A 57207-nucleotide genomic window follows, 5' to 3' on the forward strand; every position below is an offset into this window, starting at 1 on the left:
AGTTGAAGCCGCCATTCGTTATTTTAACGAAAATACGGTGGTGCGATTTGTGCCCATAGAGGGGCCCGAGGAAGACGCTGTGGTTTTTGTTCCTGACGAAAGAAATTGTGCCTCTTATATTGGCCGCATTGGCGGAATGCAACCAATCATGGTGGCCGACAAGTGCGGAACTCAGGAGCTCATACATGAGTTGATGCATGCCCTTGGCTTTGTTCACGAACATTCACGAGTGGATCGGGATCGATATCTTGAAGTCGTTTGGGATAACATCCAGGCAGACTACTGGCCTCAGTTTGCCATGGTGCCCGACATTTTGATACATGAATACCGGGGTCGAGTGTTTGACTTCGACGCATCATCGGCAATGCTCTACCCTCCCACGGCGTTTGCCAAAGAAAAAGGGTTAACAACTCTGAAATCTAAGCCAGGATCTCAGCTTAACCCTGCCACCGAAGGGTTGAGCAAGGTGGACCGCGAAAGACTGTTCTACCTCTACGGATCTTAATTTTGCCTTTCAACTGACGGTTGGCTTCGCCTCTTCGCCAACCAGGAGTCGTAAAAGAGCAGGAGAACTCCGGCAACAATGGCCATATCGGCAATGTTAAAGATCCCGGTGCGAAGACTGCCAATTCCCATATTCATAAAATCTATAACAGAGCCTTCGGCTCTAAAAAATCGGTCGATGAGATTGCTGATACCACCACCGACAACTAGGGAAATACCCGCAACAACCTCTCGACTGGGAGCACCCTTGAGAAGGTGATAGCTGTAGAGCGCTAGAAACGCCAGGACGATGACTCCCAAAATCCAAAATCGTGAACCCTCAGACAAGCCAGCTCCGAGACTAAGGAAGGCCCCTTTGTTTTCCGCATATTGGAGGCGAAAGGTGTCACCCAGAAAAGTCAGTGTGGCCCGCCCCTTCAAAAAATGGATTGCGATTTCTTTGCTGACTTGATCCAAAACCAGCAAAAGAACCACCACCCCGGTCATCACCTGCCACTTGTAGCGGCTGACCCAACTTTGACCCGCATTCGCATTACCCATCGGCCTATTCTTACAGCATTTCCCAGACTTGACTAGATCCAAAGTTGTTCGGGAAAATGGTACTCCATTGGTCTAGACAAATATCATGGAGGTCCTGCCAATGAAATCTGCGGCAGCTCTTTTTATCGCCGTGTTTTTAGCTGTCACTACGCCTCCTTCCCAAGCCGATCCCTTGGGCCTGGGCGTCGTTATCGGCTCTCCCATTGGCTTCGCCGGAAACTACTATTTGAACAAACGAAATTCGATTGACGGTGTCATCTCTCCTGACTTTGGTGATGATGGGGGGGTCTATCTGCATTCAACCTATTTGTGGCACTATCGCGGGGCTCTCACTATCGATAAACTTCCTATCAATGGATTTTGGGGACTGGGTTTGCGCCTGAGGTTGATCGACAAAATTGAAGACGAGTTCAGGCTTGGACCCCGCCTGTCTGGTGGCCTTTTGTACCAAGTTCAGTCTGCCCCCGTCGATTTCTTCTTTGAAATTGCCATTGTTGTGGATTTAGTGGAAAAGACGGGATTGGCAGGCAATTTGGGGATTGGCGCCCGCTATTATTTCTAAGATTCCGGTCACCTGCCGTAATCATCATGCCTTGATTCTCTACCCTTTCTACACTGTTGGTCGCTGAGGATTGCCCTCGAAGCTATAGTTAGCTGAAATCTTTATAAAAACCTGGTTGAACCACCTAAAGGCGTGTTCAATCATAATATTGAAAGTTAAAAATCGTCCTTAAAAACGGGGTATGACCAAAAAGTGAGGTAGAAACCGTGCCACAACCATTTGTTGATCGTTTGCCATTAGAAATGCTCTATCATTGGACCAAAGAGATTCCCGATGCTGTCTACCTGAGACAACCCATTAATGGTCAATATACCGATTACACCTGGAAAGAAGTAAACCGTCAGGTTCGCCTGTTCGCCGGATACCTGAAGTCGCTGGACCTTCCTCCGGGAAGCAATGTGGGGATATTTTCAAAGAACTGTGCTCACTGGATGATGGCTGATTTAGCCATCATGATGGCCGGTCATGTCTCCGTTCCTCTGTACCCGAATCTAACAGCGGATTCGATTGCCCAAATCATGGAACATTCAGCGACCAAAGTGTTGTTCATCGGCAAACTTGACAATTTCAGCTCTATGGCTCCAGGCATCCCTGCTGACACCCTGACCATTGGCTTTCCCTATCCAGGAGCCGATTTCAAAGTTTCGTGGAACGACGTTCTTAATTCAGCGACGCCGATCACCGACTCTCCCACCCGCCACGAATCCGAACTGGCGACTATCATTTACACCTCTGGAACATCGGGTACACCCAAGGGAGTGATGCAGACTTTCAAGTCCATGGCCGCCGTCGGCTCCAATGGCTGCATGATTGCCAACATTGAACCGGCTGACCGATTTTTCTCCTATCTGCCTTTGGCCCATTGTGCAGAACGCGCTCTGGTAGAACTGTGCAGCCTATATGGTGGCGGGGTTGTCTATTTTGCTGAGTCTCTGGACACATTTGCCGAGAACCTGCGTACGGCCAGGCCCTCACTCTTTTTGGGTGTGCCGCGAATTTGGACAAAGTTCCAAGGGGGAATCCTCAATAAGCTTCCGCAAAAGAAACTGGATTTGTTCCTTAGGATCCCGATTCTGTCCTCGATCATCCGCAAAAAGATTGTCGGCGGATTAGGGCTTGATCAGGCGAAGATGACAATCACAGGTGCGGCTCCCACTCCTGCCTCTTTGATTGATTGGTTTGCCCGCCTCGGTATCAATCTTCAAGAAGCCTATGGGATGACCGAGAACTTCGCCTACTCACATCTGAACCCTGCCGACAACATCAAGGTCGGCACAGTTGGCATAGCCAATCCAGAGGTCGATGTAAAGCTGAGCGAAGAATCTGAGATTCTAGTAAAGAGTCCCTGTACAATGACCGGATACTACAAAGCCCCGGAAATGACGGCAGAGATGTTTGCTGGCGAATATTTGCGCACGGGAGACAAAGGCAGCATCGACAGTGATGGCTTTTTAAAGATCACCGGTCGCGTGAAAGATCTGTTTAAGACCTCTAAAGGAAAATATGTTGCCCCAGCTCCGATTGAGCTGAAGATCGCCAAATCCGATCTGGTTGAGCAGGTCTGTGTGGTTGGAGCAGGACTCCCACAGCCTTTGGCCATTGTTGTCCTTAGCGAGATGGCCAAGGGATCTGAGGGTGATCAATTGATGAGTCACTTCTCTGAGCTGCTGGAGGAAATCAATGCCCAGCTTGATAGCCACGAAAGACTGAGAAAGTTTGTTGTCGTCGGTGACGAGTGGACGGTGGAAAACAGCTTCCTGACTCCATCCATGAAACTCAAGCGTGCAATGGTGGAGGATGCTTACGGCACCAACTATGAGCCCTGGTTTAATCAGTCAGGTCGTGTGATTCGCCACTAAGTTCATCTAAAACCGCCCGGCCATGAGTTCTGCCACTGGTCGGGTGGGTTTAAAGCGGGACAAGACAATCTTAATCACTGCTGTGATGGGTACAGCCAAAAACATTCCAGCAATCCCCCACACCAGGCCCCAAAACATTAGAAAGACCAGGATTGTGACTGGGTGGAGATCCATACTCTCACCCATCAGCCGAGGCTCAAGAACATTGCCAATCAAAACCTGGAGGGCCATACATAAAATCACCACGCCAAACAAGCGACCACCAACACCATATTCCAAAAGAATCAAGGGGATGGGTAGCAAGGTGGCAATCAGGGAGCCCACGTTGGGAATGAAATTTAACAGAAATGTCAGCAGACCTATGAGAACCGCTAGCTCAATATCGAAGGTTAAGAGAATGAGAGCCACGCCAAAGCCGGTCGCTGCCGAAAGCAGAAACTTCACTAACAAATAGCCGGAAATTTTCTTTAGAACTTCCTCAAGTACAGGATGGGAATTTTTATCTGCCTGTTCTCCAGCCAACAAAAATAGCACAAAGATCAGAACCAAAAATACGTTACCGAACAAAGTCGTGAGACCACCTGTAACCTGGCGGGCAAATGAAAACACCGGAAGGCTTCTCACCTTATCGAGGAGAGTGGACTGATCCAACTCATAGCCTAAACCTGCTGCCCGCTCGAGAAGTGAACGCGACATTTCCACGATGCGCACTTTGTAGACGTCAGCTCCGCGAACAAAATCCTCAAGGGAAAATAAAATCATCGCCGTCAACATGGTGCACACGAAGGCCACTGCCATAAACATGGTCGCCACTGCCAGCCAGCGGGGGAAGCGGGCCTGCCGCTGAAGCCAATGAACGGCTGGAGATGCAACGGCGAAAAAGAAAATGCTGAACACAAAGGGCAGTAATACCGGGCGCGTGTAAATGAGGGACATGGTCAAAGCCACCGCTGTCAGAAACAAAAGACAGTACTGGCTCACTCGGTTTTCTAATCTTGATTGAGTCATATTGCCTCAAAGTATAGGGTTCCCACCTTTTCCCTGGCAAGCCCCTCATCAGTTCTGCTGATCAATTAGGTCAAGGACAAGTAATTTGCCCCCTTCGCAAGGCTCACCTAGATTGACCTCAGAAATCGGGACCGAATCCGGGGGTTGGATTCCATGTCCCACTCAAAACTTAGGGGGAATCATGAAAAAGCTATCTTTAGTTATTTTGGCACTTATCGGCATCCAGATGTCTGCATTGGCCGCCGGAAAAACCATGGTGAGTTATCAGTTTGGCCACGAAAACACCGTCTTTCCAACTCCTTACGCCTTTGAAAAAGTCACGGCATCAGTTGATGAAACCGGGGTTCTAACTGTTTCTTCAGTTACCACCCGCGGCTTTGATGCCACTGAGCCTTCCGTCGTCCTGACCCGTCAGTTGAGCGAATCATCGGTGGATTTTCTCCGCAACGAGCTCCTTTCCTTGAGCGATGCGGAAATCCAGTCCTCTTATTCTGATATCGTCTGCATGATTGCCGTATCTCCCGCGCAAATGATTGACCATTTGTCGGTTGCGACCAACTGGGATTGGCAAAAAAACCAATTTCTTGGCGAACTGAGAACAGTGATGGGTCCTCAAGGATGCTGGGTTCACCACCACATTGCGCCCAAAGTTGAGTGGCAAATGAATCAAGCTCGTGGCCTTAAAAAAATGCTGCAGCTATTGGCTTTGGATCTGGCCGGCGACATCCTGAAGTAAGTCCACTCTGACCCAAAGATCAAAAAAAGCTCGGATTACTCCGGGCTTTTTTACTTGTTGCCCTATCTCGTCACGATGCCAAATCTCGCTCTTTTTGTTCGATATCTGAGATTGAGCATTTCGACCGCCAGGGAAAAGAACATGGCAAAGTAAATGTAGCCCTTAGAGACGTGATTGCCCGTGCCTTCGACGACCAACATGACACCAATCAGTAACAAAAATGACAAGGCAAGAATTTTCACCGTCGGATGACGATCCACAAATCCGCTAATTCCGCCCGCAGAAACAAGCATCACCACCATGGAGAGAACCATGGCAATCACCATAATGGAAATTTGTTGGGCCATGCCCACCGCGGTGATGACTGAATCCAGCGAAAACACAATATCCAGAATCACAATCTGCACCAGTGTCCATCCCATCTGAGCTTTGATCTGATTTTTGACACCGCTTCCGTCCACTTCCTCCAAATCCTCCACTTTGTGATGAATCTCAAAAGTGGCCTTGCCCATCAAAAAAAGCCCGCCCAATAATAAAATGAGATCACGACCAGAAACCGTCTTGTCCATCACCGAAAACAAGGGCTCCGTCAGTCCCATCACCCAAGTGATGGAGAACAACAAAAGGAGCCGCATAAACAGAGCCAGGAAAATCCCTAAGGACCGGGCTTTAGCCTGTTTCTCCTGGGGCAGTCGACCCACCATGATCGAAATGAATATGATGTTGTCGATTCCCAGTACGATTTCCATCCCTGTGAGCGTCACCAGGGCAGTAAGTGCTTCCAGGCTCATAAGTTCAGACATACAGGCTCCTTCACTGACCAAGATTGTCTTGATTGTCCCGATGGAAGTCAATTCTCCACCCAGAGTCAACATTGACCTGTAAAGGGATGACTTCTAGAATGGATCTGTGCGCCTGGTGTTACTCTTTTCTTTTCTATTATTTTCCCCATTGTCGCTGGCCCGCCCACAGGGACCCAGTCGCGCCCGGCCCAGCGACAGCACCAAGGTTCCACTTTCAGTATTGGAAAAGGCCGATCTTTCCCAGCAAAAGCTCTCAAGTCAATTGGCCCGCCTGTCTCGCAATATCGACTCCTTTTTTGGCGAAGAGCGGGTGGATGAAGAGAGTAAGAGCAAAAGTCGCATCCGGATTAACCTCATCTCCACCCTGACTGACGGTGAAGGTGACTCCTATGACGCCAACATCAGAACCCGAATTGCCCTGCCCAACACAGAACGACGCCTCAACCTGGTGGTGCAGAACATTTCGCGAAGCTTTAGTGAGGATGAAGAGGGCGGTCAAAGCAGCAACCTCGGCCAGTCCGTGGACAACGAAGACTTGGGAGCTGCCCTCCGCTACCAACCCGAAACTGAGAAGGACTGGAGCCTGGGAACGGATGCGGGTATCAAACTAGTTTCACCCCCTGATCCCTTTTTACGCTTCCGTATGCGCCGCACCTGGTGGCCGGGAAGCTGGGAGATCCGTGCCACAGAAACCGTCTTTTGGTTTAAGTCCGAAGGCTACGGTCATACCGAATCTCTGGAGTTCGATTACCCTTTGAGCCTTTCTTTCCTATTTCGTTTTGCCAACCAAGCCTCCTGGCGCAAAAATGATCTGGAGTACCGCTTCGACAACACTCTTAATTTGTTTCAGAGAGTGAGCGACCGCTTGGCCATTGCCTACACCGCCGGGATGCACGGCCGCGATGTTCCGGCCGTTGCCGTTGATTCCTATTCCTTTGGAGTGAATTTCCGTCGCCGCATTCACAAAGACTGGTTGTTTTTCAACATCAAACCTGGCGGCTTCTGGCCCAGGGAAGAAAATTTCACCTATGTCGCCTCCATCAGCTTCAAACTCGAAGTCATGATCGGTCAGGTAGAGTGACCGTCACTTTTTGGTATTGCAGTACAATACCAAAAAGTGACGGTCACCTTACTTGGCCTTCATCCACTCCACCGCAAAATCAACTAATCGTCGTTGGCTCATGAGCAGACACTGGGCCTGGCCAATTTGTTTTTTCATGACAGCGCCCGGCTTGGCCGCAAATGCTTCACCAATTTTGTCGAATAACTCCACGTCCGAGTCCAGTTCAGTGTAGCCCACCCATCGCCGTTCGCCTTGATCGTCAACAGCTGAGGCCTGATTGATTTCGCCGTACATCCCCGACCTTTCCTCTGCGAGGTGAAGGCTGGTGTTTGATTGCCAACCGACGCCAACAAGAAGAACCTGGGCGTCTAAATCATACAAGGTGGCCAGAGGAGAAAACTCTCCCATGGGGTGACTCATTGGCTGTTGATCTGTCACTTCCTCTGAGTGTTTTCCCCAAGCGCAAAAAGAGGTGGTCGGGTGGTGACTGCGACTGACTCCAAGTAATGTGCGAAACAACTCGGCAATGGCTCCCATTCCACGAGTGGGGGTCCACAGTGGGTTAAAGGCCGGTTGGTGATCTCTAATGATCGGCCACCATTCTTTGGGAACTGCTGGATTTTGCCAATAAGAGGGTTCTGAGTTTTCTGAGCTATGAGCTGGCATGACGATCAGTCCATCTGCTGTCACCACATCCATCAAGGATCTGATCACCGCAACAGGTCCCCCGCACACCCATCCCAATGAACTCAATGAAGAATGAACAATAATTTTGCTGCCAACAGAAAGCCCCAGCTCCCGCCACGACTCGCCCAAACTTTCCTGGGTGAGTGGTGTTTGGCTTTTTTCAACTGTGTTTTTCTCACTCATATTGCTACCTGAATTCAATGGCCGTTGACTCCGGCTCCCTATGGAGGATACAGGGTTTAGCTATGGATGCAATGGGTGAATTTAAAGCCAGGGTTCGCGACTTGACACCAAAGGGACTCGGAGTCATCGACCACCCCGATGGCCGGGTTGTTTTCGTACCCGGAGTGTGGCCTGGTGATACAGGCCTGTTTCGCGTGACGAAAATGGAAAAGCGCTATGGATTTGGCGATTTGATCGAGTTGATCGAGCCAAGCCCTGAGCGACGGACACCCCCCTGCCCCCACCAGGGTTTTTCGGCAGGAGATTGCGGTGGCTGCCCGTGGATGATCGCCACCTATGAAGGTCAGCTGGCAGCAAAACAAAAATTGGTGAAGCAGTCTCTGGATCGAGCTCTGCAGGGCTTTGACCCGTCCGTGATTACGTCCATTCAGGGCTCTCCTCAAGAACTGGGATTTCGCAATCGGGCCCAAGTTAAAACCGATGGCCAGCAGATCGGCTTTGTTTCATCAGGCAAGAAGACTCTGGCTCCCATTAAAGACTGCCTGATTTTGACCGACAAAAACCGGCAGACCCTCAAAGAACTGCTAGCCCGCTTACCAAATTCTGAGTGGAAACCGCCCAAGCATTTTCTGTGGAGCTTCTTGGAGTTTGATGAGGACATTGGCGCGGATGAAGTCCAGGCCAATCAGCGCCGCTCTTTTCGCCAAGGCAATCAGGAGCAGAATGAATATATGCAGAACTGGTTGCGTGAAGTGATGAGTCCCCAGCCCAAGCAAGAGCCCGTTCTTGAACTCTTTTGTGGTTCGGGGAATTTCACCGAGATTCTCTCTCAACTCGGTTTCACAAGTGTTCTTGCTATCGACTCCAGCGCGCCCGCCGTTAGTGAATTGGAAAATCGACACCTTGAGGGTGTAAAGACTGGATGTGCGGATTTACGGGAAGGCAGCTCCTTAAAAGGGCTTCTCAAGGACTGGGGACAAATCCCAAAAGCACTTCTTCTCGACCCTCCTCGCGGTGGATATCCTCAGATCAAAGAGCTGAGTGATACCCTAAAGGACTTGGAGCAAATCATTTACATCTCCTGTGACGTTCACGCCTTTGCCCAAGACGCCAAAGGCCTACAAAACCTCGGCTGGCAATTGACCCAGGTGCAACCTCTTGACCAGTTTCCCCACACCCCCCATATTGAAATCCTCAGTCTATTCTCCCGCCAACCAGGTGCCAAAAATGATTGAAGTTCAAATTGGAGACATTACCACTTTTGACACTGACGCCATCGTCAACGCGGCCAACACCACATTGCTCGGCGGCGGAGGAGTGGACGGAGCCATTCATCGTAAGGCCGGCCCTCAGCTTTTGGAAGAGTGTCGGGCTGTTGGTGGCTGCCCAACGGGAGAGGCCAGAATCACCAAAGCCTATCAACTCCCCTGCAAATGGGTTATTCACACTGTCGGTCCGGTTTGGAGTGGCGGTCAACGGGGCGAGCCCGAAAAACTAGCCGACTGCTACCGCAACAGCCTTCTGCTGGCGGCAGAAAATGATGTCACCAGTATTGCCTTTCCCAGTATCAGCACTGGGGCCTATCGATTCCCCAAAGATCTGGCAGCACAGATCGCCACCAGAGAAGTACAAAGCTTCCTTAAAGCCCATTCTGGGTCTGTGAACAAAGTGGTCTTCGTCTGTTTTGATCAAGAGTCCTTTGATCTCTATCAGAGCCTGTGTTTCTAACTTACAGCTCAGTTTTCTTTTCCATAACCGCAAAGTACAGAGGCCCAAACTGACACTTATCGGGCAAGTGTATCCAACCATACTCCGTCCGTTCTGCGAATGGGCTTGGTTGAGGGGTTTCCACTGAGGAGACAAGCGGTTTTTTCTTCAATGCCCGGGCAATGACCTGATCGTTTTCCTCAGGACTGAGAGCACAAGTGGAATAAACCAATCGGCCACCAGGCTTCAGCGCCTCAATCCCCGAAGCCAAGAGACTGTATTGTTTCTTTGCCAATGACGAAACCCTCTTTGGCTTCCACTGATTTATCTCTTTGGTGTTGGCCAATAGATGTCTCTCTCCTGAGCAAGGAGCGTCCAGCAGGATTCGGTCATAGGATTCTTTGGCCATGAGGCCAAAACGGAGGGCGTCTTTGCCTTTGACGAATACTCTTTGGCGAAGGGTCTTAGGTACATATTGTTGAATCACTTTGGTCAACCTGGCTCGCCTCGCCGGAGACAGTTCGTTGGCCTCAAGCAAGCCCTCCTGACCCAGTGTCTGGACCAATACCAGGGTCTTCCCACCAGGTGCGGCGCACATATCCAATATCTGATCACCGGGATTCACCATGAGTGCTCGGGCGACGAGAACCGAGGCCGGATCAAGGACGTAGTACCTGAGAAGCCCGTCATCATCTCTCTCTGTCGGCCAATTTGCCCGCTCTGCCGTCATCCACCAACATCCGGGCAACCATTCCACATCCCCGGTTTCCTGAGCAAAAGGGGCAAATAGCACCTGAGCCTCCTTTTGTTCCAGTGATTTCAATAATCCGGGCCACCGATCCCCGTAGACCTGCTGGTAGTAGTCATTAAATTGCATGGGAGGCTGTGAAACCAATGGACCTTCTCCTAATTCCTTCCTATCATTTCATCGTATCCAGTAATCAGTAAAGATCAGGATTTCATCGGGGAGGAAATCATGAAAAAAAATCATCACCATTGGCTCGTCACTCTGGCCCTTGCTCTGTTCCTAGTGCCCGGGATTTCCTATGGACAAGACCTGGATTTTGACAATATCGACAAGTCTGACTTGGAAAATATTATTGGTGACCTGTCTGCCAACTTTGCCCACACCACAGTGAGCGGCGGCAGTGCTTTGGGAGCTGTTTTTGGCTTTGAACTAGGGGTTGTTGGCGGCGTGACTTCGACTCCCGGAGTGGACAAGTTAGTCAAGGAGACTGATCCCAATGCCGACAGCGCGGCTCTCCCCCACGCTGGCCTTCTCATTCAGTTTTCTGTTCCCATGGGAGTCACTGTTGAAGCGAACCTGATCCCTTCTTTCGGTAGTGAAGATTTTAAGTTCTCCAACACTGGTATCGGTGTGAAATGGACAATGACGGACTCGGTCCTCAGCCTGCCATTTAACTTGGCTCTCAAAGGCAATATGACCAAAACAGAGCTTAAATTTGAAACTGTGATTAATAATGCCAGTACTGGCAATATTCCCGTGGACTCAAAGCTTGAATTCTCAAATACCACCATGGGCCTGGCTGCCGTAATCAGTAAGAATTTTCTCATTTTCGAACCCTATTTTGGCTTTGGTTTTGTTAATTCCGATGGCGATCTCAGAGTGGATGGCACTGGAAGCATATTCGATACCACCCTTACCACAGGCCAGTCTGCGGGAGCCAAAAACAGCGGAACTCATATGTTCCTTGGGGCGGAACTCGATTTGTTCTTCCTGAAGCTTGGCATCGAATACGCCAAGATCATCGATGCTGACAGATACACTGGAAAACTGGCATTTTCATTTTAAGTTGATCGGCTGATTATGTCCGAGTTTGATTGCTCAATTGCTGAACGCTGCTCTGGCTGCCCCTGGCACGCAATTCCCTATGCCGACCAGGGGCAAAAGAAAGCCAATGAGCTGCTGGAACTACTAAAACAACAAGAAATCCACCCTTTAATTGAACCAAAGATGATTTCACCTGGCCCGCAAGGCCTGCGAGATCGGGTGGACCTGGTTATCATGCAACAAGACGGGCGAGCGACGATTGGTCTGTATCGACCAGGCAAAAAGACTGTGGCGGACATGAATTCCTGCCCCCAGATGTCGCCGGCTCTGCAAGACTGGTTTCAGACATTTCGTCAAAACTTGCCAGCCATTACCAAAGGCTCCGTCCGGCTAAGGGTGGCACCCGACGGCACTCGCGGCGTGTGGCTCGATTTTGCCAATATCGATGTCAAAATACTCCTCGATGAAGGCGGGTGGCTTAGGTCCTTGATGGAATTGGCCATCGTTGAAGTGGGGCAGCGAAAGAAACGCCTCGTAGAAGTGGATGGTCGCCTAAAGCTGCAGGACCCAGAGTTTTTTCCCTGGTTTGAAACCCTTCATCCTCAAGGGTCGCCCATTCCTCTTTATTCAAGTATTGCCACTTTCACGCAGCCCGGGTTTGAGGCTAATCGAGCCTTGGTTGGCGAAGTACTAAGTGCAGTTGGCCAACTGGAGGGCCGCCGCTGGTTGGAGCTTTTTTGTGGCATCGGCAATTTCACCCTCCCCCTGGCAGCATCTGGTCTTGAGGTGACCGCCTTTGAGGTTGATCGTCTCGCTCTCAACGGACTGGAAAAATCTCAAGGCTCTATTGGGGGTGACCTGGATTTGCATATCATTGCCGGCAATGCCTATCGTATCGCTGGATTACCTCCACTGCACGACTACGACGGCATCTTGGTTGATCCACCCCGCTCGGGCCTAAAAAACGTCCTTCAACACCTCCAGAATCATCTCCAACCGGCTCGCCCCGCCTACCTGGTCTACGTTTCCTGCTACACTCCAGCCCTGGTTCAGGATTTGAAAGTTCTCGTCGATCTGGGCTATTCGATCACGGCCATTTCGGGGGTTGATCAGTTCCCTCAAACTCCCCATTGTGAGTGGGTGGTCACACTCCGCCGCTCAGATCTCATCTGTTAGCATTTGAGTTTCCCAAAAATATTAAGGTTCTGTTTTGATTTCCCCATGGGACTGTGGCAGAAGTAGCAGCTTATGGATATTCGAAATCTTGCCATTATTGCCCATGTGGACCATGGGAAAACGACGCTGATTGACGGGCTCTTTCAACAGGCCGGGGTCTTTGAAAGTCACCAAAGGGTTGAAGACCGGGTGATGGACTCGGGCGAGCTGGAAAAAGAGCGGGGAATTACCATTACGGCCAAGAACGCCTCCCTAGTTTGGAAGGGCACGCGGATTAATTTGGTGGACACCCCCGGCCACGCGGACTTCGGTGGCGAGGTGGAAAGAGCCCTTTTTATGGTGGATGGGGCCTTGCTGCTCGTTGATGCGGCTGAAGGCCCTCTGCCTCAGACTCGTTTTGTATTGCGCAAGGCCCTTGAGCGGGGAATCAAGATTATCCTTTTGATCAATAAAGTCGACCGTCCTGACGCCCGTATTGAGGAAGTGGAAGAAAAGGTTCTCGAACTGTTTTACGATGTGGCGACTGATGAAAGTCAGGTGGAGTACACGACCATCTATGCCAGCGGCAAACACGGCTGGGCAACTCTCACCAAAGGTGAACAGGGAACCGACTTCTCCCCACTCCTTGACCGGATTCTAGAGGAGATGCCTCGCCCCTCTATTGATGAAAACGGTCCTTTTAAGATGATTGTGGTCAATCGGAGTTATAACTCCTTTATGGGTCAAATTGCCATCGGCCGGATTCAGTCGGGCAGCATTAAAGAGGGGCAGCGGGTTCAGCTGATGGGCGAGTCCAAAAATACCCCCTTCACGGTCACCTCTCTTGAGACCTTTGCGGGCTTGGGTACTGAAAAGGTGCCTGAACTCAATGCTGGGGATATTGCCTTGATCGCTGGAGCTGATGCGCCAAAAATTGGTGACACGATTGCTGAAACCGGCGTGACCGAGGCTCTACCCAGAGTTAAAGTTGATCCGCCAACAGTGGCGATTCGCATTTCAGTCAACACCTCGCCGTTTTCTAATAAAGACGGGACTTATTTGACCAGCAGAAAGCTTGAGGAGATTTTAGAAAAGGCCTGTCTGCAGAACGTGGCCCTCTCCCTTGAATCCACAGAGTCCAACGAAGTGTTTTTGTTAAAGGCACGAGGGGAACTGCAGATCGTGATTGTTCTGGAAGAAATCCGTCGAGGCGGCTTTGAACTCATGGCCGGTCGCCCTGAGATCCTCCCCTTGGAAAAAGACGGGGCAAAGTGGGAGCCGGAAGAGACCTTTTTTATCGACATTCCCGAAACCATGATGGGACGAGTGACAGAGATTATGTCTTCCCGAGGTGGACGCCTGCAAAACATTGAGAAGTTCGAGTCTTCCTCCCGCTGTCGTCTGGAGTTTGATATCCCTTCACGAGGACTGATTGGATTGAGATCCACTCTGCTTACTGAAACGCGCGGAGAAGCCATTTATTCCAGCACCTTTAAACGCTACATCCCCTACATGGGAAAGCGCTTTTCACGCTCCACAGGGGCCATCGTCTGTGATCGCAATGGGACAACGACAGAATATGCCCTGTTTGGATTGGAAGACCGAGGTCGACTGTTTGTGGCCGCCGGCACCCCTATTTATGAGGGAATGATTTTTGGTGAAAACAACCGGCTGAACGATCTCAACGCCAATCCGACCAAGGAAAAAAAGCTCACCAATATGCGGGCCTCGGGTTCTGATGACTCAACAAAACTCAGTCCCATTAAACCCATGTCCCTTGATGAAGCCCTGGATTGGATTGACGAAGACGAATGGGTGGAAATCACCCCCAAAAGCATCCGCGTGCGGAAGATGATCCTGCAGACCAACCAGCGGCAAATTATTCGCCGCCCGCAAGAAGAGGACAGGTAACTCGTCTTTCCTTTTTAGCGATGAAAACCGTCTGGATCGTCGTCATCGTCATCCGTAATCTGGATTTCTTCCCGCTCGATTGGATCCTGCTCGTAGATGACATCGGGACGATTGCTTGTCGGCTTTTCCGGGGGCGGCTCAGTAGACTCGAAGTTATCAATGCGTTGAGTGAGATCCCCATCAAAAGCATCTTCAACCTCTTCCGTTTCATCAATGCCTCGGTTTTTAGCCGCCAGCTTTTCCCAGTTGCCTCCGTCGAATTCCTCACTACCATCACTGTCTTCACCGCCCTCATCCGAGTCTCCATCGTCAGACTTGGGGCCCGGGGTCGGCAAACTGGAGGCTATTGGGTCGTCGGTGATCAGGAAAAGGCCGTCAAAGGCGTTAAACCACATCACCATTAAAAAGGCGCCAATGGGAATATAGGGCACCAGCAAATTAAAGCTGATGTCATAGATCAGAATGCCACCGCCCCAAACGATCAATACCAGGACCGGGTTGAGAAAAATTGCCCTTACGGTCAAAGCAATTGCTTGGATAAAGTTGAGAGGAGAAAAAATCAGGATCGGGGTCACACCAAAAAGGAAAATCATGTTTACTAGGGTGGATATAATGACCACCGTATTGTGAAACTCCAGACTCATTTGATATTTAATTGGCTGCCGGTACATATATTCAACGGCACCAATTGAGACCCAACACACCAAGCTGAGAAAACAAACCGGCATCAGGCGAACGGCCAATCGACTCTCGGAAAATGGCAGGAATAGATCCCACCAGGAGATGGCTTTGTAGCGAAGAATTCGAAAAATCATGATAAAGCTGCCGGCCACCATGATGGGCAGGATAAAACCCGAAAATACCCGGGCAAAAGGGGAGAGATAACTGGGCATGATGGCGCCAAGGGCGAATAGGATAAAGGCCCCACACAAATAGAAGGGTCTTTTACGAAAGATGCGCCAGCTTTTTTGTAGCCACTGAATAATCTCCCGCGGCTGGGCCACTTTGGCTACCATAGACTGCGATCACCCTCCCTCTAAAATTAAACCCTGCGCCAGACAACTTTGCCACTGCTGTCGCCCCGCGGCCAAAACCCATTTTCCCATGGCTCGCCAGGAGAGTGGATTCAAGCAAGATTCACAGCGTAAACTTCAATTTCCCCCTACCTTCGTCCCGAGTTTTCTGGCACGATTGCCGGTCCTTGGAGGTTAAAAATGAAGACAATCGGTGAGTATTCCACCCATCTTCCCCATACAATTGGCCGACAAACTTCTATTGAGAAGGCTCGTGAAATGATGGAACAAAACAAGTGCCATCATTTGCCTGTTTTGGATGGTGGAAAGCTTGTTGGCGTGTTGAGCTCTACTGATTTGGCTCGTGCCCATGATGAGTCCGCTCATGTTTCTGACATCATGACGGACGAACCTTTGGTCGTAAACCCCGAGGACGGAGTGAAAGACGTGGTCGGCCGTATGCTGAAGAACTCCTATGGCAGTGCCATTATCTCTGCCAAGGGTGATTCTCCGTGGGCGATCTTCACTTCTATTGATGCCATGAAGCTCTTGCACGAAATGTTGCCTTAATTTTAAGCAACCATTCCGACTGACGCTTCGACTCAGAAATAAGTTAAGAAAAATTGTCATTTAGGGACCTAAGTCGCAAACGGGCTCCAGGCTTTTGGTTACCGATATATGGCGTTTAAATGGGGTCCAGAACACTAGATGTAGGGGATATTTTTTTTGACAGCCAAAAACCCCCATGATCTCTTTGAGGTCACACGGGGTCGGATTTCGCCCAACGATTTGAAAACATAATCTTACAAAACAAGACATCGAGAGAAAGGACAGCGGTATGGATACTCTTCTCAGGGAAGAAGGAAGGAGCAAAAAGTCTCCAAAATCCTCCAAGAAAGCATTGGCCAAGGAGACGCGAGCCAAATTGGATGGCTCGAAAGCAACAGGTGGACAAACCTTTCAACCTTACTTTGTACCAAAGGGCCAGGACCCCTATCAAATGGTCGAGTGGGTCACAAGGTCCAGCTCCATTAAAGACAGCCAGGGTGAATCAGTTTTCGCGATGAAGGACGTTCAAGTTCCTAGCACCTGGTCACAACTTGCAACAGACGTGGCGGTAAGTAAGTACTTCCGCAAAGCTGGTGTCCCCGAGACGGGTCATGAAACTTCAGTACGCCAGCTGGTTTATCGGGTTTCTCATACCATTCGCACTGCCGGTGAAGATATGGGGGGCTATTTCGCTTCAGCAGGAGATGCTGAGCGCTTTGAAAAGGAGTTGGCTTATATCTTATTGACTCAGACTGGTGCCTTTAACAGCCCCGTGTGGTTCAACTGCGGTCTTCACCATGAATATGGCATTGAAGGCTCGGGTGGGAATTTTGCTTTCGACTTTAAAACTGCTGAAGTTGTCGAGCTGGATAACTCCTATGCTCGCCCCCAGTGTTCTGCTTGTTTTATTCAAAGTGTAGAAGACGACCTAATGGCCATTTTCAATTTGGCCCGCCAGGAAGCTCGCATTTTTAAATATGGATCTGGAACTGGTACTAACTTTTCTAAAATCCGTGGCCGTCAAGAAAAGCTCTCAGGCGGTGGTTATAGCTCTGGATTGATCAGCTTCCTGGAAGTTTTGGATCGTGGAGCGGGTGCCACCAAGTCAGGTGGAACCACTCGGCGCGCTGCCAAGATGGTCTGTTTGGACATGGACCATCCAGAAATTGAAGACTTCATTAACTGGAAGGTTAACGAAGAGAAGAAAGTCGAAGTCCTGGTAAATGCCGGTTACACTTCTGACTTTAATGGTGAAGCCTACCGGACAGTTGCTGGACAAAACTCCAATAACTCTGTGCGGATTCCAGATGGCTTCATGAGTGCCGTCCAAAAAGACGACACATGGAAGACCACGGCCCGCACTGATGGCGAGGTCATTCACACCTATCGTGCCCAAGAGCTGTGGCGCCAGGTTGCTTATGCAGCTTGGAAATGCGCTGACCCCGGTGTGCAGTTTGATTCCACTATTCAAAAGTGGCACACCTGCCCCGAAACTGACCGTATTAACGGTAGTAACCCCTGCTCTGAGTATATGTTCCTCGATGATTCAGCCTGTAACCTGGCTTCATTGAATCTAGAGAAGTTCTTGCGTGAAGATGGCTCCTTCGATATCGAAGCCTACCGTCATGCCATTCGCATTGTTTTCACTGCTCAGGAAATCCTGGTGGATTTGAGCAGTTACCCCACCAAGCAGATTGCTAAAAACAGCCACGACTACCGCCCACTGGGATTGGGTTACGCCAACCTGGGTACCATGTTGATGGTCAAGGGACTTTCTTATGACAGCCCCGAGGGTCGTGCCTGGGCCGGCGCCTTGACTGCGATCATGACTGGTGAAGCCTACAAGACCAGCGCCATCATCGCCGGCAGCAAGGGGCCATTTGAAGGTCATGAAGAAAATGCTGACTCCATGTTGCGAGTGATCCGCCAACACGGTGAAAAAGTCATGGAAATTGACAGCTCACTCATCCCCTCTGAAGTCTCTCAGGCCGCTCGCGAATCCTGGTCCGAGGCCTATGATATGGGAAAGATCAATGGATTTAGGAATGCCCAGGCTTCTGTTTTGGCACCCACTGGAACCATTGGTCTATTGATGGACTGTGACACCACTGGTGTTGAGCCTGATTTTGCGTTGGTGAAGTTTAAGAAATTGGCCGGTGGCGGCTACTTTAAGATCGTTAACCAATCCGTACCCCGCGCCCTGAAGACCCTGGGTTATTCTGACTCTGACATTAAAGCCATCGTCACCTATGCGGTCGGGACAATGACCATCGAAGGTGCTCCTCATATTAATGTTGAGTCTCTTAAGGCCAAGGGATTTACCGACGACGACTTTGCTAAAATCAAAGCGGCGATGCCCACAGCCTTTGATGTTCATGCAGCCATTGCCCCCTGGGTATTGGGCGAAGAGAGCATGAAGCGTTTGGGCCTGAACACAGATGCCATTATGTCTGGTCAACAAACCATTCTGGCACATTTGGGCTTTACCCCCCAGCAGATCCGCGAAGCTAATATGGTTGTTTGTGGCCGTCAGACTGTAGAAGGTGCTCCACAGCTTAAAGACGAACACCTTCCGGTTTTTGATTGTGCTAACAAGTGTGGCCCTGAAGGACAACGCTTTCTGGAAGCCATGGCCCATGTGCGCATGATGGCAGCCGTGCAGCCCTTCATTAGCGGTGCGATTTCTAAAACAGTGAACCTTCCTCATGAAGCCACTGTTGAAGATATTCAGCATATCTACGAAGAGTCCTGGAAGATGGGATTAAAAGCCGTGTCGGTCTACCGAGATGGTTCAAAGATGAGCCAACCTCTTCAGGCCGGCTCCAAGGATGCCAAAGAAGAAGAAGAAGAAGCACCCTTGGCCTACACAGAGGCTGATTTCAAAGACGCTTTGGAGACCGCACTGAGCATGGCTCCCGCCCGTCGCCGACGTCTTCCTCAGAAGAGGGGAGGAATCACTGTCGAAGGCCGAGTAGGCGGACACCAAATCTATATTCGCACTGGCGAATATGATGATGGCCGCTTGGGTGAACTGTTCTTTGATATGCACAAAGAAGGGGCCACCTTCCGCAGCCTTCTAAACTGCTTTGCGATTTCCTGCTCACTGGGGCTCCAATATGGCGTTCCTCTTGATGAGTATGTGGATAAATTCACTTTTACCCGCTTTGAACCACAAGGGATGGTGGATCACCCTAACATCAAGCAGGCCACCAGTATTCTCGATTACATCTTCCGCGTGATCGGCATGGAATACCTGGGCAAGACTGACTTTGTTCATGTCAAACCGGTTGAAGCCGACCTGGCCCTTAACCAAAACAATGGGACAGACCGGGACGTGTCTGCGGAAAAGTCTGGAGAGCAATTAAGCCTGTCTGCTGAAAAGGCCGCCGTCACTGAGAAAGCGGCAACAGAGGAACAGGTTGGAGGCTCCCACGATGCACTTGATTCCCATCTTTCAAAAATGATGGGCGATGCTCCCATGTGTACTGACTGTGGTCACGTGACTGTCCGTAACGGCAGTTGCTACCGCTGCCTGAACTGTGGAAGCTCGATTGGCTGCTCGTAAATTCAGTTGGCGACTGACTGCAAAAGGGCGACTTCTGTCGCCCTTTTTTTTTGCTCAATTGCCGAAGGGTTTGCGCGCCCACCCCTGATAGAGGTAACTCCATGGTTTGGGGCCCTTGGCGTAAAAGTTGTTCAGTTCGACAAGGTCGAACCCCACGTTCGCAATGAAGTCATCAATTTTGCGATTGAGATGGCAGCCACCACCAATGCACTTCTGGCAAGGGTTGATTCTCATTTGCCACTTTTGGATATGAGGTTCCGGTGACAGACCGTGTTCCACAAACACCAGCCGTCCCCCTGGCTTGAGAACACGAAGAATTTCCTCAAGCGCCTGATTCAAATCGGCAATGGTACAAAGTGTGAAAGTCGAAAGCACCGAATCAACCGACGAATCCTCCAGAGGGAGTCGACCTGATGGCTCCAAATCAATAAAATCCACCGGTCGGGAAAACTGGGCCAATCTCTTCTTAGCAAGCTTCCGACCCAACTTTGCAGGATCAACCGCAATGAGTCGCGTCACTGCTTCGGGCATAAAGGGCAAATTCAACCCCGACCCAAACCCCACTTCCAGAGTCTTACCTTCGAGGCCAGTGACAAATTTTTCCCGGATTTTCATGACTTCCCGATGACTCATAGTCCAGTCAATAATTCGCGGCAAAATGTGATCCTCATACCAATTCATCCGTTAAGGCCCTTTCCTTTACTCCGGTAAACATTAGACCTATATTGACAGCATGGAAATTGTCCTCAGCGCAAGGCAAATCACCAAAGTCTACCAAATGGGAGAAGTGCAGGTTCATGCCCTGCGTGGGGTGGACTTCGAATTGCACAAAGGCGAGTTCCTGGTCTTACTTGGGGCCTCGGGAAGCGGCAAGTCCACCTTACTCAATATTCTTGGCGGACTCGACAGCCCCAGTGCCGGCCAGGTGTTTCACGGCAAGCAGGATCTCTCTCAGGCAGACGACAATCAGCTCACTCAATTTCGTCGCAAAAATGTGGGCTTTGTTTTCCAGATGTATAATCTAATTCCCCGCCTCACGGCTCTAGAAAATGTGGCTCTCGTTACCGACGTCAGCGACAACCCCATGGACCCCATGGAGGCTCTGCGGTTGGTGGGCCTGGAGGATCGGGCTGAGCACTTCCCGGCCGAACTCTCCGGCGGCGAACAACAACGAGTGGCCATTGCCCGCGGCATCGCTAAGCAACCGGAGATTCTTCTCTGTGATGAACCCACTGGAGCTTTGGACTTTCGCACCGGGATAAAAGTTCTCGAAGCTATTGCTCACGTCAACCAGAAGCTGGGCACAACAACAGCCGTAATTACCCACAACGCCAGCATTGCCCAAATGGCCGATCGGGTGGTGAGGCTCTCAGATGGCAAGATTGTTGAGGTCATCGAAAACGAGACCAAACTCTCGGCTCAGGACATTCGATGGTAAAGTATTTAGACATCAAGCTGGTGCGTGACCTCCTTCACATGAAGGCACAGGTCGTCACCATCGCCTTGGTGGTGGCCTGCGGAGTTGCCGTCCTGGCTGGGATGTTAAGCACCTACGAGTCCCTCCTTCTCGCTCAATCCTCATTTTACAATTACAGTCGATTTGGTCATATTTTTGCCGAAATCAAAAGAGCCCCAAAATCTCTAGCATCTCGTATTCAAAATCTGCCCGGAGTCAGTCAGGTCGAGGAACGATTGGTATTTGATCTACTCCTGGACATGGAGGGACGTGACGAGCCTGCGGTGGGGAGGTTTCTCTCTCTTCCCCGAGGGCAACAGTCCTCTCTCAATCGTATTCAAGTCTTAAAGGGCCGCTGGCCTCTTCCTGAACAGGATAACGAAGTTTTGGTCGGCCAGGCCTTCTTTGATTTTAATAAGCTGGAACTCAACCAGGAGATTTCGGCCATGTTCAATGGCCGCTATAGAAAGCTTCGAGTCGTCGGCGTCGCCGTCTCTCCCGAATACGTTTACGCTTTGCCAGGCTCTAGTCCCTTACCGGATGATGCCCACTTTGGGGTTTTCTGGATTCGTAGAGATAGCCTTGCTGCCAGCTTTGATATGGAAGGTGCTTTCAACAGTCTCAGTCTCACAGTCCTCCCCGGCGCCAACGAAAAGGCTATCGTGAAGACCATTGATCGATGGTTTCTCCCCTATGGTGGCGTGGGTTCCTACACCCGCAAACAACAGATCTCTAACATGTTTCTCACTGAGGAAATCCGCGGCCTCAAGGTCCAGGCCACAATTATTCCCATCGTCTTTCTCTGCGTTGCCGCTTTTCTTCTCAATGTGGTCATCGGTCGAATTATCAATAGCCAGCGGGAGCAGATTGCCACTCTCAAAGCTCTCGGGTTTGCCGATAAACAAATCGCTGGGCATTACCTCAAACTTTCTCTGGTGATTATTGCTTTGGGCCTCATTTTCGGCATTGCCGGAGGCTACTGGCTGGCGGAGTCCATGACCCAGCTTTACACTCAGTTTTTCCGTTTTCCCGTCCTCGTGCAGACAATGCCAGCCTATATACCCCTGTTGTCCATTGCCCTGAGTGGGGGTTCAGCTCTCATTGGAGTCGCCCAGAGTCTCTATGGCATTTTTAAGATGCCCCCAGCGGAGGCCATGCGGCCGGCTCTCCCTGCGGAGTACCATTCCAGCTGGGTGGAACTCTCTGGTATTCCCAATAAGTTGTCCAATGAGGGCAGAATGATTCTTAGGGGACTCAGCCTGCGCCCCCTAAGATCTCTAGTGTCTGCCTTAGGGATTTCCTTTGCCCTCGTCATCATCATTCTTGGCATGTTTTGGTCCGACGCCATTGATTACCTGATGCACGTGCAGTTTTCCCTTATCCAAAAGGAAGATGCTTCGGTCTCATTCACCAAGCCTTTACCCATTAAGAGCCTATATGAGCTCCAAAACCTTCCCGGAGTGATTCATGCCGAGGGCCTTCGCGCCGTACCAGTTCGCATTTACCATGGCCCTAAGACTGAAACCACGGCCCTCTTTGGCGTAGGCCCAATCAGTCACCTCAAAGCCATCTTGGATACCGATCTCAAGCCTATCGATATCCCTAGAGATGGTCTGGTCATGAGTCAAACTCTGGCTCGCAAACTTAAAATTAAGGCTCAAGACAGAATCAGCATTGAGGTCTTGGAGGGCCGTCGCCCCAAAGGGGTGTTCCCTATCGCCGGCGTGGTGGATGATTTCCTCGGTCAATTCCTGTACACACGAAACGAATCCCTCCATCGCCTAATGAAAGAAGGACCAAAGATCAATTCGGTCCTACTGAAAACTGACAGCGAGCAAAGTCAGAGACTCTATACGGAACTCAAAAACTACCCATCCATTTCTTCAGTGACCTTTAAAACGGCGGCACTGAAGACATTCAATGAGACCACAGCAAAATTCATGTTGGTTTTTGCCACCATTCTCACTGTTTTTTCTGTCATTATTGCCTTTGGCATTGTCTACAATAGTGCACGCATTGCTTTAAGCGAAAGATCCTGGGAGTTTGCCAGCCTCAGAGTTTTGGGTTTTACCAGTGGGGAAGTCTTTCGTATGTTGATGGGTGAAATTCTCATTCTTTGCGTCGCAGCCCTTCCCTTAGGCTGGGTGCTGGGCTACTATTTGACCCGAGCGATCATTGATTACATGGCGCCAGACGAGCTGGCCATTCCAATGAAGATTGAGATGAGCACCTTCACTTGGAGCGGTCTGACTTTGGCCGTATCTGCTGTTGTTAGTGCCTGGGTGCTCTGGCTTAAAATTAGAAACCTGGATTTTAATGAGGCTCTCAAGACAAGGGGGTAACTATGGATCGAAAAAAGGGTGATCTAGTCAAAAAGAGAGTCACCACAATTGTTCTGACTGTTTCGATCATTGGTGTTGTGGTGTGGTCCTTGATTCCCCGCCCTCTTCCCGTCGACGTGGGTACAGTTGAAATTGGCGACTACGAACAGCGCGTAGTCGAAGATGGCCGGACCAGAGTCAAAGAGAAATATGTGGTGTCTTCTCCTGTTGACGGCGTTCTGCCCCGAGTTCATTGGGACCCAGGTGATTTTGTTAAAAAGGGAGATAAACTGGTCACAATCAAGTGGGACTATGATCGCGTGGTTCATGCTCCCGCCAGCGGAAGTATCTTGCGAATACTGACCAAGGACGAAGGCTTTATCTACAAGGGCAAGCCGATTTTGGAAATTGGCGATCCTAAATCTCTGGAAATTGTTGTTGATGTTCTAACCTCTAATGCCATTCTCCTGAGCCTTGGCAATCAGGTGGAGATCACCAACTGGGGTGGTGATCAACCCCTTGAAGGTAAGATCGTGCGCATTGAGCCTTCGGCATTTACCAAAGTGTCTGCTCTTGGTGTCGATGAGCAGCGGGTGAATGTGGTTATTGAAATCACTTCTCCCCGTGAGCAGTGGCTAAATCTGGGAGATCACTTTCAAGTCGAATGTCGCATTCTGGTGAAGCGTTTGGAAAATGTTCTCACTGTACCCACTGGGGCCTTGTTTCAAAAGGGTGGAAAGTGGGCCGTTTTTGTCTTCACCCAAGGCAAAGCAAACCTTAGGGAAATTGAAATCTCTGACCAAGGCCCCCTCAAATCTGTCATCGGCTCCGGCCTAAATGAGGGAGAGCGAGTCATTCTCTATCCAGGAGATCGAATTGACGACGGCGTCGCCGTAAAACCAACCCCTGGTTCCGCTAGCTAACTTGCAAACAAAGTCAATTCAGGCTAAGTCTTCCAGGCATGGAAGATCAGGACTCTAAGAAGAAAATCCCTCAGCCTCTCCAGGCCGGCCCCTGGTGGCGGAACCCCTTTAACGTATTTCTTGTCGTGTGGCTGGGTTTTCTCCTCATTCAGTACCTGTTTTTATCCCAGGGCGGGAAACAGGTTTCCTACAGTGAGTTTCTCGATTTAGTTGAAAATGGCAAAGTTAAAGAAGTCACCCTGAGCGAAGAAAAAATTTTTGCTTCCCTGCAGGAAGAGGGCGTGGACAAACAGCAGGCCGTTGTCACCTATCCTGTTAATGACAAGGACCTTACCCGTTTGCTACGCGATAAGGGTGTCAAATTTCAAGGAACGATGAAGAGTAAATGGCTTGAAACTGTGGTCGCCTGGCTGTTTCCCATCCTGTTGCTGGTTTTCTTTTTTCGCATGATGATGAACCGTATGGGCGGTGCCACCGGTGGCCTGATGAACTTCGGAAAATCCAAGGCCCGTGTTTTTATGGAGAAAGGAATCAAGACTTCTTTTGCCGATGTGGCTGGCGTGGATGAAGCAAAAGAGGAACTTGAAGAAATCGTTTCCTTCCTGAAAGAGCCCGACAAGTACTCCCGACTTGGTGGACGGTCGCCAAAGGGAATTCTTCTCGTCGGCCCTCCGGGCACGGGAAAAACCCTGTTGGCCCGAGCGGTGGCCGGTGAAGCCAGTGTGCCTTTTTTCTCTATTAATGGATCTGAGTTTGTTGAGCTTTTTGTCGGCATGGGAGCTGCCCGAGTCAGAGATTTGTTTGAACAAGCGCGCAAGACTTCTCCATGCATTATCTTTATCGACGAACTGGATGCTCTGGGGCGCTCACGATCAGCTGGCTATCCTGGTACGGGTGCCAACGATGAGAAAGAGCAAACTTTGAATCAACTATTGGCCGAACTTGATGGTTTTGATCCCCGGTCCGGTATTGTCATTCTCGCTGCCACCAATAGACCGGAGATTCTTGATCCTGCTCTTCTACGCGCTGGACGATTTGATCGCCAGGTTCTAATCGACAATCCGGACCAACATGGACGGGAGCAAATTCTGAACATCCATGTGAAAAAAATTATCCTGTCCACTGATGTGGATCTAAGAGCCATTGCCAGTCTTACTCCCGGGTTTTCGGGAGCAGATCTGGCCAATTTAGTAAATGAGGCGGCTCTCGTGGCGACTCGTCGCGGAGCCGAGAGTGTCACAACAAATGACTTTACCTCAGCCATCGAAAGAATTGTGGCCGGACTTGAACGCCGAAAGCGAATTATGAATCCCGACGAAAAGCGGCGGGTAGCCTTTCATGAAATGGGCCATGCGACTGTGGCCCTGGCCCTTCAGTGTCGAGATCGGGTACACAAGATAAGTATCATTCCTAGGGGGATAGGTGCCCTCGGCTATACCTTACAGCGGCCGACGGAAGACCGTTATCTGATGACCCGAGAGGAGCTGATGCGCAAGATTGCAGTTCTTCTGGGAGGACGCACATCAGAACGACTCATGTGCGAAGATGTTTCCACCGGAGCCAGCGATGATCTGGCCAAGGCTTCGGACATTGCCCGCGCTATGGTCAGTCAGTATGGAATGAGCGAAAAGCTGGGACTGGGCTCATTTGAAAGAGCTGACAGTACTTTTTTGCGGGGTCCGAATCCATTCCCCATGCCACGAGAATTTAGTGAAAAAACTGGAGAGCTGATTGACCAGGAGATAAAGGCCTTTCTTTCATTAGCCGAATCCCTGGCTGAAACGAGTATTCGCTTAAACGATACTTTTATCAATAAAGGCGTTGAAGTCTTGCTTCAGGAAGAAACCCTGGATGCCGACCGAATTGTTGAGTTGTGGGGCGAATACGGGCGAAATGTCTCAGGAAGTGCCGCTACTTCTTTGACTGAGCAAACGCAATGATGTGACCGTCGAAGTCTTGGACATAGGCAACTCGGTCACCCCAGTCGCGCATCTCAAACGGACTCAGCTCTTTGGCTCCTTCTTTGACTGCTCGTTCGAACATGATTGTCGGGTCTTCCACCACCAAGTAGAGCTCAGCACGAGGAACACCACTGCCAGTCTCTGGATCGACAATGACGTCACCCAAGAGCTTCTTAATTCCCTTGTTGGGCATAAGCCCCAGGACGGCGGGCCCACCAAGAAGAAACTCCGTCATCCCTGGCACATCAAGAACCGGCTTGGTCATCAAGACCCTGCTATAGAAGTCCCGGCTCCTTTCCTGATCTTCAACATAAAGAATGGTGTGCGCACGGTGAATTCTCATGACTTCAGTTCCTTTGCCTTAAGACGGGCGAAAAAATCTCGCCTAATAGGCTAACACCAAACAATAGGAATAGTCTTTAGGTGATTTGACCTGGTAGTCTGTTTTCATGGATCGCCTGGATGAGCGCCGCGCAATGGTGGAAAATCAACTGGTTGCCCGAGGAATCAAGGACGGAGAGGTCCTTGAAGTCATGCTCAAAATCCCCCGGGAAAATTTTGTCCCACCCGAATTACAACCCATGGCCTATAGAGATCGACCCCTCGCCATTGGCGAAGGCCAGACCATATCCCAACCCTATATTGTGGCCTACATGGCTGAAGCTCTGCATCTCTCTGGTCAGGAGCGAGTTTTGGAAATTGGCACGGGCTGCGGCTACAACACCGCCGTTTTGGCAAAACTGGCAGGAGAGGTATACACCGTGGAGATTCGCGCCTCCCTTTCAAATTTAGCCCGAGATAACCTGGCGTCACTTGGGATCGACAATGTTCACTTCAAGGTGGGAGACGGTTATCTCGGCTGGCCTGAAATGGCCCCCTTCGATCGAATTGTACTGACTGCAGCTCCCAGTAAAATTCCAAAAGCTCTATTTGAACAGGTGACCCCAGAGGGATGTCTGTTGGCCCCCGTCGGAGACTGGTCCCAAACTCTGCAGATTCACCGACGCCAAGGGAGTGAGTGGTTTGCGAGAGATCTTCTGCAAGTCCAATTTGTTCCCCTCGTACGAGACCCTGAAGAGGTATGAGTATGTTGAGAAAACAACTGTTTGTTTTGTTTCTAATGACTCCACTGGCAAGCATCAGCAGCCCATTTAATTCAGCCCAAGCCAAGAGTGCTGTTTCAAAGCCAGTTAAATCCGAAAAGGAGACCTTTTTAGTCAATGAAATCGTCCGGCTCAAAGATGTTCCCTGGGGATTGGCATTCCTCAATCCAGATGAAGCCATTGTGACCCTGCGGGACGGAGGGATTGTCCTTCTCAATTCCAAAACCAAATCCACAACATCGATTTCCGGAGGCCCAAAGGTCATTGCTAAAGGGCAAGGCGGATTGCTTGATGTCGCCCTACATCCCAAATTTGCAGCCAACCAGTGGGTCTACTTCACCTACTCGACGAAAAGCAAATCCGGATCGACGACCGAGCTGGCCCGGGCCAAGTTTATACATCCTAACAAATTGACCGATTTGACAGTGCTATTCACCGCGCTGACAGATTCGGATACGGATGTGCACTTTGGATCGCGTTTAGTATTTGATGACCACGGACTCCTCTACATGACTGTGGGGGATCGGGGCAAAAGAGAGAAGGCTCAGATGCTGAACTTCCATAATGGCAAAGTCTTGCGCCTGGATGAAAATGGCAAGCCAGCCGAGGGAAATCCGTTTGTCGATCGCAAAGATGCTCTTCCGGAAATTTGGACCTACGGTCATCGCAATCTGCAAGGAATTGCTATTCATCCCGAAACCAATGACATTTGGACTCAGGAACATGGTCCCCGCGGTGGAGATGAAATTAACAAGCTCAAGAAGGGCGCGAATTACGGTTGGCCCGTGATCACCTATGGAAAAGAGTATTGGGGACCCAGCATTGGCGAAGGAACTCACAAGCCTGGTATGGAACAGCCCGTTCACTACTGGGTTCCTTCCATTGCTCCATGCGGTCTCACTTTTTATTCGGGCCGGGTTTTTAAAAATTGGAAGAATCACCTTTTTTCGGGAGCCCTTAAGCTTCAGCACCTTAACCGACTGGATCTCAGTGAGTCCGGGAAGATTCACGAAGAGAGATTACTCAAAAATCTCAACGAGAGAATCCGCCATGTGGTGGAAGGACCAGCAGGCTACCTTTACCTCACCACTGACAGTGGTCGTGTTCTGAAACTCACCCCCGGTAAGTAATTTTGTGAAGTCATTGCTGTCCTTTAGGCCTGAATGGGAGTTGAGCCCCTGACCCGTCTCATCACGAGACACCCCTGATTTCGATGGTTTGACAATACCTCCCCACCCGGGTGAGATTAGTATGAAGGAGGTAGTCGTGGGACTAGCGCTTGAAGAGATCTTAAATAAGTCTGGGATCGCCATCTGTGTGACCGACATGGAGAAGAAGATTCTCTACCAAAACATGGAAAGTGCAACCGTCTGCGGAGCTCGGAATGAGGGCCGGTGTCCAACTGGGGTATTTGGCACCTGCAAGATTCCCGATGAAGACGTGAACGCTCACCTTGGTGTCCGACAATGCCCCGGTGACCGCGTTAACAATCGGCTCTATGACGTCTTTTTGGTGAATACAGGGAATCACTTGATCACTCTATCCATCCCGCTCAGTGAGATGATGGAAAATGAAATGACCAAGTACCGTCAATACAACCTCACCCATCGGGAGATGGAGATTGTTGGTTTGGTTCTTTTGAAGAAATCAAATCAGGATATTGGCCGGATTCTTCACATTTCAGAAAACACAGTGAAGACCCATTTAAAGAACCTGTATCGCAAATTGCCAGCTCAGGAGAGAAAGTACCTGCGAGAGCTTCGCCCTCGCGAGTAGTGAATCCAAAGACTCCCTAAAAGAGCAGACCTTCCGTTCCGCCAGCAAGAGAATAAACCTTGTCAAAACCGGCCTGGCGGATCTGCTCTACTAAATTGCGACTGCGAATTCCCTTGCGGCAAACAATCAGCAGGGGACCTTTGTTGCCCCCAAAAGCAACACACTGCTCGACACTGGCACCAGGCAAATGGGCCATCTGTTCCACCCACTCCCCGTCCTGCGACCTTTCATCGCCTCCACGAATATCGATTAAAACATAGTCTTTCACCAAATCGGCAAATACTCGACCGGCGACTTCAAAATCCTTAGTCTTGGCTTGGTAGTTTTCGACTTCAATACCGGTGATACTGGGCTTCTCCCCACACAAAGGGCACCGTGGGTTTTGCCTTCTTTCGATGGGCATCTGCTGTCCGCTAGTCAAATCCACCAACTGGGTCTGGTGGCGCAGAGGGGACTGCCAATCAATCAGTAACTTAATCGCCTCCATCGCCTGCAGAGTACCGAAATAACCAGGAATCACACCCAAAACACCGGCATCCACACAAGTTCCCACACAGCCTTCCTCTGGAATCACTGGCCATTCACAACGCAAGCAACCGGCCTCCACCCGAGGATCAAACACCTGAATTTGCCCCTCCATTTGGAAAATGCTCGCTTGAACGAGGGGCTTTTTGAGCAATCGGCATAAGTCATGAATCAAGAACTTGGCCTTAAAATTATCAGTACAATCAACCACCACATCATAGAGGGAGATCAATCGTTGGGCGTTTTCAAAATCAATGTGCTCACGGTGAGGAATCACCTCAATAAAGGGGTTCATGGCCTTGAGCTTTTCAGCCGCCACGTCCGCCTTGTAGTGCTCCACATCTTTCCAGCCGTAGAGAATCTGCCGATGGAGATTACTGGCATCCACTAAATCCCCATCGCTGATTCCTAAGGTGCCAATTCCCGCCGTCGCCAAATAAGGCAGGGCGGCCGATCCGAGTCCACCTGCACCAATGACCAACACACGGGCCTCTCTTAAAGCCTGTTGTCCCTCTTTGCCAAAACCTGGGAGGCTGACCTGGCGTGAATAATAGGCCTCCTCAGTAAACTTGAGACTTTCCTGATGGTGGTGGCCCGAGCAGGTTTCATCTCCATGGTGATGATGGTGGTCGTGTCCTTGAACCGCCTGGGCACATTGTTGGCAATTCACCCATTCAGCTTCACCACTGGAGTAGTGCTCCTTTTTCCAAATGGGCAACCTGGTCTTAATCTCATCAATGATAAAACGACAGGCTTGAAAGCCGGCTGAGCGGTGGGCCGAGCTGACACCAATCCAAACCGCAATATCACCGATCGCTAAATGTCCCACCCGGTGCGTGCAACGAACATCGTAGACGCCGAACTTCTTTTTGGCCTCACCCATGATACGATCGGCTTCGGCGAAACAGAGATCCGCAAAGGCCTCGTATTCAAGGGAATCCACTGACAATCCCTCATTGTGATTTCGCACCAAACCCTCAAAGACGACAATGGAACCAGCACGCGGCTCTTCCAATTCAGCCTTGAGAGCAACTGGATCAACGGCTTCAGTGGTGAGTCTAAACATAACATCAACCCCCAGCCACAGGCGGGATAAAGGTCAGGACATCGCCGTCTTTTAGTGGAGCTGTCATTTCAACATAGGTGGAGTTGGTCGCCACCCGCAGCTGATCGATTCGCAGAGGAAAACCAAATTCTGTTTTCAGTTCTTCATAAAGCTCTGCCGGAGTTTCCGCCAGCGTCTCACGCTTTTCCTCCGACAAGCCTCTTTGCTCCCTTAGGGCCGCAAAATAACGGACACAAACAGTTTTCTTGGCCATATCAAATCCCTCCCAGCTCTTGAGTGACTTGTTCAAACTCGTGTGGGTGGTTCACATTCCGTAACCACTCCGGACGACTGGCATGAACCAAATGAATATCTGAATTAATCAAAGCCTTACGCGGACAGGTGTAACCGAGAGACAAAAACCTCAACATGCGGCCTTTGCAGCGAGGCTCATAGAGAGCAAAAACCGGCTCTGGCCATCCATCTACAGGACTCGTGAAGGCCGTTGCCAGTTTGTAGGCCTGGCGACTTTGCACCAAGTCCCGAACACTGGCTTCATCCACGAAAGGTAGATCACAACCGACCACCAGCCAGGCTGCATTGGGATGAGCTTCCATGGCGGATAGAATTCCGCCCAAGGGTCCAAACCCCAAATAGCGATCAGTGATCTGAGGAAGGTGATCAAATTTGCCATCCTGCCACTGATCCTGACGAGCCGAAACAAAGACCCGTTCACAGCTTTCGGCTAAAGCATTAAAAGCCCTATCCACTTGAGTCTGCCCCTGGTACTGCAAAGATGCCTTGTCCTGACCCATGCGCGTGCTACGACCGCCAGCCAAAACCAAACCAAAAACGGGAGTTTCAGATGTCTTTGCGGCCATAAAACTCTCAACAAAGGCCTTAATGCCAAAAACATCATCACGGTGGTAGTAGGGCAATGGAGATTCCGGCCCCTCTACATCAGCGCCGACTAGGGCCACCACATTGGGAAACTCCCCATCCTGAAAGGCCTGCCAGGCCTTCCCGGCCTCATCCAAAATCAAAACTTTATTCACCAACTCCTTTTTGTAGCCCTCGACGAACACCCACTCACAGTTTTCAAACATCATGGGCGCCATGGCTCGATCCAAGTGGCCATCACTCACAAAAGCGTGGTGAGACGAGTCACTAATAAAAACCTGGCCAGCCCCTGATTCATGGGCCACGTATGTGTCTTTACCGGGCTGATCCATCTCAAAACGGTGAGCATCGTGTTTGACATAGCCGACCCGGCGCTCGTCACGAAACTCGTGCAACAATCGGGAAATCAAGGTCGTCTTGCCACTTCCGGAGTAGCCGCAAAAAGCAATTTCAAAGGGGTGAAACAAAGTCACTTTTGCCTCCTGTCTTCTCGACCAGGCGAGTTTCCAGAATTCTCATGTCTTTGGATGCAGCCTTCAACATGTCGTAGACGGTGAGTGCTGCGATCGTCGCTCCCGCCAGGGCTTCCATTTCAACGCCCGTCTTGTGATGAACCTTCACCCGGCAATCAATGACCACCTGTCCTTCATCATCAAGTTTGACTTCGATCTTGCAGGACTCAAGTGGAAGAGGGTGACAAAAGGGAATCATGGCTGAGGTGTTTTTGGCACCCATAGTGCCCGCAATCACCGCCGTTTGAAACACGGGTCCTTTTTTGCTCTGGATTTCTCCGTCACAAATCAGGGCTCTGACTTCTGCTGGCAACCACACTTTGCTCTGTGCCCATGCCGTGCGCAAGGTCGCTGTCTTTTCGGAAACATCGACCATGGTGGGTTGGTTCTTCTTGTCCAAATGGGTCAACATCGTCTTAGCCCCCAATCTGATTCATGTCCTGAGCCACCTCATCCAGGCGCTCGTATGGTTTAAAATGTATGACCCGATGGGCAGCAGCAGTGATTTCCTCGTCCGTCATATTCTTAAGATCAAATCCTTTGTCCAACATCAAACAGGCCCGCAACTTTCCGTCGGCCGACAGACGCAGACGGGAACAGGTGTGGCAAAAAGGCATAGACTCGCTGGCAATAAAGCCCACAGATCCGCCATTTGGAGTCTTGAAGTTAAATGAAGTCGAATCAGCCTCACGCTCGTCCACGACCAATTCACCGAAGGCTGACACCCGAGCCAAGATTTCCTTGGCCGAGACAAACATGTCCTTTTGATCACCACAGGCCTGGCCAATTCTCATCAGTTCGAGAAAGCGGACTTCAATACCCTCTTCATCTGCAAAGCGCACCATGTCCTCAATCTCATGGTCATTGATTCCCCTCATGACCACCGTGTTGACCTTAACCTCCATACCCTTTTGGTGAGCAGCGCGAATGGACTCCAGAGCCCTGTGCAAACCATCAACGCGGGTGATTTCCTTAAACTGATTTCTGTTCAGGCTATCTAGGCTGATATTGATATGGCGGCAATTGAGATCATAAAGAAAATCCAGATGTTGCTCCAACCAAAATCCATTGCTGGTGAGTCCCAGCTTCTTCAGTGGAAGATCCGCCAGTCCCACCATGATTTCCTTGAACTCTTTACGCAGAGTGGGCTCACCGCCCGTTAGCCGAATCTGTTCAATCCCTTGATCCACCATCAGCGAACAAATCCTCACCAGCTCTTGAGGAGCCAAATACTTTTTCGAGGACATGAACTGGGGTTTCATGGGCATGCAGTAAAAACAGCGAAAATTACAGGCATCCAACAAGGAGACCCGCAGTTTACGCATCTTGCGTCCATAGTTGTCTTTTAACTCAGCTGAATTTTGAACAGTCGCCACTGCCTTAATACCTCCACCGAAAAAGAGGGTAGGCCTCACCCTTGGCAAAGCTCTCCTTGTTATCCGGCAATTCAACAAATCCATCACTCAATGCCAATGAGGAGAAATCTCCAGACCCATTGCCTTTAACAGGCCTTGCCAAGATCTGCCCCTCATTGTTGAAACTCAATTTTATCGGCTGAAAAAGCGCCAAAGGTTTCTTGAACACCACCTCTTCCTGAAGAATCGCATACTCCTGTCCAACCTCAGGAAACCCCATGGCACGATCCAAAGCGGGCAAAACGTAACGATGCAGACAAATCAAGGAGGAAACCGGATTGCCTGGAAGAGCAAACACCGGCTTATTACCCTGAGACAGGCCAAACCAAAATGGCTTCCCTGGCTTTTGCCGGACCTTGTGAAAAACTTCTCTGACCTGAAGGTCGTTCAAGGCGGCCGGGATAAAATCAAATTTGCCCATGGATACCCCACCCGTCATGACCAAAACATCGTAGTCTTTCAGACAGCGTCCCAACTCCCGGGTCACCACCTCGGCTTCATCAGGCAAGTGATAAACATCAACGTCAGCATAGCCCCGTCCAAACAGAGAGGCTTGAATGGCAAACGAATTGGAGCGACGGATCTGATGGGGTTCGGGCTGACACTTGGGATCGACCAGTTCGTCTCCGGTACTAATCACGGCCACCCTTGGCCGCGACACCACTTCGACTGGATCACAGCCCACGGAGGCCGCTACAGCCCAAACAGGTCCGGTCAATGGCGTCCCTTTAGCAACAACCACTTCGTCCTGTTGATGATCACTGCCTTTTTGGTGAATGTGTTTACCCAGTTCCAGAGCCTCGGGGGCGGTCACTTTTGCCACACCCTTTTCAATCTTCACGTCCTCGTAGCGAATAACTGTGTCACAACCTGCGGGGAGCACCGCTCCCGTCATGACCTCAAGGGCCGACTTGGAATTCTGCAAAGTCTTCCGTGGTTCTCCGGCCCTTTGAATTCCCTCCAGTGAAAACTCAAGTTGTCCTGGCTCACACCCCGCCAGACAGACGGCAATTCCATCCATGGCCACCCGATCAAATGGAGGTAGTGGAGAATCAGCACACAAGTCCTGAGCTAAAACCTGAAAAGTAGGATTGTTGATGTCGGCCTTGATATTAGGCCGCAACTGGGTCGCTTTGAATATAAGCCCTTGGGCTTCATAAACCGAGATCATGGTGATTCCCTTCCAATTCCGGGAAGCATAAGGGTTTCCCCTTAGCCGTATCGCCTCTTCTCCTTAGATCAACTATCGACCCTTAGGCTGAAGAGGTCAGGAACCTCTATAAACTCCAATGAAATAGCAAAGGTCTAATTTCGTGGCCAGGGAAAAGCCAAAATCACCTAAGGACGTCTGGATCTTGAGTCAATTTGTCCCCCGAAAGACCCTCCATACCCGTCTTTTCTAGGCGTAAATTAGGGACAAAGCAAAGCAGATTTCCACTCACCCGACTGAACCCTGTAGCGTCGTCGCTTGTGGAGGCGAAAGGCGCAAGCTTGCCAAAACTCGATAGTCTCGGGACGCAAAACATAGCCGCCCCAATGAGGGGGCCTGGGAATTGGTTGATTGGCAAAACGCGCCTCAATCTCTCTAACCCGGTCCAAAAGAACTTCGCGGTTCGCCACTTCTTCGCTCTGCTCCGATGCCCAAGCACCGACTTGGCTCCCCCGGGGGCGTGATGCCCAATACGAGTCCGACATGGCATCAGGTACCTTTTCCACCCGCCCTTCAAACCGGACTTGTCTTTCCGGCAAGGCCCAATGAAAGACCAGAGAAGCAAATGGATTGCCGTCCATCTCGTGGGATTTCCGACTGTGATAATTGGTGTAAAACAAGACTCCGCCCTGCCAAATCCCCTTGTACAGCACCACCCGAGCAGAAGGATGGCCATCCCTGGTGGCTGTGGCCAACACCATGGCATCACCACCATGAATCATGAACGGGGGATAGAGCTGGCGAGCCAGCTTGCGAACGGGAAACAAAAGTTGATCGCGAATCGACTCGCCACGAATCCTTCCTGAGGCCTGATCATGCCAATAGGTGAAGAGTTCAATCGGGTCTGCTTCCACATCAATGGTTGGATTCATAGAGCAGAGGCCTAACATTTGGTTCCGTCCTTTTCAACCGTCCCCTTCATGGGGTAAACAATTCGTTGGCCATGAAGAAATCAGCCCATCGATCCCGATTGTTTTGACGCAGGTCCCACATTTTGTCAGGCTCAAGGCACTGGCAAACGATAAGGAGTGAGTGATGGATATCCCGAAACCCAAAACCATTTTCGAACCCTTCCGTATCAAAGTGGTTGAACCTCTCCCCATCACTACGGCCTCTGAACGGCGTGAGGCCCTTAAGAAAGCCTATTTCAATCTATTTACCTTGCCGGCAGAAAAGGTGACTTTTGATCTCCTCACCGACAGCGGAACAAGTGCCATGTCATCCACCCAATGGGCCGGGATGATGATTGGCGATGAGTCCTATGCTGGGGCTAAAAGCTATTATCGTTTCGCCGAAGCTGTCACTGACATCACCGGCCACAAGCACGTCATTCCCACTCACCAGGGAAGGTCGGCGGAGGCTCTTCTCACCCAAGCCTGTTTGAAACCCGGACAGATTGTTGTCGGCAATACTCACTTTGATACCACTCGCGCTAATATTGAAAGCCGGGGCGGGGTGGCTCTTGATTTGCCCAGCCCCGACACCAAGGAATCGAGCGTGGAGGCTCCCTTTAAGGGCAACATGGACATTCCGGCCCTACAAAATCTGATTGAGACCAAAAGATCGAACATTGCCTTTGTCATAATGACTGTGACTAATAATTCCGTTGGCGGCCAGCCTGTATCCATGGAAAACATCCGCCAGACCAGAGAGCTGCTGAAGCAACACAACATCCCCATGTTTATTGATGCCGCAAGATTTGCGGAAAACTCGTTTTTTATCAAAAGACGCGAACCCGGGTTTGAGAACAAATCGATCAAAGAGATCGCCCAGGAGATCTTCTCCTATGCGGACGGCGCCCTGATGAGTGCGAAAAAAGATGCCTTTGGCAACATTGGTGGTTTTCTCACTCTTAACGACGAAGGCCTGGCTCAGGAGATTCGCTCCTTGATGGTCATCACCGAAGGCTTTCCAACTTACGGGGGCCTTGCCGGACGAGACATGGAGGCCCTGGCTATTGGTCTTCAGGAGATTTTGGACGAGAACTATCTTTCCTATCGCATTCGCAGCACTCAGTACTTTGGCGAAGGCATTGAGTCCGCAGGGCTACACGTGGTGAAGCCCTTTGGCGGTCACGCCGTTTATATTGATGCCGGAAAGTCATTGCCTCACCTTAAACCTTTGGATTTTCCCGGTCAGTCCTTGAGCGTTGCTCTCTATGAGCACATTGGTATCCGCAGCGTTGAAATTGGCTCCGTCATGCTTGGTCGCAGAGATTGGGACACGGGGGAGGAACACCCAGCTCCGAAGGAACTGGTGCGCCTGGCGATTCCACGCCGAGTCTACACCCAGAGCCATGTGGATTATATGATTGAAGTCCTGGGACATGTGGCTCCGCGCTTGGGAGATTTGCCTGGGTACAAGATCGACTACCAACCCAAATTTCTCCGCCACTTTACCGCTCGGTTTTCACCATTGAACTAAAGTGAAATTCTGATCAGCCCGCCTGACGCCATTTAGCGAGAAATTCGCCTTTGGTTTTGCGGTAAATATTATTGAGGTGAGTTTTCAGCGTTGAAGCAGATATAAACAGCTTCTCGGCAATTTCCTTGTTGGTGAGGCCCTGCACCACCAACTCGGCCACTTCCATCTCACGTTTAGACAACTCAAATTTCTCTTTGAGGTAGGCAATTTCCTTTTTTTGAAAGTCCTTAAGCAAGTAGAAGACTATTGTCAGGTGTTGAAGGTCATCTATCAGCATCACGTCACAGGGCTCTCCATGAAGGCTCTGGTCCTTAAAGTAGGATGTCCCCTCCGAGGCTCTCTCGGCTCCAGGGTTGCCTTCATAGCCATCAATACAGACGCCCGCACACGTCTCACCGACCCGGTGGCCACACACCTCCACACAGGTCTCATTTTGAGACACGATGGTGCCGTCCTGTGATTTCATGCAGATACCGATCTTGGGATTGCCCTTGAGAGCGTCATCGGTTGTCAAAATTCAACCCCCTGGTTCGATCTAGATACTCATCGGTCGTCCCGATAAAAGTCTTGAAAGTCGATGCCAGGCAAAACCTGGCGCCCATCCGATATCGCCCTATCACGACAGCCATTCGGCTCTGCCTGATTGGGGGGCAGGGCGGGGTGAAAAAGCCAGTTGGGTCCTCTCCTAGGAGGCCCAAATAAAAACGGGAACCATGCGGCTCCCGTTTTTTTATCTTCAACCCAAAAATTGGGCTCAAAATCTACTATTATTTCTTTAGACCGCTGAAGTAAGTCGCCAACTCTTCAATATCAGCCGGCGTCAGCATGGCCGCCATGGGCTTCATTTCTGCGTTGTCGCGCTTTCCCTCTTTGTAAGCATTCAAAGCACTGACCAAATACTCTTTGTGTTGTCCGGCCAGATTTGGGTACTTACCTTGTGTTCCGACTCCGTTTTTACCGTGGCAAGCTGCACAAACAGCCAACTTGGCAGGTTCCTTTGCCATAGCCAAAGGACTCAATACGAACAACAAAGCGACTAGAATTGATTTCCGCATAATTCACTCCCTAACAACAATAGGAATAGGTTGATTTGAACCACGGATATTAGCCCAATTCTCGCACCGAATCAAAGACCATAAGCAATTCGCCCTCCCTCTCTGACCCATTGAGCCAAATCACCTCCTCTCCTCCCCGCCCTTTACTCTCCGGGCCTTCAGGGCTAGAAGGCCCCCATGAGAACTATTAGACAGACGTGGAATTTTGACAGCCCTATCTGGGCCCTGGGGTTTCGCCCCTTTTTCCTGCTTGGCGGGGCCAGCGCCGTCCTCCTGATGGCCCTGTGGGTTGGCTTTCAAACCGGCTACCTCCAGGCGACCCCTTATTTTCCGGCGGCCGTCTGGCATCCTCACGAAATGGTCTACGGCTTCTGCATGGGAATCATTGCTGGCTTCATTCTGACCGCGACCCAAAACTGGGCGGGAATCCCTGGAGTCAGCAAGGGTCGGCTGTTTTTACTTGTCATGCTTTGGCTGGCTGGTCGTTTGGGCCTCCACATCTGGTCTTCTCCAAACCCTGTGTATGCAACTGTCGACTTGGCCTTTATCCCCTGCCTCGGCTGGTTTTTGTGGCCCTACCTGAGCAAGCCCGATCAAAAGCGCAATCGCATCTTCTATTTCTTCTTTGCCCTTTTGTTTTTCGGCAACCTACTCATTCATTTGGACGTTTTGGGGTGGACCAGTCAGACCCTTCCCACAGGAATCCGCCTTGGCCTGAACGGCGTACTTTTGATCATCATTCTCATTGGCGGCCGGGTGCTGCCCTTTTTCACCGGCAAGGCCCTGCCCAATGCAAAGGTAAAGACCTCTCCTGTGCTGGAAAAAATTGTCGTTCCCGCCACCTGTCTCTTTGCACTTGCCGACGGCATCTTTGTTGGCCAAAGCTGGTTGTGGCCATTCGCACTCGTGATGTTTGCCCTTCATGGACTTAGATGGTGGTGGTGGGGCCCTCTGCAAACAAAGCCTAAGCCCATTTTGTGGATCTTGTTCGTTGGCTATTTGTTTATCGTGTTGGGCTTTTTACTTCAGGCTCTCGCTCACCTATCCTGGATCATGCCAACCTTAGCCGTACATACGACAACTGTGGGCGGATTTGGAATTTTAATCTTAGGAATGATCTCCCGAGTTTCCCTGGGCCACACCGGCCGTCCCATTCACGCCAGTCCAGGAATTGTTTTGGCCTATGTACTGTTGATCCTGGCCACACTCCTCCGGGTGGCATGGCCCTTGATTAATTCTGCACACTATCCCTTGGCCGTGACGTCTTCGGGAATTCTATGGATCCTGAGCTTCCTCATTTTTGTTAGCTACTACCTGCCGATTCTGTGGCAGCCCCGGATTGATGGTCGACCCGGCTGAGGCGCTTTTTTTCATAGTTGGTGAGGATAGGAACAAGAGCGACGCTCATCAAAATGAGCAAGGCTCCACCCATTCCCATTAGGCTTAGCTCCTCGCTGAAAAACAAGTATCCAAACAGGGCGCCAAACACCGATTCAGTCAAAAAAATCAGACTCACAATGTGAGCGGGAATCTGTTGCTGAACATACACTTGGACGGTAAAGGCCCCAATACTTGAAAACAAACTTAAAAACAGAAAGCCCGCCAATGCACCCGGAGGCAACAGACTTTCCCACTGCCACAGCCCACTCAAATCAGGAACTCCAGATAGTATCAGTGCCAAAGGAACCCCCATCACACCAACATAAAGACACTGCTGAAGGTTGAAGAAAACGGGATGTTCATCCTGAGCCAAACGATCAATTGCGATGATATGCAAGGCAAACAGCAAGGCACTGGCGAGAATGAATCCATCTCCCTGATTAAACCCTGACCAGCTCAAATCGCAAAGCAGGGCCACGCCAACAATTGATACAGCCAGTAGACCCCAATATCCCAGACGAAAGCGCTGGCGAAAAATAAACGCGATGAGCAAGGGCGTAAATATCGCATAAAAGGTGGTAAAAAATCCGCTTTTCGCCAAGGTCGTGTATCGGATACCTACCGTCTGCAGCTGAAGCCCGCCAAGAAGAAGAAGGGAGCAAACCCCAGAAGCCAGCGTGGGCCTCAGCTCATTTTTCCACAACAAAACCGGCAGAGAAAACAATCCAGCGAATACAAAGCGCAAGGAATTAGACCAGATGGGATCGTAGTTATTTAGAGTCCAGCGGGTCGCCACAAAACCAAATCCCCATATCATTGTGGCAATTATCAACAATACAATGCGCATTTCACCTAATCCTTAGGTACCCGATAGTAGTCCCTGATAAAGCGGATGCTCCAAACGACCGTTATAGTCAAAAAAATTCCAAGACACCATAAAAATGCGTCCGGCAAACGTGGTGGTGAAAGTTTGTTGGCCTCACTCACCAGGTGACCGACCACCATGAAAAACAAAAATACGACGATTCCCAACCAAGCCATACGGTCTCGAATATCTTGAAGAGTTGCCTTCACCCGCACAGGGGCCAACCAATAGTCTTTGCGCGGGAGATTAACAAGAGAAGGTGGCACCTTGGTGATCACATGAGGCAGGAGACCAAAACTAAAAGCCATTATTCCGTAGACCACCAACATCATCCACATGTGCACATCACGAGGAGCATAACCATCTGCATAGCCCTCCCAGTTGAAGTGAGTGGCCATTTTTTCAGGAAGCAGGTGGATCTGCCAAACGTGTTGAGCAAAAGCGATGACGACAACGATCCAAAACAGGATTTCATTTTTTCTCATACAACGAGATTAATGCAGGATCTCCATTTTGGCCAGGATCAGCTCGATTTGGCATAAGGCTTTGCCTTTTGTCCGAGGGTGGGTGATTCTGAATCCTAGGAGCAACTTCTCATGCGACACATCATTCTGGTAATTCTTCCGCTTGTCCTCTTCTTTGGCTGCGCCAATAAACCTGAATACAAAATTCCCGAACCAGGGCTCCATGAGTCTCTCAGTGGCCACATGCTCCATCAGGCCAAGTACGCCGAACTTTGCAAACAAGGACATCATTTTACGTGTGAAATCAGCAAGCCGGACTGGAGGCAAACTCCCAGCCTCTCCATTCTTCAAGGGCTGACTTGGCTCACCGGCGCCCACGTGAATGTAGTCGGCATCAAAACAGACAAAAGATCCTATTGGGTGGCTACCCAAACCAAAGATGCCGTCTCCCTAACCCCCATCAAGTTTAAAACAACAAAGATCGCAAGTTCCGATTGGGTGATTGAGTCGCTAGAAGTCCCCCTCGAAGGAGACGTTCACGACCTCATAGTCGTTGGCACGGATGGGATTTTGGATCTTCGTCGTATTGAGGGGCGTCGGCTGAATGGTAAGAGATTCCGCTTTGCCTTTACATCCTGCATGGATGATTCATTCAATAGGGACCAAGATTCTGTTTGGAGATCCCTGGCTCAGGATGATCCCGATTATTTGTTTCTTCTTGGTGACAACGTTTACGCCACCAAAGCTCTCAGCCCAACAGAAAAAGCCCTTGACCCCACTCGCTTGGCCCTCCAATACCTTGCCACCCGAAGGCGGCTTGAACTTTATCGCCTGCCAAAACTTATTCCGACCTTGGCGATTTGGGATGATCACGACTACGGCATGAAGGATGGGGACAAGCACTATCCTTACCGGCGGGCTTCGCGTGAGGTCTTTCATCAATTTTTTGCTCAGCCCGACCACCCTCCCTATTTCCAGAGGGGACCGGAAAACACAGGACTCTTTACCGCCTTTAAGACCCAGATGTTTCTCCTCGACGATCGATCTCAAAGACAAAAAAATGGGACTGACCCGGGAGAGTATGCCCACTGGGGAAAGGCCCAGGAAGACTGGCTACTCACAAACCTCACCAAATTTCCCGGAATCTCCTGGCTCCTCAACGGCGACCAAATTTTTGGCGGCTATCATGAATTCGAGTCGTTTGAGGGCAATCACCCCGCGAGTTTTCAGAAGTTTCTCGCCAAGTGGAAAGACTCTAAAAAAGGCCTGATCTTTGTTTCGGGTGACCGCCATCTCACTGAGCTAATGGAAATCAAAGATCCAGATTCTCTTTATCGCACTTACGAAATCACTGCCAGCCCGGCCCACGCCAAGACCTATCCTTCAAGATGGACAGAAAAGCCGAATCCTCGGCAGATTGCGGGAGCAGATCTCACTCTCAACTATGTTCTTGTCGATGGTCAGGTCACGGACACCGATCAGAAGTTGCGAATCACGGCCAAAGACAAGGACGGTGGCAGCCTTTATTCAAAAACGGCTCATGTGGATTGGCCGAAAGCAGACTAATTACTTAGGCGGATTTCTCGGCGAAATAATCGCGGACGAACTTTGAGAAAGCCTGGTGGGCGCTGTTGGCAAAATCCCGCTTGTACTCATTCAGCCAAATCCAGTCCGAGAGCTGGTTCGTTCCCGGACGAATCACGTGAAAGTCTTCCTGCAGATCCAGCAACAAATACTCGGGGACCACTCCAATCGCCAAACGGGCACGAACAAACTCAAGGACCATTTCAGCAGTGGCACCATAGTAGCGAATCGGCAACTTGCGAATCTTTCGACCATAGTGGTGCTGGACCCAACGAGACATCAACAGATGGTTGGGGAAATAATCCGCCAAGGGTTGGCGCAAAATTTCCTCTAAATCAGGTGATTCCCCCAGCCAATTTTTCGGCGCAACCAAAACCAATCTCTCAGAATACAAAGGTGTGGAGTGAATAGCCTTAATTCCTCTAATTGGAAAAATGGAGAAGGCCATATCAATTTTCCGTTCAATTAACAGACGACTTAGACGGGATGGAGCCTCAAAAGTCCACTTTACCTGAACCTCGGGCGAATGGTGAAGAAACTCACTCATAGGAGCCATCAACTCGCGCTTGGCAAACTCCAGGTAGGCACCAATCCGAACCCGACCGGCAATCGGCGTGGAATCAGAGCCCAGTCGCTCCAGACATCCATGCAACTCTTCAGTAACGACGCGCAGAGAGGAATTGAGAGCTCGTGCCTTTTCTGTTGGTACCAGCTTGCGTCCAACGCGATGAAACAACCTGTAGCCAAGGTTTTCCTCCAGGGAAGTCACAGCCTGACTGATCGCCGAACGAGTGAGATGCATCTCTTCAGACGCTGCACGATATCCGCCATTACGCACAACTGAAGAGAAAACCATGAGTTTATTGAAGTCTATATTATTTAATCTCACTGAACAGTGCTTTTAGACCATTTAACTATTCTTATCAACCACATTCCCCTTACATTTCCACTTCACCATCAAAGGAGAAGTCATGACTGATACCGATATCCTTAAGCCTATCAAGGAAGTTATTGCCCAATATGCCGTCCTGAATCACCCCTTTTACCAGGATTGGAATAAAGGACTTCTTAATCGGCAAGTGCTTCAAGAGTATGCGATCGGCTACTACCCCCACGTAAAGGCCTTCCCCCAGTATATCAGTCGCCTCCATTCCTTTTGCCCAACTGAGCCGGGACGACGGATGCTACTAAGGAATCTTAACGATGAGGAGCTGGGCGATGAAAATCATCCAGAGCTGTGGCGTCGATTCGCCCGCAGTCTGGACGTGGGTGATTCAGATCTGGAGCGAGAACCTTCTCAAGCCTCCCGCGATCTGTATTCTCGGTTTTTTTCTCTCTGCAATGAGAGTTACGCCAAAGGACTTGGCGCCCTCTATGCCTATGAAAGTCAAGTTCCTGAAGTGGCAGAAGTCAAAATCGATGGCCTCGTGAATCACTACGGCGTTCGCGATGAAAATGGTTTGAGCTTTTTTCGCGTTCATCGTGAGGCCGACGTCCATCACCGGCGAGAGTTTGAGGAGGAAATGAGTCACCTTAAGCCAGAAGAACTCGAAGAGGCCCGAGATGGGGCTCGCGAGGGGGCAAAAGCAGTGTGGGACTTTCTCTCGTCTTTTAATTATCACTAAAAGGTGGCCTCTGGTGCAAACTCAGCTCCTCGTTCCACAAATAGAGTTTCCAGTTCGGGTCGGCTGCAATCAAGAAGAACGCAGTCGACCCCAGGCCGTCGAGTTTTCAATCCGCCTTGTTTTTGCTGAACCTCCACCGGGTTGTTGGACAGATGAGCTGGAGCACACCATTTGTTATGGCAAGATCACAGAAATCCTCGGGGAGGTCTGCCAAAGCCAGTCCTTTAAACTCATCGAGCACCTGGCCTGGAAGAGTTTTGCAGAACTGCGGCAAATTGCTCCCAGCCGGTCCAGGCTAAGCCTGGAGGTGAGAAAAGTCCGTCCCCCCATCCCCCAGATCAAGGGCCCCAGTTGTTTTGAGATCGAGGACCTGATTCCATGAAGATTTATTTGGGACTAGGATCAAACTACGGCAACCGGAGAGAAAACCTAAGCAAAGGCCTACAACTTCTTCGCGCCGGGGGACTCGTCATCGAAAAAGTCAGTCCTCCATTCCTCAACCCTCCGGTACTGCCAGAGGGCTGCCCGGAGGATTGGTACCGTCCGTTTTGGAATTTGGCCTGCGTGGGAACCTACGGTGGTGACCCCCTAGAGCTTCTTCAACTCACACAAAAAGTTGAACAACAGGTAGGACGCGGCCCCCACTTGCCTAATGAACCCCGCACTTTGGACATCGACATTTTGTTTTGGGGGCAACGGCAAGTTGAGCTTGGTCATCTGCGCATCCCTCACCCGGGAGCACTCTCTCGCTCCTTCACTCTAGCGCCCTTGTCTCTACTTGATCCTTCCTTTGTTCCCCCGGGACAAAGCCTTAGCCTGCTCGAACTCAATCGCGCCCACAGTGGATCGCTAAAGGCGATAATGGGAATTTTTAATCTCACTCCCGATTCCTTTTCTGACGGCGGAGCCTACAGGGATCAGGAAAAATTAAGGCAAGAGCTACTCCGCGCCATCGATTCTGGGGTTTCGGTGATCGATTTGGGCGGTGAATCCACTCGCCCTGGAGCCACACCATTAACTGCCGACCAAGAGTGGGTTCGCCTAGAACCCGCCCTGGCTCTCCTCAAGGAGGTTTGCTCCGGTCCCACTTGTCGCCCTTGGGTCAGCCTGGACACCCGCCACCCAGAAACTCTTCGCCGAGCTGGGGAGTATATTCTGGATCTAGCAAACGATGTGACTGGCCTCAGCTCTCGTGTCTACGTTGAGGAAATCCAAAGACTTGGTATTTCTGCAATTGCTATGCACAGCCTGTCCGTTCCAGCCGATCCAAAACGTCACCTGCCTCTTTCCAACCCAAGCTGGCAACAGATCCTCCTTTGGACTGAAGAAAAAATCCGCACCCTCGAAGACTGGGGATTAACAAAAGACCGAGTCTTTCTTGATCCTGGCATTGGCTTTGGCAAGACTGCCCTTCAATCTCTGGAATTGATTCGCCACCTAGACAGTCTTGAAAAATTCAATATGCCACTTTTACTGGGGCATTCGCGAAAGTCCTTTCTAAAACTTTTCACTGAGTCCCCTGCTGCCGAACGGGAGGCTGAGACTCTAGGGCTTTCCATGGCTATCAATGGAAAACCGGTTGAAATCCTTCGCGTCCACGACTATGAGAGTCACCTGAGAGCCCAGTTGGCCTACCATGCCGTGAACGGATGAGTCCCATGAAATACTCTGATGCACTGTCAAAATTATATTCACGCATCATTATGCCCAAGACTGCGCCTGGAATCGAAAAGGTTCAAAGGGGACTGGAACGACTGGCCCTCCCGCTGTCAAAGGCGGCTTCCCGCACTCTGGTTGTCGCTGGCACCAATGGCAAAGGCAGTGTGTGCCGCACTCTCGAACACTTTATGGCCAAGGCCGGCTTAAAAACCCATTTGTTTACCTCGCCCCACTTAGTACATGTGCAGGAGCGAATTCGCATTGGGGAAAAATGCATTTCCGAAGAGGATTTCACCACAGCCTTTTCCCATGTGGACCAACTCACTCAAGATTTGGACCTCAGCCACTTTGAAACTCTTGTCCTGGTCGCCGCATGGTTGTTTTACCAAGACCCACCAGGCCCTGAAGATTGGTTTATCTGGGAAGTTGGCCTGGGCGGAACCTGGGATGCCACCAATGCCATCCCCCATGAACACTCGGTGGTCACCGCCCTTGGCTTTGATCATCAAGATCTTTTGGGAAACACCATTACGGATATTGCCAAGAATAAATTTGGAATATTCAGCGCAAATCAGAACGTCTACTGCCTTAGCGATTATCCAAGCGATGTTCAGAGTTTGCTCAGTCAAAAAATTGAGAAGCTCTATCTCAACGTCCACTTGGCCCCTCCGTGGTCCTATCAGGCCAGCCCCGACTTCCCCCTCCCCATTGAAATTCTTCATTGCCAATGGGGGACGATCAAATTGCCTCAACCCGGTCGGCACTTTGCCGAGAACCTTAATCTCAGCCTGTGCATTCTTGATCATCTTGGCATTGATTTGACGTTTGGTATGAGGGCTCTTGAGCAGCTCTACTGGCCAGGAAGAATGGATATGCTCCAGCCCCTTGCCACCTCAGGCACCTTAATTTTAAGCGGTGATCACAATCCTCTAGGGGCGCAAATGCTTGGGAAAACTCTTTCCTCTGTGACCTATGACCGTGTTGCTTTGTTGGTGGGAATGGGGAAAGGCAAAGACAGGAAGGCCGTTTTACAGGAACTGGCCAACATTCCGAGAAGTCAGCTCACGCTCACGCACTCACCCTTCCAGGGATGTGAGGCTGGGGAATTCTCTCATTGGCTCAAAGATGGTTGCGAATACGTGAGAGACCCCTGGCAGGCTCTAACAACTTTATTGGACAAATGTGGGCCACGCGACTTGGTGGTCGTCACAGGCTCTTTGTATTTGGTGGGAAAAATCTATTCCCACGCCTTAAGGGCCAATTGGCTGCCCCTAAAAAAGCGTGGGTTCTTTATCTAATTAGTTCGCTTTACGAGCGCGACGTACCGTGCGCTTTTTTTCGCCGAGAAGAGTCTGGCGAAGAAGTTGTTCCTGATAACGCAGAATCAAATCAATTAATTCCTCTGGGTCCATTCCATAAAGCTTTACCAAAACAGCAAGAGCATTTAGCGGAGGAGAACAGAGGCCTCGCTCAAAATTGCTGACGAATTGAGGTGTTGTATAACCTAATTTTGTTGACACATCATGCTGTGTTAAACCAGCCGCGATTCGGCGTGCTTTTAGATAACTTCCCAAGGGCTTATGCATCGTTGATTTCAAATCCATTACGTTCTCCAGTTCCGTAAGCACGATCTTAACAAAATCAGTGCTTGCGGCCAACTATGTTTGATATTTCCCTACTACTTCTATAGGCTTGCAGACTCACGTTATGACGAGAGGCCAGGTTCATAGTCTGAAGCTCTCTTAATTGAGATGGCTGTTAAGGTTGTGTAAGTATACGGTCAGACCAGGCTCCAATTAATGCTATGCGCCAATGGGGGTTTACTTTGCCCTCGCAAGCGTCTGGTGGGAGGCAAACAAACCCAATAGGAGTAAGTGGAGATGAAATACATACTTGTTGGCACCAACAGACCAGGATCTCGATCCGCTCAAGTCGCAAAAATTGTTCAGGACATTCATCGTCAGCAAGGCGAAGAATACGAGATTTTGGATTTACACAAACTAGATCTGTCGACCTGTAATGGTAGTCAATATTCGGAAAATCAGCCGGACCAAATCAAGGATTGGGTGGGCAAGATTTCAGCATCAGAAGCCCTGGTGGTGATTTGCCCTGAGTACAATGGTTCTTATCCAGGTGTGCTTAAGTATTTCATGGATCATTGGAAGTTCCCTGAGTCCTACGAATACCGTCCCGTGTGTTTTGTTGGTCTGGGCGGACGATTTGGAGGGCTTCGCCCCGTCGAACACCTGCAGCAGGTGTTTGGCTATCGCAATGCCTTTATTTTCCCCGAAAGAGTTTTTCTGATCAATTGCTGGTCGATTATGAAAGATGGAACCATTACTGACACCTTGATCATGGAGCTTCTCACTCAGCAGGCAACCAACTTTAACAAGTTCATCAAAGGACTTGTATCGGTGGGCTTAGACGCCTTGTCTGTGCAGAAGACCAAGCAAAACTAGGTGTTCCATGAAATCCAATGGATCCCCTGGAAACGTTTTGCTCACTTACTTTGAGCCTTTTGGTGGCAGTGACTTCAATGCCTCATCCATTGTCAAAGAGTTACAGATCCCTGGTTCAGAGGGATCCTTGAAAACTCTAGAGTTACCCGTGAGCTACTCACAATGCTGGCCGAGTCTTTCCGAACATCTTGAGATCAATTCCCTCCCACAACTCATATTGGCTTTCGGCGAAGCCGGTGATCGCCAGGATATTTCGGTGGAAAGGGTTGCTGTCAATTGGATGGAGGGCACTCTGCCGGATAACGACGGCAGCCAAATCAATGGTAAGATGATCTCCGCAGGTGGGCCGGATGGGATCTTTGCCGATCTGCCCATCTCCACCCTTGTGCGAAATCTTGAAGGCCAAACGCCGATCAGCATCCGCGTCTCTAATACGGCGGGAACTTATGTCTGCAACAGCCTTCTCTACCATCTTCTCTCCTGGACCAAAAATCATGCCTGCACGGGAGGCTTCGTCCATGTCCCCGCTCTTCGCCCATCGTCCCCAGACTTTTCCCCAGCATGGAGCAATCTCAAGATATCATTGGAACTTCTCCTGACTAAGATCGTCAGCGAAGGATGCAAGTAAAGCCAATGACATGGCTCGCTGTCGGCCAGGAAAACCCGTGTTTTTCTTCGATAACCACCCAGATGGGTAGTTGGCACTTGAATCCGCTTTGCCCCCCTGATAGCCCTAACTTCTAGCTCATTGGCTGTGTCAGTCAAAAAAGGCCGTTTACAAACGGGAGGGATGTGTATGCTGGTTTTGGGACTTGATTTGGAAACGACGGGTTTAAACCCTGAGTCCGATGAAATCATTGAAGTTGGTGCCGTGGTTTGGGACACGAACAGAGGCACCCCAGTTAAGATTTACAGCGAGCTGGTCCAGTCTCAGACGCCTGTGACTGAGGAAATCACCCGCATTACGGGCATTAAGAATGAAGACCTCCGAGCCTGGGGAGTCAGTCCTCAGGAAGCTTTTTTGAATCTCGAAGCTCTCGCGCAAAAATGCGAGTACATTGTGGCCCATAACGGTTTGGAATTCGACAAGCTGTTTATTGACCGCTATCTCGCGACAATGCCGGACATTCAACTGGATCTGCCTTGGATCGACACCATGACGGATTTACCCTACCCAGAGGAGCTAAAAACCCGTAAACTTTCCTATGTGGCTGCAGAGCATGGTTTTTTGAATCCCTTTGCCCATCGGTCACTGTTTGATGTTTTAACCATGATGAAAGTGTTTTCCTCCTATCCTCTTCCCGATGTTATCGAATTTGCCAAATCACCAATGGTACGGATTGTGGCGCAGGTTTCCTTCGCGGAAAAGGACAAGGCCAAGAACCTGGGGTTCCGCTGGGATCCCAATCGAAAAGAGTGGTTTCACGGCCTAAGGGAGGCTCAGATGAAAAGGGCTGAATTCCCTTTTCCTGTTACTTGTGAAACTCTATGAGTCTTGAAATCGACTGGGGATACATTCGGACTTACACTTCTGACATGAAACTCATGGGGGCCAACTTTGGTGCCCGTATGACCATCATCAAGATGAACAGCGGTGATCTGTTTATTCACAGTCCAATCCCGTTGACTGCGGCTATACGCCAGGAAATCGATGATTTTGGCCGGGTTGGTATCGTCGTAGCTCCCAATGACTTTCATCATCTCTACGTAAAAGATTACATGGCCTCTTACCTGGAGGCAGAGTTTTTAGGTTCCCCGGGCCTGCGAACAAAGCGGCCAGACCTGAAATTTTCCCGTTACTTCAGTGATGAATTTGTCCCAGCCTGGAAAAGTGAAATCGACTTTGTGGTTTTCAGAGGCTCTAAGACTTTTCATGAAGTTGTCTTTTATCACCCAACAACCAAAACCCTAATTCTGACGGACTTGGCCATGAACCTCAAGGGACGACACGGCTTGGTTGATTCCCTGGTCTTCTCCTTGGCTGGAGTTAACAACAAGTTTACCTCGTCGAGAATTCTTAAGTCGGTCACTAAAAACCGCGTCCTTGCCCGAGAAGCAGTTCGCAAGATGCTTCAGTGGCCCTTTGAAAAAGTGATTGTCGCCCATGGAGAATTGATCACTGGCGACGCTCGCAACCAGATTCGTCAGGCCTTTGCCTGGCTAGCATAGGGGAACACGATGACTAAAGTGGTTGCCGGAATTATTTGGAACGACGACGGTCAAATTTTGATTGGCAAACGCGGGCCCCAACAGGGACACCTGGCAGGCAAATGGGAGTTTCCGGGCGGAAAGGTCGAGTCCGGCGAAACTCCGGAACAGGCCCTTTCCCGGGAAATCACCGAAGAGATAGGTATTGCCATCAACGAATTGGCGGCATTCGAGGAATTGACTTGGGCCTATTCGGGGCATCCGATTCATCTCATTGCCTTATCGGCAAAGTGGGCCGGGGGAGAACCTCAGGCTCTGGAGCACGATGAGCTTGTTTGGGTCCTACCTGAGCTCTTATCTCTTTACGATTTTGCCCCTGCGGATTGGGGTCTGGTCTTTTCCCTAGATCCCCACTATCAAATCACGGCTCAGGAAAAAAGTTCTCCATCGCCTGAACCGCATTCATAAGAGACTTTCTCTGGGCTTCAAATTCAGGAAGTGGCTCCGGATCTGTTTCTGAACCGGGCTTCACCTTTTCCCGTTTGGGGAACTGCTGGGCAATTGGATCCCAGTCGGCAATCACCAGATAGCCAGCCCGGCCACTCACTGGTTTCGATTCAAACACAACTTCTTCCTCGTCTTTGATGTAAAACCTGTAGGTGATCTCTTCCTGATGCTTCAAGTAAATCGAGCCAAAAAACAAGCCCTTTTCATTTCCATGTAAGGGTACGATTTGATCGTGACCTTCCCGGTTCGTGACTTTGGCAAAAACCTTTTCATCCTCATAGGGGAGCACCCCAGACAACTCAAACTGGGTGCGAATTCCGTCGCCGGAAAACTTGGTCGAGTCCACAAATAATGGATTGCTTCCTCTCACTGCCAAATCTCCTCGGCCAGAGCTTCATAGGCCTTGGAGGCCTTGGATCTGGGCTGATGTTTTGTCACTGGCAGATGAAGGTGATGAGCCTCTTCAACTGCGATGTTATCTGGAATATAGTTGGTGAAAATCTTCAATCCATATCGGCTACGAATTTCATCTATAACTTCCTTGATGATCTTGCGATTGCGGAAGCGGGTGATAACCACCCCTTTGACATCCACCCGATATCCCAGTCCGCCACGGATATTTTTGAGCGTGTCCAAAATCAGCTCAATTCCCTTTAGCGAAAAATATTCGGGACAAATGGGAATAATGATGTCCTGAGATGCCAAGAGAGCGTTCACCGTCAGCAAACCCAATGAGGGAGAACAATCGATCAAGATCGCATCATAGCGGCCTCGAATAGTTTCCAATTTTCGCTTCAAAATGGACTCTCGCCCAAAATGAGCGGCCATTTGAATATCGACACCGCTTAACAGGATATCTGATGGGATAACGTCGATACCAAAGTGCATGGAGTGGACAATCGCCTGCTCTGGCTGAATGTTGTTAATCAGCACGTCATAGATGGTATTTTCAAATTCCCTGTCCCCAAAAATTGCCTTAGTTGCTGATGACTGGGGATCCAGGTCGATGAGCAAAACCCTGCGGCCCTTCTCGGCCCATGAGGCCGCTACATTAAGTGAAGTTGTGGTTTTGGCCACCCCTCCCTTTTGGTTGATCACCGATGTCACGTTCATACTGATCTCCTAGTTTGGACTCAACCAAATGCAATTTGCGCTGGCAAATTATTCTAGCAAACCCCTGGCCTAAAGGCGAAGTCGATTTAGGGCAAAGAGGTCCAGCTCTTGTATTATGTTACAAAATCGATCGGTAAAGGAAGAAAAATCCATATTGGGCTAGGGCCCCATTTGCATTAATATAGACCTGCCTCCAATAATTCATCTGTAACATTCCGTGGAGATGGAAGAATGAAAACCTTTTTGAAATCTGTTTTAGCCTGCGCGATCGGAACCGTCTTTGGCTTTGCCCTATTGGTCTTTTTTGGAATGATATTTTTGATCGCCACCGCCAGCCTTTCATCTTCCAAAATGGGGGAAGCCAGCATCAAGGACAACTCGATTTTGTTTCTTCCCCTGCAAGGCCAGGTGGTTGAACGTAAGGGCACTTCTTTTATCGACTGGGAAGAAGACTCTCCCTTTTTCAGTGGCCCCCGTCACATCGGACTGTTTGAGCTATTGGAGTCTTTACGTAAAGCCAAGACTGACGAAAAGATTCGCGGCATCTACATCAAACTTGGTGGCCTTCGGTGTGGCTGGGCATCGGCCGAAGCCATCCATCGGGCGCTGTTGGACTTTAAATCTTCCGGAAAATACATTCAGGCCTACGGAGAATATTTTGATGAAAAAAGTTACCTCATTGCCTCGGCGGCCGACAAGATCTTTATTTATCCAGAAGGCGCTTTTGAGTTTAACGGCATAGCTGCTGTCCCTCTATTTGCCAAAGGAACTCTGGAAAAGTTGGGTATTCAAACCCAGATTTTCCGCGTGGGAGAGTTTAAGTCCGCCGTCGAAATGTTCACCCAAGAGAAAATGAGTCCGGAAAACCGCCAACAAACGAGAGAGCTAGTCAATGATCTGTGGAACCACTTTGTTCAGATCATTGCTGAACGCCGACAGATTGAACCCCAGGTGTTGAATGATCTGGCCTCTGATCTGGATGTCCTTCGCGCTCACCAGGCCCTCGAACATAAGTTGGCCGATGAGCCAGCCTCTGAAGAGCAGGTTCTCGAACTGCTGCGAACTCTCTCGGGAACTGAGAAGGACAAGAAACTACCCTTAGTGAGTTTTTCCCGCTACTACCGCAGTACCAGTCAAGGATTTGCTCTCGGCAAACCAAATCGCATTGCCGTTATTTTTGCCTCGGGTGAAATCATTTCCGGCCGCAGCTCAGACGACTATGTGGGCTCTGAGGATTTGCTCACGGCGATGAGGCAGATTTCCCGGGACAAAGAGATTAAAGGCTTAGTCATTCGTGTAAACAGCCCTGGGGGCAGCGCTCTGGCTTCAGATGTCATTTGGCGGCAAACCCTAGAGATTAAGAAAACCAAACCGGTCATTGCCTCCTTTGGCGACATTGCCGCTTCTGGGGGGTACTATCTGGCCGCCGGAGCTGATCATATTTTTGCTGAGGCCAATACTCTAACCGGTTCCATCGGCGTCTTTGGCGTTTACTTCACAACTCAAGATTTCTTTGACAAAAAGCTGGGGGTTACCTTTGATCGTGTTCTCACCCACCCCTACGCCGACGTGGGAGACGGCAGCCGCCCCATGACCACTTTTGAACGCAAGCGCATTCAATCACAAGTGGAGCAGACGTATCAGCAATTTCTGCGTGTTGTGAAGCAAGGGCGCAATTATCAGTCGGAAGAGGAAGTGGACAATGTCGCTCGCGGAAGAGTGTGGTCGGGCCTTCAAGCTCTGCAGCAGGGACTTGTTGACGACCAAGGCGGCCTAAGCGAAGCCCTCAAAAAGGCAGCTGAGGTCGCAAATCTTGGTGACAGCTGGGATGTGGAGGTCTTTCCCCGCGAGAAGTCACCCTTTGAACAGCTGATGATGGCCTTTGGCGACATGGCATGGGTTCAAAACCTGCTTCAGTCAGAGCATCCCTTTCAAGATATTGTGGACCTGTGGAATCGCATGAGAGTCTGGCAAAAAGGGGGAGGAGTCCTGGCCTTAAATCCAGACCAAATCGAGATTAGATAACAGAGGCGCCTGGACTTTGGTGCTGCTTCATACACAATCTCAACCCCTTGTCTTCACCCTATCAACTCATTAGTGCTTGTCCCCACCCGTCAAGGGGGCTAGCCTTAACACGTAACCTACAACACAAGAGAGAGCAGCAATGAAAGTTTTGAGTTTACTTTGTCTATCCTTTCTTTTTGTTTGGCCCGCCCTTGCCCAGGAAGTCAAAGTCCTGAAGGTCAAAGGCAACAAGGCAGTAATCAAGATCCCGAAAGACATGGAAATCAGCAAGGGACAAACCCTGATGATTGGCGGCGGCGATGAGGGGGATGAAGAAGGCGGCGGGAGCACCATGGCCAAGGGCTCTGGATCGAGAAATACTGCTCTGGCCATGTCTTTTTCCATGACCAGCCTATCATTTGAAAGAACGACCTCCGCAGGAGGAAAATCTACTGGAGATAGCAACACTATTTCTCTTGCCGTCTCTTACGGCTGGAACAAGGGCTGGGCCGAGTACGGACCGGTTTTTATCTACCAGTCATCTGATAACGGCTCATCGAAGTCGACAGAGTTCGATCTCGGAGGATATTTCGAGTACAACTTCAAAACCAACAAGCCTGGTGAGTGGATGATACCGGCGGCTGGAATTCAGGTGGCCTGGGCCCAGTTGAGCCAGGAAACCACTGGCTCGTCAGCCGATGGCAACGGCCCTCTTATTGACATTTACTTTTCCTGTAAGCTTTTTCCCTGGTCTGATAATTTCGCTATTTCACCGACTTTGGGTTACCGCATGGTTACCTATGACTTCAGCGAATATAAGGACAGCTATAGCGGCCTAGTATTAGCCGCCAGCATTATGGGCTACTTTTGATTATTTGCGTCCTCAAGAGTTAGTAACAGCAAGATCTTCTTTTTTCGACAAAGGGCCTCATGCAGAGGCCCTCACTTTATTGTGGCGAAGCTCCTGCAGAGCGGCCTCTGTGTTCAAAAGTATTTCCAGTCGACTTTCCAACTGATCCATCAAATCATCGAATGATCCAATTGGTGCCGCCTGAGCGCCACTTCCACCGCTGTCGATCATATTTTTAAGATTCTCGATGATTTCAGAAGGTAAGTGAGCTTCGGTGATCAACCTAAAATTGGAATAGACCTCACGAAGCTGCTTGGTGATGCAACGAATCTCCTCACGCGCCCGGCTGATTTCATGTTCAATCAACAGTTGATCAATGGCTCCCATCAAAACATCAGTACGAATGGGCTTTTCAAAAACTTTGAAGACTCCGATGTTAACAGCCTGGATAACACTCTCTTTGTCCAAGTTTCCCGACAACAAGATGGAGGGGAAATCCATGCCCCGCTCGATCGCCTGAGAGATCATCTCCGTCCCCGTAATTCCCGGCATCATAAAGTCCGAAATCAACAGATCTGGATGAATTGAGTTCGGATCGTCAATATAGGAGAGAAAAGCCTTAGGGCTTTCAAAGCCTCTGGTGTTGTAAGATTCCGACAACAGACTTGAGAAGGTCTCAAGCAACATGGGCTCATCATCTACAATAAATATGAGGGGCTTTTTCCTTGGAATTTTCATCGTCATTTCGTCAATCATAACCAATCTCCACTTACATCCTACGTTTAACTGACCACTACAAAGAGTTTAGCAAGACCGAGGCTCAGTTCGCGATTGGTCAGAATGAGACAACTTTGTCTCAATACGAATATCCTGAGAATTTACACCCACTTCCCCAACCTTGATGCGAGTCAATGTTAAGAACCTTTAATAAACCAATCTACTTTTTGGAATCTAAGCTTAGAATTTTCTTAAGATTTTGGAGAAATCCACACAAATGTGTTCGCTTTTGGAGCTGTCATAACGCACTACTGACCGGGCTGACAGGTCTTGTCCTTCTGCTCTTTTGCCAGGTTGTAGACCTGATCCAAGCGGCTCTCTTTGATCACCGTATTGTTCCAAAAGGCCTCAACTGCAATACGAAGAGCTCCACAGGACATATCCTCGATTTCATCGCGAGCAGCTCCAGACAGGGGGCCCTCAGGATTGGTTGATAACAGGGAGAGCAGAAGAAAGTCTTTCGAATCTACATCGATTCCATCCATGTTCTCCTCAATATCTGCCCAGACCGCATCCGCCAATGTTTGGTCGCTCTCCTTAGCTAAGGCCATACCAAATTTCAGGCTGATTTCCTGAGCCAGCTGATCAATCTTCCACTCCCCAAAAGAATCCAGAGCAAAGGACTTCTCACGCTCAAATAGATAGATCTCAAAGCTGATTACATCGTAAGCCATTTTACGAATCTCCGGATCTGGATCACTCAAGAACCGCAGCCAATCCCGAAACGGCTCGGCCTCATAGTAGATCGATCGTAGTCTCGCCAGCTCATAGCCCATTAGTTTTTTGCGCTCATCTGGCCTCAGGCCATCTTGTGAACTACGGTAAAGATCAAGGCCTCTTTCATAAAGCCAATAAGCTCTCTCGACTCTAGAAAATCCTGCCAACCCTTCAACCCGCTCTCTCGCCAGTCGCACAACTGGAGATCCAGGAGAAAATCGAGACGCGAAGTTGTAGCCCCTAACTCCTTTTATCTCTTCGCCCAGGCCGAATTCTTTGTCCAACCCGGCTGCAAAAATCATGTTGGAAGTTCCTAAAGACTCATCAAGAACTCTCTCGGCCAGCTCCTGACTCGTCATCTCGGGATCGACCAATTCAAAGAATCGGGAATTGATATCGTAACCCAAAGATCTGTAGGCCTCAGCGAGGACAGCCCGAGCAGGTCCCGTGTGATCCAACAAAAAGGAGCGACGGAGTGACTTAAAACCCTCTACCACCTGGCCACAATCCTGGTGTCCAATCAACGACATGGCCTTCGCGAATTCGCTCTGCGACTCACGGCTTAAATCAACTTTCCGCAATGCTCTACGCATATCAACCTGAGTGGCGAGCGGGCTGACTGCCCTAACTTCTTCAGCCAGTCGAAGCATTTTGTAAGCATTGACAAGTCCAAACCCGTTGTTAGACATGAAATCCCTATTAGATGGCAGCGGGATCGACGACTCTCTCAGGAGCTCCTCGGTCTGATCATAGGTGACTTCCGGAAGAAGGCTGGCCACGTTCATAAGACTC

At 50.1% G+C, this 57207-nt stretch carries 58 protein-coding genes and 1 riboswitch (2 of these 59 cut by a window edge); of the genes, 33 read left to right on the top strand and 25 right to left on the bottom strand.

Annotated elements, in window-relative coordinates; translation table 11 throughout:
* Positions 1 to 505, top strand: partial view of a hypothetical protein gene (locus H6624_11820; protein ID MCB9085028.1) — the 3' portion only. Its footprint begins 485 nt before the window's first position; the window shows 505 of its 990 coding nt (coding positions 486-990); its start codon lies off the left edge, out of view; the stop codon is at positions 503 to 505.
* Here H6624_11820 and lspA read toward each other — a convergent pair.
* Positions 502 to 1044, bottom strand: coding sequence for a signal peptidase II (gene lspA / locus H6624_11825; GenBank protein ID MCB9085029.1), 543 nt, complete (start codon positions 1042 to 1044; stop codon positions 502 to 504). The genes H6624_11820 and lspA overlap by 4 nt on opposite strands.
* 100 nt (positions 1045 to 1144) lie before the next feature.
* Here lspA and H6624_11830 point away from each other — a divergent pair, with 100 nt between their 5' ends.
* Positions 1145 to 1606, top strand: coding sequence for a hypothetical protein (locus H6624_11830; protein ID MCB9085030.1), 462 nt, complete (start codon positions 1145 to 1147; stop codon positions 1604 to 1606).
* A gap of 242 nt (positions 1607 to 1848) precedes the next feature.
* The gene (locus H6624_11835) at positions 1849 to 3465 is read left to right on the top strand and encodes an AMP-binding protein (protein ID MCB9085031.1); all 1617 of its coding nucleotides are present in this window, start codon (positions 1849 to 1851) and stop codon (positions 3463 to 3465) included.
* A 6-nt stretch (positions 3466 to 3471) separates the two neighbouring features.
* Here H6624_11835 and H6624_11840 read toward each other — a convergent pair whose 3' ends face one another.
* On the bottom strand, positions 3472 to 4473 hold the full coding sequence (locus H6624_11840) for an AI-2E family transporter (protein ID MCB9085032.1): 1002 nt from the start codon (positions 4471 to 4473) through the stop codon (positions 3472 to 3474).
* A 181-nt stretch (positions 4474 to 4654) separates the two neighbouring features.
* On the opposite strand from H6624_11840, the gene H6624_11845 reads away from it, so the two are divergent.
* Entirely contained in the window at positions 4655 to 5209 is a 555-nt protein-coding gene (locus H6624_11845) for a hypothetical protein (protein ID MCB9085033.1), read from the top strand.
* 62 nt (positions 5210 to 5271) lie between these two features.
* On the opposite strand, the gene H6624_11850 is transcribed toward H6624_11845, so the two are convergent.
* The gene (locus tag H6624_11850; protein MCB9085034.1) at positions 5272 to 6012 is read right to left on the bottom strand and encodes a TerC family protein; all 741 of its coding nucleotides are present in this window, start codon (positions 6010 to 6012) and stop codon (positions 5272 to 5274) included.
* A 106-nt stretch (positions 6013 to 6118) separates the two neighbouring features.
* Between H6624_11850 and H6624_11855 the strand changes: the two genes are divergently transcribed.
* Positions 6119 to 7093, top strand: coding sequence for a hypothetical protein (locus H6624_11855; GenBank protein MCB9085035.1), 975 nt, complete (start codon positions 6119 to 6121; stop codon positions 7091 to 7093).
* 48 nt (positions 7094 to 7141) lie between these two features.
* On the opposite strand, the gene H6624_11860 is transcribed toward H6624_11855, so the two are convergent.
* Positions 7142 to 7945 carry an AAC(3) family N-acetyltransferase gene (locus tag H6624_11860; protein ID MCB9085036.1) on the bottom strand — a complete coding sequence of 268 codons (804 nt, stop codon included), beginning with the start codon at positions 7943 to 7945 and terminating at the stop codon, positions 7142 to 7144.
* Between the two features lie 62 nt (positions 7946 to 8007).
* Between H6624_11860 and H6624_11865 the strand changes: the two genes are divergently transcribed.
* Entirely contained in the window at positions 8008 to 9180 is a 1173-nt protein-coding gene (locus tag H6624_11865; protein ID MCB9085037.1) for a class I SAM-dependent RNA methyltransferase, read from the top strand.
* Complete coding sequence (locus H6624_11870) at positions 9173 to 9673, top strand: O-acetyl-ADP-ribose deacetylase (protein ID MCB9085038.1); 501 nt, start codon at positions 9173 to 9175, stop codon at positions 9671 to 9673. The genes H6624_11865 and H6624_11870 overlap by 8 nt, the downstream gene beginning before the upstream one ends.
* A 1-nt stretch (position 9674) precedes the next feature.
* Here H6624_11870 and H6624_11875 read toward each other — a convergent pair whose 3' ends face one another.
* Positions 9675 to 10529, bottom strand: coding sequence for an RsmB/NOP family class I SAM-dependent RNA methyltransferase (locus tag H6624_11875; protein MCB9085039.1), 855 nt, complete (start codon positions 10527 to 10529; stop codon positions 9675 to 9677).
* A gap of 99 nt (positions 10530 to 10628) precedes the next feature.
* Here H6624_11875 and H6624_11880 point away from each other — a divergent pair, with 99 nt between their 5' ends.
* From H6624_11880 to typA, 3 genes are all read left to right on the top strand, one after another.
* Positions 10629 to 11465: a hypothetical protein gene (locus H6624_11880; protein MCB9085040.1), complete on the top strand. Its 837-nt coding sequence runs from the start codon at positions 10629 to 10631 to the stop codon at positions 11463 to 11465.
* A gap of 15 nt (positions 11466 to 11480) precedes the next feature.
* On the top strand, positions 11481 to 12620 hold the full coding sequence (locus H6624_11885) for a class I SAM-dependent RNA methyltransferase (GenBank protein MCB9085041.1): 1140 nt from the start codon (positions 11481 to 11483) through the stop codon (positions 12618 to 12620).
* Positions 12621 to 12692: 72 nt separating this feature from the next.
* On the top strand, positions 12693 to 14510 hold the full coding sequence (gene typA / locus H6624_11890) for a translational GTPase TypA (GenBank protein ID MCB9085042.1): 1818 nt from the start codon (positions 12693 to 12695) through the stop codon (positions 14508 to 14510).
* Between the two features lie 14 nt (positions 14511 to 14524).
* Here the strand turns inward: typA and H6624_11895 are convergent, their stop codons facing one another.
* On the bottom strand, positions 14525 to 15526 hold the full coding sequence (locus H6624_11895) for a hypothetical protein (protein ID MCB9085043.1): 1002 nt from the start codon (positions 15524 to 15526) through the stop codon (positions 14525 to 14527).
* A gap of 198 nt (positions 15527 to 15724) precedes the next feature.
* On the opposite strand from H6624_11895, the gene H6624_11900 reads away from it, so the two are divergent.
* Positions 15725 to 16093: a CBS domain-containing protein gene (locus H6624_11900; protein ID MCB9085044.1), complete on the top strand. Its 369-nt coding sequence runs from the start codon at positions 15725 to 15727 to the stop codon at positions 16091 to 16093.
* Between the two features lie 268 nt (positions 16094 to 16361).
* The gene (locus H6624_11905) at positions 16362 to 19637 is read left to right on the top strand and encodes a vitamin B12-dependent ribonucleotide reductase (protein ID MCB9085045.1); all 3276 of its coding nucleotides are present in this window, start codon (positions 16362 to 16364) and stop codon (positions 19635 to 19637) included.
* Positions 19638 to 19691: 54 nt separating this feature from the next.
* Here H6624_11905 and H6624_11910 read toward each other — a convergent pair whose 3' ends face one another.
* Positions 19692 to 20318, bottom strand: coding sequence for a class I SAM-dependent methyltransferase (locus H6624_11910; protein MCB9085046.1), 627 nt, complete (start codon positions 20316 to 20318; stop codon positions 19692 to 19694).
* Between the two features lie 52 nt (positions 20319 to 20370).
* Between H6624_11910 and H6624_11915 the strand changes: the two genes are divergently transcribed.
* From H6624_11915 to H6624_11930, 4 genes are read left to right on the top strand one after another with little or no spacing between them, the layout of a single operon-like run.
* The gene (locus H6624_11915) at positions 20371 to 21075 is read left to right on the top strand and encodes an ABC transporter ATP-binding protein (protein ID MCB9085047.1); all 705 of its coding nucleotides are present in this window, start codon (positions 20371 to 20373) and stop codon (positions 21073 to 21075) included.
* The gene (locus H6624_11920; GenBank protein ID MCB9085048.1) at positions 21069 to 23435 is read left to right on the top strand and encodes an FtsX-like permease family protein; all 2367 of its coding nucleotides are present in this window, start codon (positions 21069 to 21071) and stop codon (positions 23433 to 23435) included. The genes H6624_11915 and H6624_11920 overlap by 7 nt, the downstream gene beginning before the upstream one ends.
* 2 nt (positions 23436 to 23437) lie before the next feature.
* The gene (locus tag H6624_11925; protein MCB9085049.1) at positions 23438 to 24337 is read left to right on the top strand and encodes an efflux RND transporter periplasmic adaptor subunit; all 900 of its coding nucleotides are present in this window, start codon (positions 23438 to 23440) and stop codon (positions 24335 to 24337) included.
* A 38-nt stretch (positions 24338 to 24375) separates the two neighbouring features.
* Complete coding sequence (locus tag H6624_11930) at positions 24376 to 26277, top strand: ATP-dependent metallopeptidase FtsH/Yme1/Tma family protein (protein ID MCB9085050.1); 1902 nt, start codon at positions 24376 to 24378, stop codon at positions 26275 to 26277.
* On the opposite strand, the gene H6624_11935 is transcribed toward H6624_11930, so the two are convergent.
* Positions 26249 to 26641 carry a VOC family protein gene (locus H6624_11935; protein MCB9085051.1) on the bottom strand — a complete coding sequence of 131 codons (393 nt, stop codon included), beginning with the start codon at positions 26639 to 26641 and terminating at the stop codon, positions 26249 to 26251. The two genes, H6624_11930 and H6624_11935, sit on opposite strands and share 29 nt — an antisense overlap.
* A 133-nt stretch (positions 26642 to 26774) precedes the next feature.
* Here H6624_11935 and H6624_11940 point away from each other — a divergent pair, with 133 nt between their 5' ends.
* The 3 genes from H6624_11940 (at position 26775) to H6624_11950 (ending at position 29177) form a co-directional block, all read left to right on the top strand.
* Positions 26775 to 27383, top strand: coding sequence for a protein-L-isoaspartate(D-aspartate) O-methyltransferase (locus H6624_11940; GenBank protein MCB9085052.1), 609 nt, complete (start codon positions 26775 to 26777; stop codon positions 27381 to 27383).
* A 2-nt stretch (positions 27384 to 27385) separates the two neighbouring features.
* Positions 27386 to 28531 carry a PQQ-dependent sugar dehydrogenase gene (locus tag H6624_11945; GenBank protein MCB9085053.1) on the top strand — a complete coding sequence of 382 codons (1146 nt, stop codon included), beginning with the start codon at positions 27386 to 27388 and terminating at the stop codon, positions 28529 to 28531.
* A 121-nt stretch (positions 28532 to 28652) separates the two neighbouring features.
* Positions 28653 to 29177 (top strand): helix-turn-helix transcriptional regulator, encoded by a 525-nt coding sequence (locus tag H6624_11950; protein MCB9085054.1) that lies wholly within the window; start codon positions 28653 to 28655, stop codon positions 29175 to 29177.
* 16 nt (positions 29178 to 29193) lie between these two features.
* Here H6624_11950 and H6624_11955 read toward each other — a convergent pair whose 3' ends face one another.
* From H6624_11955 to pdxH, 7 genes are all read right to left on the bottom strand, one after another.
* Positions 29194 to 30768 carry a ThiF family adenylyltransferase gene (locus tag H6624_11955; protein ID MCB9085055.1) on the bottom strand — a complete coding sequence of 525 codons (1575 nt, stop codon included), beginning with the start codon at positions 30766 to 30768 and terminating at the stop codon, positions 29194 to 29196.
* 4 nt (positions 30769 to 30772) lie between these two features.
* A complete protein-coding gene (locus H6624_11960; GenBank protein ID MCB9085056.1) occupies positions 30773 to 31021 on the bottom strand; it encodes a MoaD/ThiS family protein in 249 nt (82 codons plus the stop codon).
* A gap of 1 nt (position 31022) precedes the next feature.
* Positions 31023 to 32120, bottom strand: a complete 1098-nt coding sequence (gene mobAB, locus H6624_11965; GenBank protein ID MCB9085057.1) for a bifunctional molybdenum cofactor guanylyltransferase MobA/molybdopterin-guanine dinucleotide biosynthesis adaptor protein MobB — start codon at positions 32118 to 32120, stop codon at positions 31023 to 31025.
* Positions 32098 to 32571, bottom strand: coding sequence for a cyclic pyranopterin monophosphate synthase MoaC (gene moaC / locus H6624_11970; protein ID MCB9085058.1), 474 nt, complete (start codon positions 32569 to 32571; stop codon positions 32098 to 32100). The genes mobAB and moaC overlap by 23 nt, the downstream gene beginning before the upstream one ends.
* Before the next feature lie 4 nt (positions 32572 to 32575).
* The gene (moaA, locus tag H6624_11975; GenBank protein MCB9085059.1) at positions 32576 to 33535 is read right to left on the bottom strand and encodes a GTP 3',8-cyclase MoaA; all 960 of its coding nucleotides are present in this window, start codon (positions 33533 to 33535) and stop codon (positions 32576 to 32578) included.
* A gap of 4 nt (positions 33536 to 33539) precedes the next feature.
* Positions 33540 to 34745: a molybdopterin molybdotransferase MoeA gene (locus H6624_11980; protein MCB9085060.1), complete on the bottom strand. Its 1206-nt coding sequence runs from the start codon at positions 34743 to 34745 to the stop codon at positions 33540 to 33542.
* A riboswitch (molybdenum cofactor riboswitch) is annotated at positions 34736 to 34859 on the bottom strand. It overlaps the preceding gene by 10 nt.
* Before the next feature lie 125 nt (positions 34860 to 34984).
* Complete coding sequence (pdxH, locus tag H6624_11985) at positions 34985 to 35674, bottom strand: pyridoxamine 5'-phosphate oxidase (GenBank protein ID MCB9085061.1); 690 nt, start codon at positions 35672 to 35674, stop codon at positions 34985 to 34987.
* Between the two features lie 145 nt (positions 35675 to 35819).
* Here pdxH and H6624_11990 point away from each other — a divergent pair, with 145 nt between their 5' ends.
* Positions 35820 to 37208, top strand: a complete 1389-nt coding sequence (locus tag H6624_11990; GenBank protein ID MCB9085062.1) for a tryptophanase — start codon at positions 35820 to 35822, stop codon at positions 37206 to 37208.
* A 13-nt stretch (positions 37209 to 37221) separates the two neighbouring features.
* Here the strand turns inward: H6624_11990 and H6624_11995 are convergent, their stop codons facing one another.
* Both H6624_11995 and H6624_12000 read right to left on the bottom strand, forming a co-directional pair.
* Complete coding sequence (locus H6624_11995; GenBank protein MCB9085063.1) at positions 37222 to 37674, bottom strand: helix-turn-helix transcriptional regulator; 453 nt, start codon at positions 37672 to 37674, stop codon at positions 37222 to 37224.
* A gap of 301 nt (positions 37675 to 37975) precedes the next feature.
* Positions 37976 to 38263, bottom strand: coding sequence for a cytochrome c (locus H6624_12000; GenBank protein MCB9085064.1), 288 nt, complete (start codon positions 38261 to 38263; stop codon positions 37976 to 37978).
* 177 nt (positions 38264 to 38440) lie between these two features.
* Between H6624_12000 and H6624_12005 the strand changes: the two genes are divergently transcribed.
* Positions 38441 to 39622: an NnrS family protein gene (locus tag H6624_12005; protein MCB9085065.1), complete on the top strand. Its 1182-nt coding sequence runs from the start codon at positions 38441 to 38443 to the stop codon at positions 39620 to 39622.
* Here the strand turns inward: H6624_12005 and H6624_12010 are convergent.
* Positions 39567 to 40490, bottom strand: coding sequence for a DMT family transporter (locus tag H6624_12010; protein ID MCB9085066.1), 924 nt, complete (start codon positions 40488 to 40490; stop codon positions 39567 to 39569). The genes H6624_12005 and H6624_12010 overlap by 56 nt on opposite strands.
* A 5-nt stretch (positions 40491 to 40495) precedes the next feature.
* Positions 40496 to 40993 (bottom strand): DUF1648 domain-containing protein, encoded by a 498-nt coding sequence (locus H6624_12015; protein MCB9085067.1) that lies wholly within the window; start codon positions 40991 to 40993, stop codon positions 40496 to 40498.
* 111 nt (positions 40994 to 41104) lie between these two features.
* Between H6624_12015 and H6624_12020 the strand changes: the two genes are divergently transcribed.
* Positions 41105 to 42538 (top strand): alkaline phosphatase family protein, encoded by a 1434-nt coding sequence (locus tag H6624_12020; GenBank protein MCB9085068.1) that lies wholly within the window; start codon positions 41105 to 41107, stop codon positions 42536 to 42538.
* A 4-nt stretch (positions 42539 to 42542) separates the two neighbouring features.
* On the opposite strand, the gene H6624_12025 is transcribed toward H6624_12020, so the two are convergent.
* Complete coding sequence (locus tag H6624_12025) at positions 42543 to 43445, bottom strand: LysR family transcriptional regulator (protein MCB9085069.1); 903 nt, start codon at positions 43443 to 43445, stop codon at positions 42543 to 42545.
* 82 nt (positions 43446 to 43527) lie between these two features.
* Here H6624_12025 and H6624_12030 point away from each other — a divergent pair, with 82 nt between their 5' ends.
* From H6624_12030 to H6624_12045, 4 genes are read left to right on the top strand one after another with little or no spacing between them, the layout of a single operon-like run.
* Entirely contained in the window at positions 43528 to 44181 is a 654-nt protein-coding gene (locus H6624_12030) for a CADD family putative folate metabolism protein (GenBank protein ID MCB9085070.1), read from the top strand.
* Between the two features lie 13 nt (positions 44182 to 44194).
* Positions 44195 to 44563 carry a dihydroneopterin aldolase gene (locus tag H6624_12035; protein ID MCB9085071.1) on the top strand — a complete coding sequence of 123 codons (369 nt, stop codon included), beginning with the start codon at positions 44195 to 44197 and terminating at the stop codon, positions 44561 to 44563.
* A complete protein-coding gene (gene folP / locus H6624_12040; GenBank protein ID MCB9085072.1) occupies positions 44560 to 45834 on the top strand; it encodes a dihydropteroate synthase in 1275 nt (424 codons plus the stop codon). The genes H6624_12035 and folP overlap by 4 nt, the downstream gene beginning before the upstream one ends.
* Before the next feature lie 5 nt (positions 45835 to 45839).
* Positions 45840 to 47138, top strand: coding sequence for a hypothetical protein (locus H6624_12045; protein ID MCB9085073.1), 1299 nt, complete (start codon positions 45840 to 45842; stop codon positions 47136 to 47138).
* Here the strand turns inward: H6624_12045 and H6624_12050 are convergent, their stop codons facing one another.
* Positions 47139 to 47444, bottom strand: a complete 306-nt coding sequence (locus H6624_12050; GenBank protein ID MCB9085074.1) for a helix-turn-helix transcriptional regulator — start codon at positions 47442 to 47444, stop codon at positions 47139 to 47141.
* A 276-nt stretch (positions 47445 to 47720) separates the two neighbouring features.
* On the opposite strand from H6624_12050, the gene H6624_12055 reads away from it, so the two are divergent.
* The 5 genes from H6624_12055 to mutT all read left to right on the top strand — a co-directional run bounded on the left by H6624_12055 (position 47721) and on the right by mutT (position 50915).
* Entirely contained in the window at positions 47721 to 48299 is a 579-nt protein-coding gene (locus H6624_12055) for an NAD(P)H-dependent oxidoreductase (GenBank protein ID MCB9085075.1), read from the top strand.
* Between the two features lie 7 nt (positions 48300 to 48306).
* The gene (locus H6624_12060; protein MCB9085076.1) at positions 48307 to 48927 is read left to right on the top strand and encodes a pyroglutamyl-peptidase I; all 621 of its coding nucleotides are present in this window, start codon (positions 48307 to 48309) and stop codon (positions 48925 to 48927) included.
* 168 nt (positions 48928 to 49095) lie between these two features.
* Entirely contained in the window at positions 49096 to 49791 is a 696-nt protein-coding gene (locus H6624_12065) for a 3'-5' exonuclease (protein MCB9085077.1), read from the top strand.
* Positions 49788 to 50468, top strand: coding sequence for a DUF4336 domain-containing protein (locus H6624_12070; protein MCB9085078.1), 681 nt, complete (start codon positions 49788 to 49790; stop codon positions 50466 to 50468). The genes H6624_12065 and H6624_12070 overlap by 4 nt, the downstream gene beginning before the upstream one ends.
* A gap of 9 nt (positions 50469 to 50477) precedes the next feature.
* Positions 50478 to 50915 carry an 8-oxo-dGTP diphosphatase MutT gene (mutT, locus tag H6624_12075; GenBank protein MCB9085079.1) on the top strand — a complete coding sequence of 146 codons (438 nt, stop codon included), beginning with the start codon at positions 50478 to 50480 and terminating at the stop codon, positions 50913 to 50915.
* On the opposite strand, the gene H6624_12080 is transcribed toward mutT, so the two are convergent.
* Positions 50869 to 51324, bottom strand: a complete 456-nt coding sequence (locus H6624_12080; GenBank protein ID MCB9085080.1) for a hypothetical protein — start codon at positions 51322 to 51324, stop codon at positions 50869 to 50871. The genes mutT and H6624_12080 overlap by 47 nt on opposite strands.
* Complete coding sequence (locus H6624_12085) at positions 51321 to 52067, bottom strand: ParA family protein (protein MCB9085081.1); 747 nt, start codon at positions 52065 to 52067, stop codon at positions 51321 to 51323. Before H6624_12085 ends, H6624_12080 begins: the two co-directional genes overlap by 4 nt.
* Positions 52068 to 52298: 231 nt before the next feature.
* On the opposite strand from H6624_12085, the gene sppA reads away from it, so the two are divergent.
* Both sppA and H6624_12095 read left to right on the top strand, forming a co-directional pair.
* Positions 52299 to 54092: a signal peptide peptidase SppA gene (gene sppA, locus H6624_12090; GenBank protein ID MCB9085082.1), complete on the top strand. Its 1794-nt coding sequence runs from the start codon at positions 52299 to 52301 to the stop codon at positions 54090 to 54092.
* A gap of 139 nt (positions 54093 to 54231) precedes the next feature.
* Positions 54232 to 54942: a hypothetical protein gene (locus H6624_12095; protein ID MCB9085083.1), complete on the top strand. Its 711-nt coding sequence runs from the start codon at positions 54232 to 54234 to the stop codon at positions 54940 to 54942.
* A 57-nt stretch (positions 54943 to 54999) separates the two neighbouring features.
* On the opposite strand, the gene H6624_12100 is transcribed toward H6624_12095, so the two are convergent.
* Both H6624_12100 and H6624_12105 read right to left on the bottom strand, forming a co-directional pair.
* Positions 55000 to 55677 carry a response regulator gene (locus H6624_12100; GenBank protein MCB9085084.1) on the bottom strand — a complete coding sequence of 226 codons (678 nt, stop codon included), beginning with the start codon at positions 55675 to 55677 and terminating at the stop codon, positions 55000 to 55002.
* Between the two features lie 269 nt (positions 55678 to 55946).
* A protein-coding gene (locus tag H6624_12105; GenBank protein ID MCB9085085.1) for a S8/S53 family peptidase crosses the window boundary here: on the bottom strand, positions 55947 to 57207 show its 3' portion. It continues 836 nt past the right edge of the window; only the last 1261 of its 2097 coding nucleotides appear in the window; its start codon lies off the right edge, out of view; the stop codon is at positions 55947 to 55949.

The organism is Pseudobdellovibrionaceae bacterium (assembly GCA_020635075.1).
In the GTDB taxonomy this organism is placed as follows: Bacteria; Bdellovibrionota; Bdellovibrionia; order Bdellovibrionales; family UBA1609; genus JADZEO01.

Coding starts and splice junctions, on each gene's coding strand:
- lspA (MCB9085029.1), bottom strand. CDS start 1,044: ATGGGTAATGCGAATGCGGGTCAAAGTTGGGTCAGCCGCTACAAGTGG.
- H6624_11830 (MCB9085030.1), top strand. CDS start 1,145: ATGAAATCTGCGGCAGCTCTTTTTATCGCCGTGTTTTTAGCTGTCACT.
- H6624_11835 (MCB9085031.1), top strand. CDS start 1,849: ATGCTCTATCATTGGACCAAAGAGATTCCCGATGCTGTCTACCTGAGA.
- H6624_11840 (MCB9085032.1), bottom strand. CDS start 4,473: ATGACTCAATCAAGATTAGAAAACCGAGTGAGCCAGTACTGTCTTTTG.
- H6624_11845 (MCB9085033.1), top strand. CDS start 4,655: ATGAAAAAGCTATCTTTAGTTATTTTGGCACTTATCGGCATCCAGATG.
- H6624_11850 (MCB9085034.1), bottom strand. CDS start 6,012: ATGTCTGAACTTATGAGCCTGGAAGCACTTACTGCCCTGGTGACGCTC.
- H6624_11860 (MCB9085036.1), bottom strand. CDS start 7,945: ATGAGTGAGAAAAACACAGTTGAAAAAAGCCAAACACCACTCACCCAG.
- H6624_11865 (MCB9085037.1), top strand. CDS start 8,008: ATGGATGCAATGGGTGAATTTAAAGCCAGGGTTCGCGACTTGACACCA.
- H6624_11870 (MCB9085038.1), top strand. CDS start 9,173: ATGATTGAAGTTCAAATTGGAGACATTACCACTTTTGACACTGACGCC.
- H6624_11875 (MCB9085039.1), bottom strand. CDS start 10,529: ATGCAATTTAATGACTACTACCAGCAGGTCTACGGGGATCGGTGGCCC.
- H6624_11880 (MCB9085040.1), top strand. CDS start 10,629: ATGAAAAAAAATCATCACCATTGGCTCGTCACTCTGGCCCTTGCTCTG.
- H6624_11885 (MCB9085041.1), top strand. CDS start 11,481: ATGTCCGAGTTTGATTGCTCAATTGCTGAACGCTGCTCTGGCTGCCCC.
- typA (MCB9085042.1), top strand. CDS start 12,693: ATGGATATTCGAAATCTTGCCATTATTGCCCATGTGGACCATGGGAAA.
- H6624_11895 (MCB9085043.1), bottom strand. CDS start 15,526: ATGGTAGCCAAAGTGGCCCAGCCGCGGGAGATTATTCAGTGGCTACAA.
- H6624_11900 (MCB9085044.1), top strand. CDS start 15,725: ATGAAGACAATCGGTGAGTATTCCACCCATCTTCCCCATACAATTGGC.
- H6624_11905 (MCB9085045.1), top strand. CDS start 16,362: ATGGATACTCTTCTCAGGGAAGAAGGAAGGAGCAAAAAGTCTCCAAAA.
- H6624_11910 (MCB9085046.1), bottom strand. CDS start 20,318: ATGAATTGGTATGAGGATCACATTTTGCCGCGAATTATTGACTGGACT.
- H6624_11915 (MCB9085047.1), top strand. CDS start 20,371: ATGGAAATTGTCCTCAGCGCAAGGCAAATCACCAAAGTCTACCAAATG.
- H6624_11920 (MCB9085048.1), top strand. CDS start 21,069: ATGGTAAAGTATTTAGACATCAAGCTGGTGCGTGACCTCCTTCACATG.
- H6624_11925 (MCB9085049.1), top strand. CDS start 23,438: ATGGATCGAAAAAAGGGTGATCTAGTCAAAAAGAGAGTCACCACAATT.
- H6624_11930 (MCB9085050.1), top strand. CDS start 24,376: ATGGAAGATCAGGACTCTAAGAAGAAAATCCCTCAGCCTCTCCAGGCC.
- H6624_11935 (MCB9085051.1), bottom strand. CDS start 26,641: ATGAGAATTCACCGTGCGCACACCATTCTTTATGTTGAAGATCAGGAA.
- H6624_11940 (MCB9085052.1), top strand. CDS start 26,775: ATGGTGGAAAATCAACTGGTTGCCCGAGGAATCAAGGACGGAGAGGTC.
- H6624_11945 (MCB9085053.1), top strand. CDS start 27,386: ATGTTGAGAAAACAACTGTTTGTTTTGTTTCTAATGACTCCACTGGCA.
- H6624_11950 (MCB9085054.1), top strand. CDS start 28,653: ATGAAGGAGGTAGTCGTGGGACTAGCGCTTGAAGAGATCTTAAATAAG.
- H6624_11955 (MCB9085055.1), bottom strand. CDS start 30,768: ATGTTTAGACTCACCACTGAAGCCGTTGATCCAGTTGCTCTCAAGGCT.
- H6624_11960 (MCB9085056.1), bottom strand. CDS start 31,021: ATGGCCAAGAAAACTGTTTGTGTCCGTTATTTTGCGGCCCTAAGGGAG.
- moaC (MCB9085058.1), bottom strand. CDS start 32,571: ATGTTGACCCATTTGGACAAGAAGAACCAACCCACCATGGTCGATGTT.
- H6624_11980 (MCB9085060.1), bottom strand. CDS start 34,745: ATGATCTCGGTTTATGAAGCCCAAGGGCTTATATTCAAAGCGACCCAG.
- pdxH (MCB9085061.1), bottom strand. CDS start 35,674: ATGTTAGGCCTCTGCTCTATGAATCCAACCATTGATGTGGAAGCAGAC.
- H6624_11990 (MCB9085062.1), top strand. CDS start 35,820: ATGGATATCCCGAAACCCAAAACCATTTTCGAACCCTTCCGTATCAAA.
- H6624_11995 (MCB9085063.1), bottom strand. CDS start 37,674: ATGAAATCACAGGACGGCACCATCGTGTCTCAAAATGAGACCTGTGTG.
- H6624_12000 (MCB9085064.1), bottom strand. CDS start 38,263: ATGCGGAAATCAATTCTAGTCGCTTTGTTGTTCGTATTGAGTCCTTTG.
- H6624_12005 (MCB9085065.1), top strand. CDS start 38,441: ATGAGAACTATTAGACAGACGTGGAATTTTGACAGCCCTATCTGGGCC.
- H6624_12010 (MCB9085066.1), bottom strand. CDS start 40,490: ATGCGCATTGTATTGTTGATAATTGCCACAATGATATGGGGATTTGGT.
- H6624_12015 (MCB9085067.1), bottom strand. CDS start 40,993: ATGAGAAAAAATGAAATCCTGTTTTGGATCGTTGTCGTCATCGCTTTT.
- H6624_12020 (MCB9085068.1), top strand. CDS start 41,105: ATGCGACACATCATTCTGGTAATTCTTCCGCTTGTCCTCTTCTTTGGC.
- H6624_12030 (MCB9085070.1), top strand. CDS start 43,528: ATGACTGATACCGATATCCTTAAGCCTATCAAGGAAGTTATTGCCCAA.
- folP (MCB9085072.1), top strand. CDS start 44,560: ATGAAGATTTATTTGGGACTAGGATCAAACTACGGCAACCGGAGAGAA.
- H6624_12045 (MCB9085073.1), top strand. CDS start 45,840: ATGAAATACTCTGATGCACTGTCAAAATTATATTCACGCATCATTATG.
- H6624_12050 (MCB9085074.1), bottom strand. CDS start 47,444: ATGGATTTGAAATCAACGATGCATAAGCCCTTGGGAAGTTATCTAAAA.
- H6624_12055 (MCB9085075.1), top strand. CDS start 47,721: ATGAAATACATACTTGTTGGCACCAACAGACCAGGATCTCGATCCGCT.
- H6624_12060 (MCB9085076.1), top strand. CDS start 48,307: ATGAAATCCAATGGATCCCCTGGAAACGTTTTGCTCACTTACTTTGAG.
- H6624_12065 (MCB9085077.1), top strand. CDS start 49,096: ATGCTGGTTTTGGGACTTGATTTGGAAACGACGGGTTTAAACCCTGAG.
- H6624_12070 (MCB9085078.1), top strand. CDS start 49,788: ATGAGTCTTGAAATCGACTGGGGATACATTCGGACTTACACTTCTGAC.
- mutT (MCB9085079.1), top strand. CDS start 50,478: ATGACTAAAGTGGTTGCCGGAATTATTTGGAACGACGACGGTCAAATT.
- H6624_12085 (MCB9085081.1), bottom strand. CDS start 52,067: ATGAACGTGACATCGGTGATCAACCAAAAGGGAGGGGTGGCCAAAACC.
- sppA (MCB9085082.1), top strand. CDS start 52,299: ATGAAAACCTTTTTGAAATCTGTTTTAGCCTGCGCGATCGGAACCGTC.
- H6624_12095 (MCB9085083.1), top strand. CDS start 54,232: ATGAAAGTTTTGAGTTTACTTTGTCTATCCTTTCTTTTTGTTTGGCCC.
- H6624_12100 (MCB9085084.1), bottom strand. CDS start 55,677: ATGATTGACGAAATGACGATGAAAATTCCAAGGAAAAAGCCCCTCATA.